The sequence below is a fragment of the Nesterenkonia sp. E16_10 genome (genome assembly GCF_017347085.1).
Taxonomy (GTDB): Bacteria; Actinomycetota; Actinomycetes; order Actinomycetales; family Micrococcaceae; genus Nesterenkonia.
The window spans coordinates 1-54,007 of record NZ_JADPSA010000031.1 but is presented as its reverse complement, the minus strand read 5'-3'; the positions used below and the strand labels follow the sequence as shown (position 1 = coordinate 54,007).

57 protein-coding genes are annotated in these 54,007 nt (G+C 61.4%); 33 read left to right on the top strand and 24 right to left on the bottom strand.

The annotated features are described in order from the left end of the window. Nucleotides 1-341: 341 nt before the first annotated feature. On the bottom strand, nucleotides 342-1,283 hold the full coding sequence (locus tag I2487_RS11470) for a GlxA family transcriptional regulator (protein WP_207169422.1): 942 nt from the start codon (nucleotides 1,281-1,283) through the stop codon (nucleotides 342-344). Nucleotides 1,284-1,390: 107 nt separating this feature from the next. Here I2487_RS11470 and I2487_RS11465 point away from each other — a divergent pair, with 107 nt between their 5' ends. Continuing rightward, a complete protein-coding gene (locus I2487_RS11465) occupies nucleotides 1,391-1,702 on the top strand; it encodes a putative quinol monooxygenase (RefSeq protein ID WP_076807938.1) in 312 nt (103 codons plus the stop codon). A gap of 107 nt (nucleotides 1,703-1,809) precedes the next feature. After that, nucleotides 1,810-3,135: an ISL3-like element ISPfr2 family transposase gene (locus I2487_RS11460; protein WP_207169423.1), complete on the top strand. Its 1,326-nt coding sequence runs from the start codon at nucleotides 1,810-1,812 to the stop codon at nucleotides 3,133-3,135. Nucleotides 3,136-3,246: 111 nt separating this feature from the next. Here I2487_RS11460 and I2487_RS11455 read toward each other — a convergent pair whose 3' ends face one another. Next, entirely contained in the window at nucleotides 3,247-3,555 is a 309-nt protein-coding gene (locus tag I2487_RS11455) for a transcriptional regulator (RefSeq protein ID WP_207169424.1), read from the bottom strand. Further along, nucleotides 3,552-4,016 (bottom strand): hypothetical protein, encoded by a 465-nt coding sequence (locus I2487_RS11450; protein ID WP_207169425.1) that lies wholly within the window; start codon nucleotides 4,014-4,016, stop codon nucleotides 3,552-3,554. Before I2487_RS11450 ends, I2487_RS11455 begins: the two co-directional genes overlap by 4 nt. A 175-nt stretch (nucleotides 4,017-4,191) precedes the next feature. Here I2487_RS11450 and I2487_RS11445 point away from each other — a divergent pair, with 175 nt between their 5' ends. The 3 genes from I2487_RS11445 to I2487_RS11435 all read left to right on the top strand — a co-directional run bounded on the left by I2487_RS11445 (nucleotide 4,192) and on the right by I2487_RS11435 (nucleotide 5,458). Beyond that, the gene (locus I2487_RS11445) at nucleotides 4,192-4,437 is read left to right on the top strand and encodes a type II toxin-antitoxin system Phd/YefM family antitoxin (protein WP_207169426.1); all 246 of its coding nucleotides are present in this window, start codon (nucleotides 4,192-4,194) and stop codon (nucleotides 4,435-4,437) included. 20 nt (nucleotides 4,438-4,457) lie between these two features. Further along, nucleotides 4,458-4,718, top strand: coding sequence for a type II toxin-antitoxin system RelE family toxin (locus I2487_RS11440; protein WP_106124080.1), 261 nt, complete (start codon nucleotides 4,458-4,460; stop codon nucleotides 4,716-4,718). 437 nt (nucleotides 4,719-5,155) lie between these two features. Beyond that, on the top strand, nucleotides 5,156-5,458 hold the full coding sequence (locus I2487_RS11435) for a histone-like nucleoid-structuring protein Lsr2 (RefSeq protein ID WP_106124081.1): 303 nt from the start codon (nucleotides 5,156-5,158) through the stop codon (nucleotides 5,456-5,458). A gap of 145 nt (nucleotides 5,459-5,603) precedes the next feature. Here I2487_RS11435 and I2487_RS11430 read toward each other — a convergent pair whose 3' ends face one another. Next, on the bottom strand, nucleotides 5,604-5,834 hold the full coding sequence (locus I2487_RS11430; RefSeq protein WP_207169427.1) for a hypothetical protein: 231 nt from the start codon (nucleotides 5,832-5,834) through the stop codon (nucleotides 5,604-5,606). Beyond that, nucleotides 5,827-6,414, bottom strand: coding sequence for a nucleotide-binding protein (locus I2487_RS11425; protein WP_207169428.1), 588 nt, complete (start codon nucleotides 6,412-6,414; stop codon nucleotides 5,827-5,829). Before I2487_RS11425 ends, I2487_RS11430 begins: the two co-directional genes overlap by 8 nt. A 316-nt stretch (nucleotides 6,415-6,730) precedes the next feature. Between I2487_RS11425 and I2487_RS11420 the strand changes: the two genes are divergently transcribed. Together I2487_RS11420 and I2487_RS11415 are read left to right on the top strand one after the other, a co-directional pair. Continuing rightward, complete coding sequence (locus I2487_RS11420; protein ID WP_207169429.1) at nucleotides 6,731-7,159, top strand: LexA family protein; 429 nt, start codon at nucleotides 6,731-6,733, stop codon at nucleotides 7,157-7,159. Beyond that, on the top strand, nucleotides 7,141-8,463 hold the full coding sequence (locus tag I2487_RS11415) for a Y-family DNA polymerase (RefSeq protein ID WP_207169430.1): 1,323 nt from the start codon (nucleotides 7,141-7,143) through the stop codon (nucleotides 8,461-8,463). The genes I2487_RS11420 and I2487_RS11415 overlap by 19 nt, the downstream gene beginning before the upstream one ends. A gap of 278 nt (nucleotides 8,464-8,741) precedes the next feature. On the opposite strand, the gene I2487_RS11410 is transcribed toward I2487_RS11415, so the two are convergent. From I2487_RS11410 to I2487_RS11395, 4 genes are all read right to left on the bottom strand, one after another. Then, nucleotides 8,742-9,899, bottom strand: coding sequence for a replication initiation protein (locus I2487_RS11410; protein ID WP_255546277.1), 1,158 nt, complete (start codon nucleotides 9,897-9,899; stop codon nucleotides 8,742-8,744). 815 nt (nucleotides 9,900-10,714) lie between these two features. Continuing rightward, nucleotides 10,715-12,130, bottom strand: coding sequence for an AAA family ATPase (locus I2487_RS11405; protein WP_207169432.1), 1,416 nt, complete (start codon nucleotides 12,128-12,130; stop codon nucleotides 10,715-10,717). Continuing rightward, entirely contained in the window at nucleotides 12,130-13,668 is a 1,539-nt protein-coding gene (locus I2487_RS11400; protein ID WP_207169433.1) for a hypothetical protein, read from the bottom strand. The genes I2487_RS11405 and I2487_RS11400 overlap by 1 nt, the downstream gene beginning before the upstream one ends. After that, on the bottom strand, nucleotides 13,668-13,967 hold the full coding sequence (locus tag I2487_RS11395; RefSeq protein WP_207169434.1) for a helix-turn-helix domain-containing protein: 300 nt from the start codon (nucleotides 13,965-13,967) through the stop codon (nucleotides 13,668-13,670). Before I2487_RS11395 ends, I2487_RS11400 begins: the two co-directional genes overlap by 1 nt. A 178-nt stretch (nucleotides 13,968-14,145) precedes the next feature. Between I2487_RS11395 and I2487_RS15765 the strand changes: the two genes are divergently transcribed. The 9 genes from I2487_RS15765 (at nucleotide 14,146) to I2487_RS11350 (ending at nucleotide 21,910) form a co-directional block, all read left to right on the top strand. Beyond that, nucleotides 14,146-14,766, top strand: a complete 621-nt coding sequence (locus I2487_RS15765) for a DUF6668 family protein (protein WP_345941412.1) — start codon at nucleotides 14,146-14,148, stop codon at nucleotides 14,764-14,766. Nucleotides 14,767-14,768: 2 nt separating this feature from the next. Further along, nucleotides 14,769-15,053: a hypothetical protein gene (locus tag I2487_RS11385; RefSeq protein ID WP_207169436.1), complete on the top strand. Its 285-nt coding sequence runs from the start codon at nucleotides 14,769-14,771 to the stop codon at nucleotides 15,051-15,053. Between the two features lie 36 nt (nucleotides 15,054-15,089). Further along, nucleotides 15,090-15,824: a DUF8175 domain-containg protein gene (locus I2487_RS11380; protein ID WP_207169437.1), complete on the top strand. Its 735-nt coding sequence runs from the start codon at nucleotides 15,090-15,092 to the stop codon at nucleotides 15,822-15,824. A gap of 5 nt (nucleotides 15,825-15,829) precedes the next feature. After that, the gene (locus I2487_RS11375; protein ID WP_207169438.1) at nucleotides 15,830-17,365 is read left to right on the top strand and encodes a hypothetical protein; all 1,536 of its coding nucleotides are present in this window, start codon (nucleotides 15,830-15,832) and stop codon (nucleotides 17,363-17,365) included. Continuing rightward, a complete protein-coding gene (locus tag I2487_RS11370; protein ID WP_207169439.1) occupies nucleotides 17,362-18,873 on the top strand; it encodes an SCO6880 family protein in 1,512 nt (503 codons plus the stop codon). The genes I2487_RS11375 and I2487_RS11370 overlap by 4 nt, the downstream gene beginning before the upstream one ends. 43 nt (nucleotides 18,874-18,916) lie before the next feature. Then, a complete protein-coding gene (locus tag I2487_RS11365; RefSeq protein WP_207169440.1) occupies nucleotides 18,917-20,542 on the top strand; it encodes a putative type IV secretion/conjugal transfer ATPase in 1,626 nt (541 codons plus the stop codon). 33 nt (nucleotides 20,543-20,575) lie between these two features. Next, complete coding sequence (locus I2487_RS11360; protein ID WP_207169441.1) at nucleotides 20,576-20,731, top strand: hypothetical protein; 156 nt, start codon at nucleotides 20,576-20,578, stop codon at nucleotides 20,729-20,731. Continuing rightward, the gene (locus I2487_RS11355) at nucleotides 20,731-21,357 is read left to right on the top strand and encodes a Fic family protein (RefSeq protein ID WP_207169442.1); all 627 of its coding nucleotides are present in this window, start codon (nucleotides 20,731-20,733) and stop codon (nucleotides 21,355-21,357) included. Before I2487_RS11360 ends, I2487_RS11355 begins: the two co-directional genes overlap by 1 nt. Nucleotides 21,358-21,565: 208 nt before the next feature. Further along, complete coding sequence (locus tag I2487_RS11350) at nucleotides 21,566-21,910, top strand: CHY zinc finger protein (RefSeq protein ID WP_207169443.1); 345 nt, start codon at nucleotides 21,566-21,568, stop codon at nucleotides 21,908-21,910. A 26-nt stretch (nucleotides 21,911-21,936) separates the two neighbouring features. Here the strand turns inward: I2487_RS11350 and I2487_RS11345 are convergent, their stop codons facing one another. Further along, a complete protein-coding gene (locus I2487_RS11345) occupies nucleotides 21,937-22,521 on the bottom strand; it encodes a TetR family transcriptional regulator (RefSeq protein WP_207169444.1) in 585 nt (194 codons plus the stop codon). A 122-nt stretch (nucleotides 22,522-22,643) separates the two neighbouring features. Here I2487_RS11345 and I2487_RS11340 point away from each other — a divergent pair, with 122 nt between their 5' ends. From I2487_RS11340 to I2487_RS11320, 5 genes are read left to right on the top strand one after another with little or no spacing between them, the layout of a single operon-like run. Next, on the top strand, nucleotides 22,644-23,186 hold the full coding sequence (locus tag I2487_RS11340) for a biotin transporter BioY (protein WP_207169474.1): 543 nt from the start codon (nucleotides 22,644-22,646) through the stop codon (nucleotides 23,184-23,186). A 32-nt stretch (nucleotides 23,187-23,218) separates the two neighbouring features. Next, entirely contained in the window at nucleotides 23,219-24,376 is a 1,158-nt protein-coding gene (locus I2487_RS11335; protein ID WP_207169445.1) for an AMP-binding protein, read from the top strand. Further along, nucleotides 24,373-25,602 carry a thiolase family protein gene (locus I2487_RS11330; protein WP_207169446.1) on the top strand — a complete coding sequence of 410 codons (1,230 nt, stop codon included), beginning with the start codon at nucleotides 24,373-24,375 and terminating at the stop codon, nucleotides 25,600-25,602. Before I2487_RS11335 ends, I2487_RS11330 begins: the two co-directional genes overlap by 4 nt. Beyond that, nucleotides 25,599-26,354, top strand: coding sequence for an energy-coupling factor ABC transporter ATP-binding protein (locus I2487_RS11325; RefSeq protein ID WP_207169447.1), 756 nt, complete (start codon nucleotides 25,599-25,601; stop codon nucleotides 26,352-26,354). Before I2487_RS11330 ends, I2487_RS11325 begins: the two co-directional genes overlap by 4 nt. Beyond that, entirely contained in the window at nucleotides 26,351-26,950 is a 600-nt protein-coding gene (locus tag I2487_RS11320; RefSeq protein ID WP_207169448.1) for an energy-coupling factor transporter transmembrane component T family protein, read from the top strand. Before I2487_RS11325 ends, I2487_RS11320 begins: the two co-directional genes overlap by 4 nt. A gap of 189 nt (nucleotides 26,951-27,139) precedes the next feature. Here I2487_RS11320 and I2487_RS11315 read toward each other — a convergent pair whose 3' ends face one another. The 4 genes from I2487_RS11315 to I2487_RS11300 form a co-directional block, all read right to left on the bottom strand. Next, complete coding sequence (locus I2487_RS11315; protein WP_207169449.1) at nucleotides 27,140-28,144, bottom strand: LacI family DNA-binding transcriptional regulator; 1,005 nt, start codon at nucleotides 28,142-28,144, stop codon at nucleotides 27,140-27,142. 146 nt (nucleotides 28,145-28,290) lie between these two features. Next, the gene (gene accC, locus I2487_RS11310) at nucleotides 28,291-29,655 is read right to left on the bottom strand and encodes an acetyl-CoA carboxylase biotin carboxylase subunit (protein WP_207169450.1); all 1,365 of its coding nucleotides are present in this window, start codon (nucleotides 29,653-29,655) and stop codon (nucleotides 28,291-28,293) included. Further along, complete coding sequence (gene accB / locus I2487_RS11305) at nucleotides 29,645-30,178, bottom strand: acetyl-CoA carboxylase biotin carboxyl carrier protein (RefSeq protein WP_207169451.1); 534 nt, start codon at nucleotides 30,176-30,178, stop codon at nucleotides 29,645-29,647. The genes accC and accB overlap by 11 nt, the downstream gene beginning before the upstream one ends. Nucleotides 30,179-30,180: 2 nt before the next feature. Further along, a complete protein-coding gene (locus tag I2487_RS11300) occupies nucleotides 30,181-31,707 on the bottom strand; it encodes a pyruvate carboxylase subunit B (RefSeq protein WP_207169452.1) in 1,527 nt (508 codons plus the stop codon). Nucleotides 31,708-31,983: 276 nt separating this feature from the next. Between I2487_RS11300 and I2487_RS11295 the strand changes: the two genes are divergently transcribed. The 3 genes from I2487_RS11295 (at nucleotide 31,984) to I2487_RS15860 (ending at nucleotide 35,874) form a co-directional block, all read left to right on the top strand. Then, nucleotides 31,984-33,378, top strand: coding sequence for an MFS transporter (locus tag I2487_RS11295; RefSeq protein ID WP_207169453.1), 1,395 nt, complete (start codon nucleotides 31,984-31,986; stop codon nucleotides 33,376-33,378). Between the two features lie 9 nt (nucleotides 33,379-33,387). Continuing rightward, nucleotides 33,388-34,386 (top strand): NAD(P)H-quinone oxidoreductase, encoded by a 999-nt coding sequence (locus I2487_RS11290; RefSeq protein ID WP_207169454.1) that lies wholly within the window; start codon nucleotides 33,388-33,390, stop codon nucleotides 34,384-34,386. Between the two features lie 291 nt (nucleotides 34,387-34,677). After that, nucleotides 34,678-35,874 (top strand): MFS transporter, encoded by a 1,197-nt coding sequence (locus tag I2487_RS15860; protein ID WP_207169455.1) that lies wholly within the window; start codon nucleotides 34,678-34,680, stop codon nucleotides 35,872-35,874. A gap of 631 nt (nucleotides 35,875-36,505) precedes the next feature. On the opposite strand, the gene I2487_RS11280 is transcribed toward I2487_RS15860, so the two are convergent. Continuing rightward, complete coding sequence (locus I2487_RS11280) at nucleotides 36,506-36,871, bottom strand: VapC50 family PIN domain-containing toxin (RefSeq protein WP_207169456.1); 366 nt, start codon at nucleotides 36,869-36,871, stop codon at nucleotides 36,506-36,508. A 219-nt stretch (nucleotides 36,872-37,090) separates the two neighbouring features. On the opposite strand from I2487_RS11280, the gene I2487_RS11275 reads away from it, so the two are divergent. Beyond that, the gene (locus I2487_RS11275; RefSeq protein ID WP_207169457.1) at nucleotides 37,091-37,891 is read left to right on the top strand and encodes a hypothetical protein; all 801 of its coding nucleotides are present in this window, start codon (nucleotides 37,091-37,093) and stop codon (nucleotides 37,889-37,891) included. After that, complete coding sequence (locus I2487_RS11270) at nucleotides 37,888-39,087, top strand: helix-turn-helix domain-containing protein (protein WP_207169458.1); 1,200 nt, start codon at nucleotides 37,888-37,890, stop codon at nucleotides 39,085-39,087. The genes I2487_RS11275 and I2487_RS11270 overlap by 4 nt, the downstream gene beginning before the upstream one ends. 248 nt (nucleotides 39,088-39,335) lie before the next feature. Here the strand turns inward: I2487_RS11270 and I2487_RS11265 are convergent, their stop codons facing one another. The 3 genes from I2487_RS11265 to I2487_RS11255 are packed head-to-tail and all read right to left on the bottom strand — an operon-like array spanning nucleotide 39,336 to nucleotide 42,286. Further along, complete coding sequence (locus I2487_RS11265; protein WP_207169459.1) at nucleotides 39,336-40,793, bottom strand: site-specific integrase; 1,458 nt, start codon at nucleotides 40,791-40,793, stop codon at nucleotides 39,336-39,338. A 10-nt stretch (nucleotides 40,794-40,803) separates the two neighbouring features. Continuing rightward, nucleotides 40,804-41,124 carry a helix-turn-helix domain-containing protein gene (locus I2487_RS11260; protein WP_345941410.1) on the bottom strand — a complete coding sequence of 107 codons (321 nt, stop codon included), beginning with the start codon at nucleotides 41,122-41,124 and terminating at the stop codon, nucleotides 40,804-40,806. A gap of 28 nt (nucleotides 41,125-41,152) precedes the next feature. Then, nucleotides 41,153-42,286: a tyrosine-type recombinase/integrase gene (locus I2487_RS11255; RefSeq protein WP_207169461.1), complete on the bottom strand. Its 1,134-nt coding sequence runs from the start codon at nucleotides 42,284-42,286 to the stop codon at nucleotides 41,153-41,155. Nucleotides 42,287-43,302: 1,016 nt separating this feature from the next. Between I2487_RS11255 and I2487_RS11250 the strand changes: the two genes are divergently transcribed. From I2487_RS11250 to I2487_RS11235, 4 genes are all read left to right on the top strand, one after another. Continuing rightward, the gene (locus tag I2487_RS11250) at nucleotides 43,303-43,815 is read left to right on the top strand and encodes an excisionase family DNA-binding protein (RefSeq protein ID WP_207169462.1); all 513 of its coding nucleotides are present in this window, start codon (nucleotides 43,303-43,305) and stop codon (nucleotides 43,813-43,815) included. A gap of 38 nt (nucleotides 43,816-43,853) precedes the next feature. After that, nucleotides 43,854-44,432: a PIN domain-containing protein gene (locus tag I2487_RS11245; RefSeq protein ID WP_207169463.1), complete on the top strand. Its 579-nt coding sequence runs from the start codon at nucleotides 43,854-43,856 to the stop codon at nucleotides 44,430-44,432. 98 nt (nucleotides 44,433-44,530) lie between these two features. After that, entirely contained in the window at nucleotides 44,531-46,252 is a 1,722-nt protein-coding gene (locus I2487_RS11240) for a type IV secretory system conjugative DNA transfer family protein (protein WP_207169464.1), read from the top strand. A gap of 28 nt (nucleotides 46,253-46,280) precedes the next feature. Then, a complete protein-coding gene (locus tag I2487_RS11235) occupies nucleotides 46,281-46,898 on the top strand; it encodes a DUF8453 domain-containing protein (protein WP_207169465.1) in 618 nt (205 codons plus the stop codon). On the opposite strand, the gene I2487_RS11230 is transcribed toward I2487_RS11235, so the two are convergent. Genes I2487_RS11230 through I2487_RS11210 form a run of 5 tightly spaced genes read right to left on the bottom strand, consistent with a single transcriptional unit; the run spans nucleotide 46,879 to nucleotide 50,901 of the window. After that, the gene (locus I2487_RS11230; RefSeq protein WP_207169466.1) at nucleotides 46,879-47,553 is read right to left on the bottom strand and encodes a DUF6226 family protein; all 675 of its coding nucleotides are present in this window, start codon (nucleotides 47,551-47,553) and stop codon (nucleotides 46,879-46,881) included. The two genes, I2487_RS11235 and I2487_RS11230, sit on opposite strands and share 20 nt — an antisense overlap. A gap of 17 nt (nucleotides 47,554-47,570) precedes the next feature. After that, nucleotides 47,571-48,074, bottom strand: coding sequence for a DUF4913 domain-containing protein (locus I2487_RS11225; RefSeq protein ID WP_207169467.1), 504 nt, complete (start codon nucleotides 48,072-48,074; stop codon nucleotides 47,571-47,573). After that, on the bottom strand, nucleotides 48,071-49,003 hold the full coding sequence (locus I2487_RS11220; protein WP_207169468.1) for a hypothetical protein: 933 nt from the start codon (nucleotides 49,001-49,003) through the stop codon (nucleotides 48,071-48,073). The genes I2487_RS11225 and I2487_RS11220 overlap by 4 nt, the downstream gene beginning before the upstream one ends. A gap of 21 nt (nucleotides 49,004-49,024) precedes the next feature. Beyond that, nucleotides 49,025-50,482, bottom strand: a complete 1,458-nt coding sequence (locus I2487_RS11215; RefSeq protein ID WP_207169469.1) for a relaxase/mobilization nuclease domain-containing protein — start codon at nucleotides 50,480-50,482, stop codon at nucleotides 49,025-49,027. 26 nt (nucleotides 50,483-50,508) lie between these two features. Further along, nucleotides 50,509-50,901: a plasmid mobilization protein gene (locus I2487_RS11210; protein WP_207169470.1), complete on the bottom strand. Its 393-nt coding sequence runs from the start codon at nucleotides 50,899-50,901 to the stop codon at nucleotides 50,509-50,511. 399 nt (nucleotides 50,902-51,300) lie between these two features. Between I2487_RS11210 and I2487_RS11205 the strand changes: the two genes are divergently transcribed. The 3 genes from I2487_RS11205 (at nucleotide 51,301) to I2487_RS11195 (ending at nucleotide 52,982) form a co-directional block, all read left to right on the top strand. Next, a complete protein-coding gene (locus I2487_RS11205) occupies nucleotides 51,301-51,564 on the top strand; it encodes a hypothetical protein (protein ID WP_207169471.1) in 264 nt (87 codons plus the stop codon). Further along, nucleotides 51,561-51,860 carry a hypothetical protein gene (locus I2487_RS11200; RefSeq protein ID WP_207169472.1) on the top strand — a complete coding sequence of 100 codons (300 nt, stop codon included), beginning with the start codon at nucleotides 51,561-51,563 and terminating at the stop codon, nucleotides 51,858-51,860. The genes I2487_RS11205 and I2487_RS11200 overlap by 4 nt, the downstream gene beginning before the upstream one ends. 183 nt (nucleotides 51,861-52,043) lie before the next feature. Beyond that, complete coding sequence (locus I2487_RS11195) at nucleotides 52,044-52,982, top strand: DMT family transporter (RefSeq protein ID WP_345941409.1); 939 nt, start codon at nucleotides 52,044-52,046, stop codon at nucleotides 52,980-52,982. Nucleotides 52,983-53,162: 180 nt separating this feature from the next. Here the strand turns inward: I2487_RS11195 and I2487_RS11190 are convergent. Beyond that, nucleotides 53,163-54,007, bottom strand: an 845-nt coding sequence (locus I2487_RS11190) for an ArdC-like ssDNA-binding domain-containing protein (protein ID WP_207173050.1), incomplete at its 5' end; no start/stop codon positions are given.

Here is a 54,007-nt window from a genome sequence, read left to right as displayed (position 1 = left end):
ACGTCGAGGTTTCCCGACGATGGAGGTTCCTACGCCATCCATCCGAAAGACCTCGACGTGTCCGACGCTACCCCGCCGGCCGGCTTCGGCCGCCCTGACCTAACCGCCTTCGCGGCTCATCCCAATCGACCCTGATCGGGTCTGCTGACCCTCTCGACGAGAACGCAGCGACATCACAGCCACCCAACCCCGACCGTCCGGGAAGCCGGGGCACGTCACATGGGCTGTGCTGCGGGCGTGTCGAGTGGGTCGTCCAGGGGCGACGCAGGAGCGTCGACGCGACGTGCTGAGAGGTGGTTCCAACCGAGCGCTAGGACACCGGCTACAGGCATGGCGATAGGTCAGGAACGGCGTCGCTCCCTGCGCAGGAGGGAGCGCAGAGTCTCGGCGTTCGCGTAGCCGACCCGTAGCGCGATCTCGGCGGAGGTGAGGTCCGTGGTTGCTGAGAGGTGCCGAGCTCGTTCGGTGCGAAGCCGTTGGACGAAGCCGAGCGGAGTGAGGTTGAGCGCCGCACGGACTCGTCGTTCGAGGGTGCGCCGGCTGGTGCCGAGCGACTGCGCGACGAAGGCGACGTTGAACGGTTCGTCCAGGCGGGCGCGCACGAAGCGTTCGAACTCGACGACGATCGGGTCCTCGTGCCGGAGATGTTCGTAGGCGACGAAAGCCGCCTGCGACGGGCGCTCGTCGATGATGAGGAGCTTGGCGACATGTTGGGCCAGGTCGGGGCTAATCGATCGCACGAGTGAGAGCGCGAGGTCGATGTGGGCGAAGGCGGCGCCGGCGGTGACGAGGTTCCCGTCGACCACGACCATGGTGTCGAGATCGAGGGCGACGGTCGGATAGCGCTTCAGGAACTCCGGCCCCAGGAACCAGCTGGTCGTCGCCCGCCGATGATGCATCCGTCCGGTCTCGGCGACGGCGAACACGCCGGTGCACGCCGCGGCGATCCGGGTGGTCGCCTCGTCGAGGCGCCCGAGTGAGGCGATGACCGAACGAGCATCTCGGCTCTGGAGGGCGTCGTGGGTCGCGGCGGCCGTGAGGGTTCCAAGCGCAGGGACGACGACCACGTCGAACTCTCCGGACTCCGACAGCGGGTGGTCCACCGACAGGGTCATCGATGCCGTCGTGGTCACTCGCCGTTTCGGTCCGAGGATGGCGAGTTCGATCGGGTCGATCCGCGGGTCGACATCGCCGCGGGCTCCGTCGGCCACCCGCACGATGTCGATGACCGACGCGACCGCCGAACCGAAGCAGCCGTCGATCGCGATCAGTCCGATACGCATGGCGTGAATAATAGCAATACTGCCGTATACGCCACTCCCCATCGGCCCTCGCTCGTCATATGCTGAACTTGCCCCACGAAGAACCCCGACGTCAAGGAGAACTCCTCATGTCCACACCCGCATCACTTCCGTATGCCTTCGTCGCCAAGATCGTCGCGGCCGATGGACAGCACGACGCGGTCGCCGATCTGCTCGCCGGCGCTGTCGCACTCGCCAACGAAGAAGTAGGAACGATTGTCTGGTTCGCGGCTAGGACCCACGCCGACACCTTCTGGATCTTCGATGCATTCCCCGACGAGGCCGCTCGCGACGCCCACGCCAACGGCGCCATCGTCGCAGCCCTGATGGCCAACCAGCACCTCCTCGGCGCAGCACCCGAGATCCTGGCGGCCGACGTCCTCGCGTCCAAGCTCCCGTAGTCCGCCAACGCACGAGACGATCGCGCCCCGCCGAGTCGGTCCGCAGATAGACGTCGAGGTCTCCCGACGATGGAGGTTCCTACGCCATCCATCCGAAAGACCTCGACGTGTCCGACGCTACCCCGCCGGCCGGCTTCGGCCGCCCTGACCTGACCGCCTTCGCTCGACTCGACGGCCTCGGTCTGAGCGTGATCGGGCAACGACTTGAACCGGATCGTGCGGTCCTCGCGTGCCGCGTGGTGGAACCAGATCAGTGGTGCCGACGGTGCGGCAGCGAAGGCGCCGCTCGTGACACCGTGATCCGGCGGTTGGACCACGAGCCGCTGGGCTGGCGACCGACCGTGCTGGAAGTTGTAGTGCGCCGCTACCGCTGTGCCGACTGCGGACACGTGTGGCGCCAAGACACCAGCGCCGCGGCGGAGCCACGCGCGAAGCTCTCGCGCACCGGGCTGCGGTGGGCGCTGGAAGGGATCGTGGTCGCACACCTCACCGTCGCCCGTGTCACCGAGGGACTCGGGGTCGCGTGGGACACCGCCAACAACGCGGTCCTGGCCGAAGGCAAGCGGCTGCTGATCAACGACCCCACGCGGTTCGAGGGCGTGAAGGTCATTGGCGTCGATGAGCACGTCTGGCGCCACACCAGGCGTGGCGACAAGTACGTCACCGTGATCATCGACCTCACCCCGGTCCGCGATGGCGCCGGCCCAGCAAGGCTGCTGGACATGGTCGAGGGCCGGTCGAAGGCGGCATTCAAGACCTGGCTCGCCGACCGCGACGACGCCTTCCGTGACGCGGTCGAGGTGGTCGCGATGGACGGCTTCACCGGGTTCAAGACCGCCGCTGCGGAGGAGATCCCGGACGCGGTCACGGTGATGGATCCCTTCCACGTCGTGCGCCTGGCCGGTGACGCCCTCGACAGGTGCCGGCGCCGGGTCCAACTCGCGATCCACGGGCACCGTGGGTTCAGGGACGATCCGCTCTACAAGTCGCGGCGCACGCTGCACACCGGCGCGGACCTGCTCACCGACAAGCAGAGCGACAGGCTACGCGCGCTGTTCGTTGATGACGCTCACGTCGAGGTCGAGGCGACCTGGGGTGTCTACCAGCGGATGATCGCCGCCTATCGCCACGAGGACCGGCAACGTGGCCGCGAGCTCATGGAGAAGCTGATCACCGACCTCAGCGCCGGCGTCCCCAAGGTGCTCACCGAGCTCACCACCCTGGGCCGGACCCTGAAGAAGCGAGCCGCCGACGTGCTCGCCTACTTCGAACGACCCGGCACCAGCAACGGGCCGACCGAGGCACTCAACGGACGGCTCGAACACCTGCGCGGCTCCGCACTCGGGTTCCGCAACCTGACCAACTACATCGCCCGAAGCCTGCTCGAGACCGGCGGCTTCAGACCCCAACTCCTACACCCCCGATTGGGATGAGCCGGTTTCTGACTACAACGGCGTAGGCGTATCGCTCAGTTCCGAGTCTCGGTCGATCTGTGGTCAGAAACCAACATTTACGGCACGGACGATCCGGCTGGGCCGGACCTGTCAGGGTTTCCGTGTGAGGCGTTGCAGCGCTGCCACATGTTGGGCGTAGGCGGTATGGCCGCGCGCAGTGAGGGAGACCCAGGTCCGAGGACGACCAGGCCCACGAGATGCGCCCAGGGCCTGCGAGACGTAGCCAGCGTCGGTGAGGCGGCGCAGATGTTTACTGAGTGCCGAGTCGCTGATCCCGGCCACTTCCTTGAGGGTCTTTGCCTCGACCGCCGTCGTGGCCGCTAGGGTCGCGCAGATGCGCAACCGAACGATCTCGTGGATCAGCGGATCGAGGCCGTCGTCGATTGACTCCTCGGTCATGGTGCGGCACTTCTCAGCTGTGTGCGCAGCAGCCCGTCATAGCGGCGCCCCACAACGACCGTGCCCACGACGAGGATCGCAGCGATCACCCAAGGAGTCCAGGCAATGCCGAGCTGATTGCCCAGCAGAAAACCCGCGGCGAAGCAGATGGTGATGCCAGACACATAGATGGCGAGCAGTGACCGCCCGCTTTGGCCCCCGTCGAGCGCTTCGTCCCCGTAGAGGTCGATACCGGACAGACGCCGGTAGATGCGCCCCAACACGATGATGCCGAGCACAGGCACCGGGATGAGGAACATCGCAGGTCGACCGAGGACACCGCCGAGCTGGAGTACGAGGGTGCCGAGTAACAGACCGAGGACCGGGTGATACCACCATGGAGTGTATAGCCGCTCGGCGAGTCTCCTACGGGCGGTAGCCACCGCGTCGAGTGCGTCGCTTTCCTCAGAGTTTTTCTCCATACAGGAAAGTATCTAGGTTTCTTTCCCGCGGGTCAAGTATCCGCACCGACACTTCCTTGATCGGGGCTTACCTCAGCACCCGTACTCCACTCGAGTCTCAGAAAACCAATATTGAGTGAGACGCCCCCAACTAGTGGCGATTGAGCCCTACTTGTACAAGATGTACTCTTAGCTCATGACCAGTACAACCCTCAGCGACTTCCGGGCTCACCAGAGCAAGATCCTCGATGACGCGCAGCGCGAGCCGGTGGAGATCCTTAGCCGTGGCAGCCGACGCAAAGCCGTGGTGGTCTCCCCCGAGTTCTTCGACCGCGCGGTCCAGGCCCTTGAAGACCAGACTGATATTCGCGGCGCCCGGGAAGCACGCAGCGAAGATGGCCAGCTCTCCCACGAGGAACTGATGGCCGAGCTCGGCCTCTGAGCCAGGAGTAGCGCCTCTCAATGCCGCCGTACTCGATCACGTACAAGCCCTCTGCGGCGAAAGCTTTCCGCAAGATCCACCCCAGTGACCGGTTGCGGATCAAGGAAGCCATCGAAGATCTCGCTCGAGACCCGCGCCCTCAGGGGTATGTCCAGCTCAGCGGTGGTGATGGAGAGTGCCGCATCCGAGTAGGTCAGTACCGGGTGGTCTACGACATCGAGGATCAAGAGCTGGTGGTGTTGGTGCTGCGCGTGGGACACCGACGCGAGATATACCGCTAGAGCCAACCTCAAAGGAGCCAGCGAGCCCTCGCCACGGAGGCGGGCAGCAGGATTCGCCACGCCTCGTGTCCTCGGTGACCCGCTTGAAGGGGCAAGACGACCGAACCTGTGACCCGAAGGATGCTGAAGTTTGGCACCCCTCCCCCACCGTGAAGCGCTCCGGAGTAGTCACCCTGCTATCGCAAATAATCCTTGAGTTGGACCACGATTCAGACCAGACGCACAACCGTCCACAGACTCTTCTTGCAGTCGAGTTGATGTGCAGAACCAGACATCCACCTAGAAAAAACCTGGAGACTGAAATCATCGTCTCCGACTACACTTTCCACTTCATGAAATGTGAGCGACACCTTCTCCGGGACCGTTCCCCCGGTGAAGTGGATTCGAAGAGTCAGGCCCCAAGTGCCGGTTCTTCAACTAACGAGTGAGGTATCGAAATGGCGCAGAAGGTAGCAGTTGTTCTTGTAGATGACCTTGATGGCAGCGAGGCGAAGGAGACCGTGACGTTCGGGCTTGATGCTCGGCATTACGAGATCGATCTCAGCGAGGATCATGCCAAGGAGCTGCGGGAGACTTTGAAGCAGTACATCCGGAAGGGGCGCGCGATCGCGCCGCCCACCCCGCAGAATGAGGCCCGCCAGATCCGTGATTGGGCGATCAAGAACGGGCACGAAGTCTCATCCAGAGGTCGGCTGCACCGTGACGTCGTCGAGGCCTACCGCAACGCCAAGAAGCGGTAACTACCGACTCGACACGCACGTGTGGCCTGGTGGGAGCTTGGGGCTCCCGCCAGGCCACACGTCTCCCGCATCGGATCACGGTGCCAGGCCGTTCTCGCCTAGGATTCACCAGTGACGGTAGTACCCTAAATAACGTTTCCGGTATTTAGGCTTGCTGTGCGTGCCAGGCCTCGAGCGCTTCAATGAGGATCGAGACCTGGGTCCGATCTTGCTCTACCGCAGCAAGCTTCAGTCGGCGGTGCACAGAAACCGGAAGATCGTAGGACGTGCGCTTCGTCTGCTCCGCACTCCCCTTGGCCGACGTGAAAGTGGGCTTCGGTTCCGAGGCTTGCTGCTGGGCCCGCCGATTGGCCAGCTTTGATTTCATGTCACTCACCGGCGATCTCCTTCAATTCCTTGTAGACAGTCTCGTATCCGTAAAGCTTGTGTGGGCGCGAATAGGTGTTCTGCGAGATCGCCGTTCGTCGACGAATTTCGGTCGTGAATTTGGGCGGAGCAGCCTCGTCGGCAAGGACATCGCGCGTGGTCAGAGTGAGTTTCTCTCGGTTATCTACGGCTCCTAGGAGCAGGGCGGCATCTTTTCCGTGGGCCAGCCCGTCGAGAGTGGCGTAAGCGCGATCGAGTCCCATGGGTTCTGGCATGACAGGAACGATGACGAAGTCAGCAAAATCGACTGCGGCTTGCATAACTTCTGCCTGCCCCGGCGGGGTATCAACGAAGACCCATGGGGTGTTCGTCTCTTTGCGGCGAAGCTTCGGCAGCGACACCGAGTGGACTTCATACTCCAGCGGTTCACCTTCATCCTGAGCGCGGGATGCCCACTCAGTTGCCGACCCTTGGATATCTGCATCCCATAGCTCGACGTGCCTGCCGTCGCGCGCTGCGGCGGTAGCGAGGTAGATGGCGGTGGTCGTCTTCCCTACTCCGCCCTTGCTGTTCACGATCGCAATGCGCATCCAACTCTTCCTTATCGCGGTATTCCAGTACTGCCAGTATTACCGTGATACCGCGATACCGCTGCAAAGACACGCCCATCAGCCTAAATACCGCACTAGAGTTCCCGGTATTACAGTACAGACCCTAATACCGTGATACCGCGATACCGCTGTACAGACCCGCCTATCCGGCTAAATACCGCAATAACGTTTCCGGTATTACAGTACATAGTTCTAAACCGGGATCGGTTTAGACTTAGATACCGCTCCCGGTATAACGGTGTACTTTAGAAGCCTGTTGCTATCGAATGTATGTTCGATAGATACTGAGGCTCTCATGCGTATCGACCAGATCCAGAGTCTCGACGAAACCGAGCACACCCCTGGCTTGCGAAAGGCACCCGGGTCCGTCGCGGCGGGATTCCCGTCTCCGGCCCAGGACTACCAAACTGCGCCCATCAATCTCACCGAGCACTTGATCCGGGATCTCAACAGCACGTTCCTTGTCCGCGTGGCGGGGGACTCCATGGAAGGCGCTGGGATTAGCCATGGAGATGAACTCATCGTGGACCGCTCACTCACAGCGCGGGACATGTCCGTGGTGGTCGCTGTTCTCGACGGCGAGATGACCGTCAAGCGGCTGAGGCTGATCGACGGGGGAGTGGTGCTCCAAGCGGAGAACCCTTCCTATCCCTCGATTCAAGTCGAAGGGCTCTCCGAGCTTGATATCTGGGGAGTGGTCATCAAATGCATCCACAACCTCTAGATACCGCCTCGATCTCAGCTGACTCGGAGATGCGGGAGTACATCGCTCTGATCGATGTGAACTCGTTCTACGTATCGGCCGAGCGGGTCTTTGACCCGACGTTGCGGGGCCGGCCGGTCATCGTACTCTCCAATAACGATGGGTGCGCGATCGCGCTCAGTACCGAAGCCAAGGCCCTCGGGGTCACGATGGGCGAACCCTGGTTCAAACTCTCAGAGACCGCCGAACGGATGGGTTTGGTAGCGAAATCATCGAACTACGAGCTGTACGGGCAAATGTCAGACAGATTCATCGGCGTCCTGGGCGAGTGTGCCTCTCAGGTGCAGAAGTACTCCATCGATGAAGCCTTCGTGAAACTCACCGGCACCCCTTCCGAGCTGCAGACCTGGGCAAAGATGGTCAAAGAGCGCATGTGGAAACATATCGGGCTCCCTGTCTGCGTGGGTGTCGGGACCACGAAGACGCTGGCGAAGCTCAGTAACCGGGCTGCCAAGAAGCTCGATCACCTGGGCGGGGTCTGCGTGTGGGAAGCCGTCCCAGAAGCGCACCGGGAACAGTTGCTTTCCAACCTTCCAGTCGATGAGGTCTGGGGGATTGGCGGCCGCATGGCGAAGAAGCTCATCGGTCGGGGCATGTACTCGGTGAAGGATTTCCGCGATGCAGACCCGGTGATGCTTCGTGACCGCTTTAGCGTGGTCATTATGCGACTGTGCTTGGAACTGCGCGGCACACCGTGTCTTCCCTTCGAAGAGGAATCAGAGGTCAAGGGGCAATTGATCGTCTCTCGATCCTTCTCTGAGCCGGTCACCACCAAGGCTGAAATGGCCCAGGTGCTCAGTGTGTATGCGCAGCGGGCCTCAGATCGGCTACGGCGCAATCACCGTGAAGCCCGCACCCTCACAGTGTGGGCCAAGACCAGTGCCTACAGCAGCGATGCAGGCAATGAGCCCACTGTGACCGTGCGGCTGGCCTCGCCTACGGCTGATCCGGTGACCCTGACTCGCGAGGTTAACGCGCTCCTGCCGAAACTCACGGAGGGCACCAGGTACGCCAAGGCCGGTATTGGGCTCACCGATCTTGAAGAACCTGGCCAGGCCGCGACGTTTGATCTGTTCGCTGATGCTCACGAGGACCGCAATATCGCCCCGCTCATCGAGTCGATCAAGTCCAAGTGGAATCAGCCCTCGATAGGCCTGGGCGCTGCGGGGCTCAAGGTCGGTCAAGCGTGGGAGATGAAGCGCGAGATGCGCAGCCCGAGGTACACCGCCCAGTGGGAAGAGCTGCCTATCGTGCACGCAAAGTAGGACACCGAGAACCGACGAGGACGTGGGAGCAGATGACGGTGACTCAGATGGAGCAGGATGCACCAGCACCGGGGGAGTACGAGACGTTGTTGGCCGTGCTCGAACTGATTGGGCGGGGTCCTTTGCCAATTCCGCTGTGGAATCTCAGCGGTGCGGAGCTCAAGGCAGCGCAGTTAAAGACTGCGCTGCATGGATTAGCGTCACGGGGCTGTATCCGGGCGTCGTATCGCGCAGGGCTTCCTGATGCGGTAGTGGAGGTTCTCCCGGAGGCGGGGCGCTTAGCCGCTGTGTGGACCGCAGGAGGGTCCTGAATTAGTCGGGGGAGAGGAGTCGGGCCCGCGTGGAGGGATCGCACACGGGATCTGGTGCCTGCGCAACCGGCGGGAGGGATACCGAGGAAGCCGGGGCCGGGGGCTACGGAACACCTGATGCTCCACTGATGAGAATCGGCATTGATGCTGCACATGGCGGCGCAGCCACCGGTAAACCGTGGCCGGTGAGGCGGCGAGTTTCTGGCCGATAGCGGCCACGGAGTGGCCCTGTGTGCGCATCTTTTGGGCCTTGCGGGCTTTGGTGTCCGTGAGGGGTTTTCGGGCCGCGGCGGACGCGCTAGGGCCAAGCGCACGGGCCGCGCGCTGCGCGGCCGTGTTGGCCAGCCCACCGCGCCGGCCCATCACTGAGAGCAGTTCCCGCATCTGCGACGGCATAGAGACGGTGGAGCGGTGGCCCCGGGGGCTGGCCATGTATCGGGTGATGCTGCGGATGATGCCGCGCACCTCAGCGGCGCCCATTGGCTCGGGGGCGGCGTCGTTGGTCTCCCAGGCCACGGCCTCGAAGTCCTCCCCGGCGTAGGCGGCGTGGCGGGCGAGGTCGAACACGGTTTGGTTCCGGTTTCCGGTGTCGATCGCGGCCGCGATCGTCCGGTGAGCCTGCTTGGTCGCGCTGCGGCCAGTAAAGCGCATTGACTCGGGCCATAGGCCGGCAGTTTTGAGTCCCTGGTGGAGCTGCTTGAGCCCGTACACCGGGGGAGTGGCTGATGCGCGTAGCTCGGCCCAGGTGTAGGTGGGGTTGCGGACGCGCACCGGGGTCAAGGGGTCTACCGCTTCGTCGCCGGCCAGCGCGGCGCGCAGTGCTGCGCCGATAGCGCGGGCGTAGGCGACGGGGCGCTCACGGGCAGTGGATCGCAGATCAACGGTGTCGATCATCCAGCCGGCTTGTGCGCCTTTGCGGGTCTCCACGATCCAGGAGGGACGGATCTCGGCCGGGATCGTGTCGAAAATGTCCAACACCGCCTCAGGCCGGTCAACGTCGATCACTAGGACGGATCCTGCTGACCGTGAGGGCGTGTAGAACTCGAACTCAGCCAGGTCGGCGGCGCTGACCCGCACTGATGGTGCGGTTTTAGTCGGCGACGCGCGAGCCCAGGCGGTGGCCATATTGCCGAGGAATGAGGCGCGGAAGGCAGCACGAAACGCCGTGTTGTTGCGTGGTCTCTGGGGCGTTTGGGCGCACGGTGCTACAGTAGGAAGCACAAAAGGTGCCTCCCATGCACGGGAGTCATCGGTTCAATTTCCTTCGGGGATTGGATTCAGAACCGTCCGGTCGGCAAACTAGAGCGGTTCTGAAAAGTCTTGGGGAAGCGCTCACCGCTAGGTGGGCGCTTCTTCGTTTATGCGGTCAAGGGAAGTGGCTCCTGGTTTCTCTCGAGGCTTTCGAGGTCGACTCGGTTGAGCCGTTCAATGATGAGCTCCCTGACGAAGTCGTTCTTGGATTCGCCAGTGAGAGACAGGTACCTGTCCAACTTCTCAAAGTAAGGCTGCTCAATACGCGCGCTCACTTGGGTCCGTTGACCCTTGCTGATCTGCGGCATCATTTCCTCCTTTAACCGTGCTCCCTAGTCAATCCCATAAGCGTCGCAGATCTATGAAACTGTTTCAGCGTGTCGGGACTTTTCTTTCCGCCCTGGGCTCCCTGGGGCATGTGGCGTGACCGGCCAGTGCGCTGTTTTGCGAACCTGAGGGGGCCAGTCACAAGCAGTTCCTTTCCTAGTTGGGGGATGGTTAGGAGTTGTTGGCGATGAACCAGAAAACGAACCCGGCCGCTGCGGAAGCGAAGAACAGGGCGAATCCTGTACAGAGGATCGCTGTCCTGAACCTGTCCCAGCGGTTAGAGGCCGCAATCGCGCCGTAGAGCGTTCCAAGTCCGACGATCCAGCAGATAAGTCCGACGAACCAGAATGGGTGCATGGCGGTTAGAGTCCTCGGGCGACGGCTGCGGAGGCGCGCAGCCATGCCCGCTGTGTGGAGCCGCGCAGCGCGTCGTAGTGCAGCACCCCATCGACCATCGCTGGGTCATAGGGGATCGAGACCGCTTCTCGAGCGAGCTTGCTGAACCCTGCGCGGACCTCGGCCGCTTGCGCGGGCTTCGCGGAATCGTTGGATTCCGAGACGATCACCACGGCGTCATCGGCCAGTGCTGCGGAACGCTCGTCACGGTCTGCGAGAGCTTCCAGCAGAAGGGCGCCGGCCTCGGCGTGCTCGTCCTTGGTGGTCGTGGCCACCACGAGCTGGTCGGAAAGGTCGATCATGCGCTTCCACAGCGGATCGGACTCGTCGTTACCGGAGTCAATGAAGATCAACCGGTAGAACTTACTCGTGACCTGGTGAATAGCGTCCACGTCGCCGGCATCCACGCGCTGCGCATCAGCCAGGGCTACCGGCTTCGAGCGCAGCACGTCATAGCGGTCGGTGGTCTGATGGTGCACAAAGTGCGCCAGATCCGCCGACTGGGCTCCGGTAGAGAGAAGATCAGTGGCCTTCGGCAGCAGATCCAGAATGGTCGCATCATGCGGGCCTTGTTCGGTGCGCCACCCCAGGGTGCCGCGCGTCTGGTTGTTGTCGTAGGCCAACACGCCACCGCCGCCGTAGCGGGCGAACACTGCTGAGAGCAGGATCGTCGTCGGGGTCTTCGAGGCTCCACCCTTGCCGTTGACAATGGCGATAGTGCGGGGCCCGGGCCAGTGCTGCGAGACCGCCTGACGGTCGATCCGCTGGGCCTTCTCGGCCTCGCTCGGCGCGACACGGATACCCATGCTCGCCAGGAATCCGCGCCACCCCTCGGTGGCTGGCTGCTCGCGCTGTTCTTGGTTGAGGAAGCTCTGCCGCTGTTCGCGGACCTGCCGCCGGCTCGATACCGGGGCGGCAGCCGCATCCGCGGTGAGCGGATTAGGCCGGGACGGGGCTGGCTGTGCCGGTGCCTTCACGGGCTGCTCGGCAGGGCTCGCAGCGGTAGGCGCGGCCGGCGGGGGAGGGACTGCCGCCGGCTTCGCGAGGCTCGCGGCCTGAGTAGGTTCAGCCGGCACTGCGGGCTCTGGCGTTGCGGCCGGCTGCTCGGGCTGGGTCTGAGCTGGTGCTGGCGAACTGTGGGGAACCTGGTCGGTAGGAACGGGGGTCACCGTGCCGCGTGGCTCGATGAGCAACGTCGTCGAGGGAGTCTCATCGGTCACCGCGTAGAGCTGTTCACCTGACGCGCGTGCCCGGCTAATGAGCGCGTCAATAGCCTGTTCTTGGGCCTGATGGTAGGTGCCGGCGACTATGGTCTCTGGATCGATTCCCTCTCCGTGCAGGGTCGCGGTCCCGTCATCGGTGATGCTGATCTGAATAGTCATCAATCGTCCTGTTCGTCCTGGGTGGGATCTTCGGTGTCTGTCTCGTCCGCAGAAGACTCATCAGCGCTCTGCCCTGAGGTCTCTGCGGCCGCGCGGTAGAGAATGGTCTGATCCAGCCGGGGTGCCACCACGTAGGCCGCATCGTCAGCGACGATGAGCGGAGCGGTGTCCTCGTCAGTGAAGGTCGCGTAAGGCTGCGCGCCGTCCTGAGGCCGACTCAGATCCACCAGGACTGGACCGTCGCTGGTGTTGCCATAGAGGGCGTTCCCGAAGAGCACAGGATTTGCGATAGTCGGGATCTCGTTGAGGCTCGGATCGTCGTCATAGCGCACCGCGAGAGTCCCGATCACAGCTCGCTGAGAATCAGCGTTGTAGGTGATCTCAGCGGACTCGTTGGGCAGCTGCTCGACCTGCTCTTTGATGATCGTGTCCCCGGTGTTCTGGTCGATCACCGCGATCACCGGGGGAGCACTAGAACCTCCACCGGTCCAGGCCAGCACGAGGGCTTCTGTGCCGATGGTCCAGAAGGTCTCTGCTGGGCCTTCCACGCTCTCAGGCGGGGTGAACTCAGTGGAGGTGGTCTCTCCGTCGAGACTGGTCCGGTAGATCGTCTCCGGGCCTAGTGAGACGGCGTCGCCATCAACTGCGGAGACCGGCACGGACCCGGCAGGGATCGTGACCTCAGTGAGCACGCCTTCATTGTTGGGAACCAACACGACGAAATCACCCAGAGACACCAAGGGCGTGTCTCCTTCCCACAGGACGTCGGCTTCATTGGCGACGGGGACTTGTTCGGGGGCTACCGCATCACCGGGGGTGATTTCTTCGGTAGGCCAGAGGTTGAGTTTGCCGCGACTGTAGGAGCCGAGGACCGGCTGGCCGGTCCAGGTGCTCTCGTGGATCTCGGAGAGATCCTGCGGAGCACCTGAACCGGCCCAGACGGGCTCAGCAGTCTTAGGGTCTCGGATGGAGAGGATTCCGTCACTGTTGGCAGTGAGAATCTCTCCATCGTCGAGCCCGGTCACTGCGGTGTCGCTGTTGATATCTAGTGACCAGTCAGAGGGGCCGGTGAATCCCTCGGGCAGTCCTACGGGGATCTGCTCGCCGGCCCCGGGGGTTTCCCATGCGGGCACGGCGTTCTGGTCGGGGTCTGTATCGGTGCTTAGGTGCACAGCGAGGGCGGTTCCGCCTCCTAGTGCACCCAGGGTGATGCCTGCTCCCACCAGGATGGTGGCGGGGCGTATCGAGGGTTTCTTCTGCTGCGCTTCAGGGGTGGGGGTGGTGTCGAAGGTGTCGCCGTGAACGGTGACGATCATCGTCCATTCCTCACCCAGTGCGGAACGGATTCTTACTCGTACAGCGTCGAGGCCGTGGGCCTGGGCTTTGCGGGCTGCGGCATCCTTGGCCGCGTCTGACACGCTCACTCCTGGTGCTGGTTCCACGGGAACACCGTCTAGCTCGGCGGTCTCGTTGTCCTCGTCGTAGTCGATGACGTAGAGCGGGAACGCCGGCACCTGTTCAGGAGTGATCTGACCCATCAGTCTGCGTGTTTCTCCTTCGCGTCAACCTCATCACCGGCATCAGCCGCTATATCGACCCCAGCATCACCCTCAGAGTCCGTGTCCGGGAGCTCGTCCGCATGCAGGAGGAACTCCCGCAGCTTCGGTTTCATGATCCGGTTGACCCGGCGCCCAGCGTTGATCGAAGACAACCGGCCATCCCGGATCCACTGGTTGACGGTGTTGAGCTTCACGCGCAGAAGATCAGCGATCTCCTTGGGCTGCGCGAGGTCGGGAAAATCCTTGAGTAACTCATCAATGGAGTCCGGATCATTCACTCTCATACTCCTTATAGTATAGAACGGCTTTAGATGCGTAAACAGCGCTATAGACTTTAGTGCTCTTTACTGGGCAAGTAGATGACTTTAGGCTTTTGCCATCTCCAACGATTGTACGAACACCCATGCTGATAAGGGTGTCGCAGCACACACGAGGAAGCAGAGGTCACGCGAGTCGGTGCAGCGCAGTAACCCCTTCACCCACGCACCCGTGGACGAGCCAGAAGACGTGGGCGACCTCCGTGATGATGTCTTGGGCGCCGAGACCATCATCAAAGGACCCCCAGAGCCCTTGGCGACGATTCCATCTCCGGCAGGGGCGACGCCGTGGCCACGGGTCACCGTCGAGGACCATCGACTGATCACTGTGGTGGGACTCCATGGGGGTGCTGGGACTTCGACAGTCGCGTCAATGCTGGGGGAGCGGTCCCTCGACGCCGGCACGGGGTGGCCGATCGCGTCTGGTTGGGTGCGACCCTTGCCGACGCTGCGCGTTGTCGTCGTCGCGCGAACCCACTGGGCAGGGCTGGACGCAGCGCAAGACTTCACTCAGCAGTGGTTGGCCGGAGATCTCAGTGAGTCCCGGCTGCTGGGGCTGGTGTTAGTCGATGACGGACCCAAGCTGCTGGATCAGCAGCAGCGAGCTGTGAAGCGGCTCTTGCGCAAGGTCCCCATCGGGGCTCATCTGCCCTGGGTAGAGAGTTGGCGGATTCATCCGCCGGACTTTGAGAGGCCGCCGAGGCGGCTGCAGAAGATTATTCGCACGTTTCACCATAAAGCAGAAGAGGACAACGCATGATCATGATCGAACTCCTGTCCGCACTTACTGGACTGACCCCGGCAGGGATCGTTCCGGACGTTTCCCCGGAGGCACCTCCTGGGGTGGAGGGGTTCACCACGTTGCTGAACTGGATCTCCTGGGGCGTGATCATGCTCGGCTTGGCCGGGTTCCTGGCCTCGGCCGGTTACCTGGCGTTCGCCTCGTTCACGGGTCGTGAGATCCAGGGTTTCAAGGGCCTGGTGATCTCGATCATCGTCTGCATCCTCGCGGTGGCAGCGGCCGCGATCATCCGAGTCTTTATCTAGGAACTCTGAGAACAGCAGCGGAGAACGGGGACCGATATGGCACGGAAAGAACAGCAAGGCGGGGGTAGGTCGTGGATCTTCTGGGGCGCGGGTCTATCGGTGGTCATCCTGGTGGTGATCGTGGGTCTGCTCACGATCCCCACGGGATCGAACGAGGCCGAAGAACCGGATGATGGATTGGTCGCAGAAGGGCCAGATCCCTCATCGGAGCCTGTTGAACCAGAAGAGGAACCCACCGAGGGCGACGCCCCGGCTCGGTGTGAGGACATGGACGCCGACGAGTCCTTCCCCACGGAGGCCCCTGAGTTCGCATGGGAGGACTTTGACGGGGTAGAGGGCTTGGCTCTGCCGGTGTCTGATGAGCACGGGCCAGCCGTCCAAGAGGACGGCTTCTGGCGCTGCTTCTCCCAGACACCAGCCGGCGCGGCATTCGCGGCACCTAGCCTCTTCATGGACTTCGTGGTGAGTCGGGAGTACGACGCTGCTGTAGACAGCCCTGGGGCCCGCGAAGCGGTGCCTCAGGAGTCAGTAGAAGAGTCCGCCGAAGGCTTTGAAGGAACGCTGGTTCGCGGCTTCCGAATTGAGGACTCTTCCGCCGAAGAAGCGACCGTAAGTGTCTGGCTAAGCCAACCCGAACAGTCTGCGGACGGGGCTTACGAATTCACGTTGGTGTGGGACGAGGATGCGAACGACTGGCGGCTAGATCTATCTCCCGGTCAGGCACCTCTGACCATGTTGAGTAACACGTCTGACTTCACTGAGTGGAGGTAGGCCCGATGGTCCTGATGACGCTCCTGGCCGGCGCTGAGGAAGAAGGTTCGTCGTGCTCGTGGAACAACTGGGGCTGCCGAGCCATCGAAGGGGCTTTTGACACCGGCAGTGCAATCGCTGGCAATGCTGCGACTGCCGCTCTAGAGGCGGTGGCCCAGGGTCTCGCCAATGGCGCTGTGTCGTTCTTGGAAATGATCTCTACCTGGTGGATGAACGCACCAGGGCCGGACATGAACAACCCTGCTGTGGCCTCGATCCAAGCGGATACGGGCTACTTCATCGCAGCGTTTGCAATCATCGGGTTCTTGCTCGGCCTGGGCCGAATGCTCCTGAGCATGGACTTCAAAAAGATCATCACCGCCTTTGCCCCGGTCGTGACCCTCATCGTGGTCACCGGGGTCTACGCCGTGGCTATCGGCGCGCTGCTCACCGCTGGTGACAGCACCGCAGCGTGGCTCCTTGATCGAGCCACCGGCGGAGACGCGAACCTAGAGATCCTGGCCAGCCCGGTCGGAAATATCGGGCAGAACATCGGGGTGTTCCTGATCGTGTCGCTGCTGATGTTCTTCGGCGCGATCATGAATTTCTTGCTGATGATCTTCCGCGACGTGAGCATTCTTGTGCTGCTCGCGTTCCTGCCCGTGGTCGCAGCCTCTACCGGCTCGGTCTCGGGTAAACAGGCGTTTCAGAAGATCAACGCCTGGCTTATCGCCCTGCTGCTCTTCAAGCCAGTCGCGGCCGGGATCTACGCGCTCGGGCTTCGGATGATGACCGAAGATTCAGAAATCGAGGGCCTGGGCGGCGAGCTGCAGAATTACTCGTCAGCCATGACCGGGATGCTCATTCTCGCGCTGGCCGGCCTCGCGCTGCCGGCCCTTATCAAGTTCATTGCTCCTGCGGCCGCGATGGGCGCTGCCGCCTTTGGCGGTGGCGCTGCTCTCGCGGGTGCGGCCACGGTCGCAGCCGGGGCCGCTGTAGTGACTGGAACGGGTGGAGCTGCTGCCCCTGCTGTAGCGGGTGGCGCTGCTGCCAGTGGAGGCGCAACGGCCGGCACCGGTGCCGGTGCCGCTGGCGCAGCCGGCGGTGGAGGTGCGGGCGGTGGATCCTCCGGCGCTGCTGGTGGCGGCGCTGGACAGGCTGCGGGCGGCGCTGGCGAGAGTGGAGCCGGTGGTGCTGGTGACTCGGCTACCGGCGACGGCCCTGCTGGGGCGACTCCGGCCGGGGCATCCTCGGCCGGTGGTGGCTCGGGCTCTGGTGGCGGTTCGGAGAGTGGCGGCGGTTCGGGAGGTTCTGGCGTTGACGCCGGGACTCCCGGCGGCGCTGAATCCTCCGACGCTGGTGGAACCAGTGAGAACGGATCTGGGGGCGGATCTGCCGCCTCGGGCGCTGCACCAAGTACTGGCAGCGACTCGGCCGGGAAGTCCGGTGGATCGACTGCCGCCAAGACACAGCAGCTCAAGAACGTCATTGATACCGGCACCCCTTCTGGTGCCGGGATCAATCAGGCCTTTGAAGGCGACGATGGGGAGACAAGCGCGTGAGCGAGACCACTTCCGGGGTGATCCCTGGCGTGTACGGCAATCTTCGCCACCCTCAGCGCACCGGCATCCTCGGGCTCTCCCTGGGTGTCTCACTGGCCGGGGTGCCCTTCATCCTCGTGTCCATCGTCCTTATGGCCACCGGCCGCGCGGCTGCGGCTGGCGTCCTCATCGGCGCGGGCGTGCTCGGTGCAGTGCTGTTGGTGGCCACCAAGCGGCAGGGCCGCTCGATCTATGGGAGAACGATGCTGAAAATCGCGCAACGACGTAAAGAGAAGTCCGGCAAGCACCTCTATATCTCTGGGCCTACCGGGTTCACCCCCGATGGAGCTACGCGGCTTCCTGGGCTCATGGCAGATACCGAACTGACCGAGCACCTGGACAGCTCGAATCAGCCCTTCGGGCTGCTGCGCACCTCCGGGCGCGGGGCCTATAACTACTCCGTGGTCATCGAGGCGCGTCCAGATGGTGACGCGCTGGTAGACGGTGACTCGGTGAACCGTCAGGTGGCCCACTGGGGCGGCTGGCTCCAAGCGCGCGGCCAAGAGGACGGAATCCGCGGGGCCTCGGTCACTATCGAATCCGCGCCCGATTCCGGTCTGCGGCTGCGCCGGCTGCTCTCCCATAACCGGGCCGACGGTGGACCGGAATTCGCGCGGATCGTCACCGAGGGAATCGCCAACGAGTACGACCACGGCGCACCAGAAATGACCGTGCGGCTCACGGTGACCTTCGACGGCAAAGCCTTCGAGGCGAACAAGGATCGCGGCCGCGAGGAAATGGCGATCGACATTGGCGACCGGCTCCCCGGAATCCTCGGCGGGCTGCATTCCACCGGGGCCGGAGTCGTGCGGGCGTGCACCGCACAGGAGATCATCGACTTCACCCGCGTGGCCTATGACCCGACCACCGCCTCAGCGGTGGAGGAAGCCCAGATGGACGGCGGCACCAACCTTCGATGGGCTGACGCCGGCCCGTCCTATGCTGCGGATCTCTTCGAGCACTACAAGCACGACAGGGCCTATTCCTCATCCTGGACGCTCTACGAGGAACCGCGCGGCACCTTCACCCATGATTCTCTGCGTCGGCTCCTCGAGCCGATGCCGGGGGTGCTGCGTAAGCGCGTGACCCTGCTCTACCGGCCGGTGCCTATCGACCGGACCACGGATCTCGTGCAGCGCGAGATTAAGGAAGCGACCTTCGGTGGATCTCAGCAGCGGGTCTCAGTCCGGGCGGTACAGCGACAGAAAGCGGCACTGAAATCAGCACAGGAAGAAACGATGGGTGCCGGTGTGGCCCGGTTCGGGACCATCGTCACCGTCTCAGTGGAAAACCCTGAGCAGTTCCGCCGGCTGGATAAGGAAGTGCCAGCCCTGTTCTCGAGAACCCGTCTGCGGGTACGCAAAGCACTCGCCAATCAGGCCGTGACCTTCCAGGCCGGGCTACCGCTGGGCACAGTGCTGCCTGATCACATGCTCCTCAACGACGAGATCCAAGACTTCTTCTCCTAAGTCTCGACCACACAACTGCACGAACACACCTGAAGGGGTGTTGATGATGAGTCCACGCACACCAGACGATCACAGCCAGGCGGAAGCCTCACCCCTGGTGCTCTCCAAGGGCGACCGGAAACGACTCGAACGCGAAGACCGTCGAGCTCGCGCGGAATCCAAGCCAGTCACGGGGCTCCGGCGGGTCTTCGCACAGGTCAGTGCAGACCGGCAGAAGACTCTCTCCCGGCCCGGTCCTACGGGCTGGAATCGTCGTGGTGGTGGGCCTATGGGCTACGTGGAGCGGCCCTATGAGCTGCAAGGCACCACAGTGCAGCTCTGCGGCTACTGGCCCTTCATCGCCGGCTCCGGGGTGGATCTCGTCGGCGCTCCGCTGGGTGTGGATTTGCGGCGCCGGTCCCTGGTCTGCGCGGACCCGATCTCGTGGTTCACCTCTGAACTGATCCGCAACCCCTCGGCGTTCGTGCTGGGCCAACCAGGCCTGGGGAAGTCCTCGCTGGTCAAGCGCATGGTCGCGGTGCTCCTGGATTGGGGGATCATCCCTATGGCGCTCTCTGACGCGCGGCCCGATTATGTGGACCTCATTCGCGCAGCCGACGGCCAGGTGATCGAGTTCGCGCCTGGGCGGTCCCATATCAACCCGATGGACGTCTCCACCTTCGCTCACGCGCTGGCAGACGTGAAGAACGAGAACGCACGGGAAGAAGGGCTCAACGATCTGCGCACCCAGCAGCTCTCGTTGATGAGCGGACTCGTGGCGATGTTCGCCAGGCGCAGCCTTCAACCGCACGAGACCACGATTCTGTCTCACGCGATCCGCACCCTGGACCCAGATCTCACCACACCTGTGCTGATCCCGGAACTGACCGAGTTCATCCGGTCCCGGCCGGCGACTCTGCGGACTCTGACCCTGACCCACGACGATGAGCGAGCCTATGACGCTCGTGTGCAGGGCCTTCTCGATGCGCCGATCTCGATGGGACCGGATGGGCTCTACGGGGATCTGTTCTCGCAGCCAACCTCGGCCCACATCATCCCCGGTAAACCGGTGGTCTTCGACGTGTCCGGGGTCAATGAGAACGACACCGTTCTCATGGCTGCGGTGCAGTCGTTGTGCTGGAACCTGGGCACCGTCACCGTGGCCACGGAGAAGATCGTGACCACGGATCGAGGGATTCCGCCGAAGCATTATCTTCTGGTGATGGATGAGCTGTGGAAGGTGCTGCGCGCCTCGGAACAGATGGTCTACTTCGTGGACTCCCTGACCCGACTCAACCGTGGCCGGGGCATCGGGCAGATCATGATTACCCACACCATGAACGACTTGAAGCTCTCCTCAGAGACGCTGACTGACGTGGCGTGGGGATTCGTGAACCGCTCCGAAATGGTGTTCCTCGGCGGGCTCGCCCCCGATGAGATGGGCAACCTCGAGACCGTGTTCGCCCTCTCGAACACGGAGAAGTCCTGGATCACGGACTGGACCGATGACTCAGGCGGGGGAGTGGCCACCGAACGGCGTCCCCACACGGGCAAGTTCATCCTCAAGACGGGTAAGCGTCCCGGGATTCCGTTCAAGGTCGTGCAGGTCGCGGCTGAGGTCACCGTTACCGACACCAACCAAGCTTGGCATCATGTCCGTGACCACCATGAGGGACAGAACGTAGAATAAGAACACCTAACGAGTGTGGAGGAGATTCACGTCATGAAGCGTCGTGTCGTCAGCAAAGCCGCGGTTAAGCAGGCTGCTGTCCGATCCACTAAAGCCTCCGCCAAGCTGGAGCGCCGCGTTGTTCCGGCCACATTCGTCCGGGAACCTCGTGTCGAGCGCTTCCTCGCTGAACGCCGCCAGCGCGACTGATGTCACTCACCCCGGGCTACGGTGAGACACCGGTAGACGGTGACGAGCTGGCCGCGTTGGCCCCCGCAGCCAAAGATCTACTCGGCGGTGAAGTCACCAAAGCCGCGGTCTATGACCTTGAACAGGCCTTGCAGGAAGACACCGCTGAAGCCTTTCTAATCGCTGTTCTCGACGGAAGTCTGACTGTTGATAACCTCCTCACTGATCAGTTCGTTCGGGACTTGCACCGGCGCCTCTATGCGGACATTTGGCTCTGGGCTGGAATCTTTCGCAAGCGCGAACTAAACATCGGAGTGGCACCGGAGAATATCGCAGTTGAGCTGCGGAACTCGATAGAAACCATTCGCTACCGCTGGGAACACACTGTGGACTGGACTCCCCACCAGTTAGGCGTCGCTGTCCACGCCGAGACGGTGAGGGTCCATCCTTTTGTTGATGGCAACGGCCGCACCACCCGGCTGCTGGCAGACCTAGTCTTTGCGGCAACACAAGAAACTGAACATCTTGAGATCTACGACTGGGATCTCGACAAACAGCGCTACATCGAGCTGCTCCGAGACTATGACCGTCACCGCGACCCTCGTTTCCTCGCGGACTTCATCCGCACGCAATACTTGGAGTCCTAACGTCATGAACCGCCAGCTGTACCGGACGTTGTTCTCTAAGGCTCAGCGCGGAAGAGTCGTCGCGATGGTCTGATCCGCCTAGAAGCAGCTTGAGCTCAAGGGAGTCTTTGGTCTGCCCCAGTTGAATACCCAGAACAGTCGAGGAGGTTGAGTTCTTGTTGCCACTCGAAATTGGACTGTCTCGCGTTCCTTACCAGGACGAAGCGAAATGCGGAGGTGCCCTGTGGTGAGTCGAGTCTTGGGGAGTCCGGTCGACGACCAAACACGATGTAAGCATTACCGGACGCCGCTGGACGTAGTCGCTATTAAGTTCTGGTGCTGCCAGGAGTACTATCCCTGCCATCTCTGTCACCAGGAGAGTGCGGATCACCCGGCGGCGCAGTGGCCAGTGGACGAACAAGCTTCCAAGGCGATCCTCTGTGGGGTCTGCACAAGCGAACTCTCCGTCTGCGAGTACCTGGAAGTGGGGTCTTGCCCCCACTGCGCGGCGCCGTTCAACCCACGATGCCATTTGCACGCCGACCTGTATTTCGTCGCGCCCCATGAAGGTTGAATCGACGAGCTCGTGGTCCGGGAGACTCAGGCGTCGAGCAGCAGGTCCAGCATCGCGGGAAAATCAGATAGTGGTGGGGAATCGGTGGTGACCACTCCGAACTCTGCAGCCTGAGCGCGTTGTTGGGTGATCAAGGCACTGCCGAGCAGTAAGGAGCATACTGCGTCAACCAGCGGGCCGGGTAGTAGTTCAGGTTCAGCGATAGTGTTGGCGCCTTCCATCATTGGGGGAAGGTGAGAGGACGCGCCGGCGATGATCGTTCGTAGCCTGTGGCCCCCGGTTCCGAGGGCGACCACCGAGGCAACTAGTTCTGCTGCGTCCCTGGTGCTCAGCAGGGCAGCGTGCAGAGTGACGGCGCGTGTACGAAGTTCGGATCGCCAGTCCGAGAGCGACGCGTCGAGTCTCACTGAGTCGAGTAGCCGGTCCGCGACAAGAGCCAGGAGGGATTGCTTGTCCTTGACGTGCCAGTACAGTGCGCTGGGCTGGACTCCTAGTTGAGTAGCTACGCGACGCATGGAGAGATCGGCGAGGCCGTACTGCTCGAGGATCTCCGTGGCAACCCCGACTATGGCCGGAATAGAGATGTGCACAGTTGAATTTTGGGCAGCCATGACCCTAGAGTCTACTGAACACCATTCAGTGAACACTGTTCAGGAGCAAGATGACTACGATTACATCCCCCGATGAGTCCGAGCTTGAGTCGAACGCGGGTCCTCGAACCTCTGGGGTGTCGATGCGAGCAGTCGCTCAGATTGCGGTGTTTGCAGCCCTCATTGGTGCACTTGGGTTGATGGGCGCAATCGCGGTGCCGGGACTTGTGCCGATCACCGCGCAAACACTGGGTGTGATGCTAGCCGGCGCTGTACTTGGCCCGTGGCGGGGGGCGGCGTCGGTATCACTGCTGCTCCTAATGGTTACCTTAGGCCTGCCGCTACTCTCGGGAGGCAGGGGCGGCCTGGGAGTATTTGTAGGGCCGTCGGTGGGATATCTGATCGGTTGGATCGTGGGGGCTATGGTGATCGGCTTGATCGTCCACGGGGTACGAGGACACCCTCGGATCAAATGGCCACGTGTACTACTGGGTGCGATGATCGGGGGCATCGGCGTCATCTATCTATTCGGCATTCCGGCACAGGCGGTGGTGACTGGACTCGATCTGAGACAGACCGCACTGACCTCGCTGGCGTTCCTCCCAGCTGATGTGATCAAAGCCGGAGTCACGGTGGTCGTGACAATGGCCCTCTGGCGGGCCTACCCACGGGCCTTTCACGCGTGACCAGAGCAGCTAAAGGGGTTGGTTCGAGGGGAATGTTTCTCGAACCGTTGCGCGGTGACAATCACGCCGCGGTGCTCGCGGCGGCATTGCAGATCCGGCTCGAAGGCGGCGTTCCCCTGATCGGCGATGAACGGTGGAGCCAGGAGCAATGGCGAGGACTGCTCGCGGAGGCAACTCAACGGGAACTTCCTGAACACGCAGCCTGGGCAGGATTCACTTCTGGATCGACGGGTTCGCCGCGGATCGTAATACGTAGCCACGAGTCCTGGGCATGCTCCTTCAAAGCAATCACTCGCCTGCTAGAAGCTCGGCCTGGGGACGCCATACTGATCCCAGTACACCCTGTGTCATCTATGGCGCTGTATGCCGCTGCGCACGCGCAGGAAACTGGATTGCGATTCGTCGTTCCGCAGACCCACCGTCTGCGCGCCGAGGATCTGGATGGACCTGACTTCATGCACGGCACCCCGTGGCACCTGAGAGAGGTCCTGGGCCTGATCCAAAACGGGGCCCGGTGCACGCTGCGGGCCATCCTCATCGGGGGTGATCGGCTCGATAACCAAGTAGCCATGCATGCCCGTCAGCTCGGTCTGCAGGTGGTGAGCTACGCAGGTGCGGCCGAGCTGAGTTTTATCGCCGTCGACGCCGGAACCGGATTGCGTGCGTTCCCCGGCGTGGAACTCAGCGTGGACGACGACGGGACCCTCTGGGCCCGCAGCGCACAGCTTTGCTCCGCTATAGTCGGGAACGGTTCCTCCCTGCGCACCGCTCCCGCGGTCGAGGCTCAAACCTCCACGGAAGTATGGGGGACCGTTGGGGACCGAGCCACGCTCTCCAACGGCGTATTGACACTTCACGGCCGCGCAGACGACGCCATCCTCACCGCAGGCGCCACGGTCCTGCCACACGATGTTGAGACCATTCTCAACGGATTACCGGGAGTTAAGGCGAGCCTGGTCGTAGCTGCGCCAGACCAGGTGCTTGGCCAACGAGTGGTGGCGTTCATCGAATCTGAACTCGGCGCCCAACTGGACCGTCGCACTCTCCTACGTAGAGCTCGCGCACAGCTCACCCCAGCACAGTATCCACGCAGCCTGCGCCTGGTGACTTTCCTACCTCGCACGGGACCCGGCAAGGTCCGCCGTCTGTCCTATGCGGATGCGCAGCAACTGATGGATCAAGCGCCATGATCGTCACGCCTGCTCTCGACGTCGCTCTGGTCGCCACCGCTCGCACCCCGGTGACTGGACGCTCCCGGAGCCAAGCTGACCGTACCGCAGACCAACTAGCCTCGGATGTCATCGCTCCGCTCGCCGCTGCCGCTCAGACGCATCTTGGGACCGATCCAGCGGGTGTGGTCCTGGGTAACTGCATCGGACCTGGAGGCAATATCGCCCGCATCGCGGCTCTGGGCGCAGGCCTGGGCCAGAGCGTCCCGGGAATCACTGTCGATGCCCAATGCGGTTCCGGTTTGGCCGCGATCGTTCAGGCTGCCGGCCACGTCCAACTTATAGGTGCACCGCTCATCGCGGGCGGCACCGAGAGTCCTTCCACCGCCCCCATTCGAACCCTCGGGGGCCAGGCTTACACTCAGGCGCCGTTTACTCCAGCTAACTGGCCAGATCCCTCAATGACTGAAGCCGCTGACGATCTCGCCCTCATCCGTGGGATCTCGCGAAGCAGGCAAGAGGCCGCCGCGGTGCGCAGCCACGACCTTTCGTTGAGACACGCCGCTTTCGCCGCCCTTGAAATCGCGACGAGTCCGGATGGTCTGACCCGGGGGTACGACGATGGCCCTCGCCGGCTGAATGCGGCCACAGCTTCCCGATTCTCACCAGTCCGGGACGCTCCTGGGGCCACGGTTACGCCAGCCACTGCTGCAAGAATTGCCGACGGCGCGGCCGCTGTGTTGCTTGCACCGTTGCAGGCGGTACAGCACGTGTCCATCCACGACGGTGGGGGTTCGACAGGCGTGGTGCTTTCACCGTGTCGAATTCGAGCGACTGCATTGGTCGGAGTAGATCCGACCCTGCCCGGGATCGCCGCGGCAGACGCGATCCAATCATGTCTAGATGCTGCGGGCACCCGCCTGCAGGACCTGTTCGCTGTCGAAATCGTTGAAGCCTACGCGGCACAGGTCTTGGCGGTCGTTGACGAACTCGGTCTCACCGGGTCCGGCACATCTCCCGCAGGAGCCGAAATGCGGTTCGACTCCAGAGTCAACGCCACCGGAGGGGCCCTCGCCCTGGGACACCCTTGGGGTGCTTCCGGCGCGATCGCCGTCGGCCGACTCATCCATCGACTCGTAGCCGCCGAACCAGGATCGCTCGGTGTTGCAGCATGCGCCATCGCTGGCGGAATGGGAGTCGCCGTCCTTCTCGAGCGCCTCGAAGATCCGATCGGAGATAATCAATGAGCATCAGTGTCGACCGACTCACCGTCACCGCGACCGGACATGAGGGCGACGTCACGTTACTCCACGGGGTCACTACACAACTCACGGCTAAGACGACAGCGATCATTGGCGAGAATGGTTCCGGAAAATCTACGCTGGCGAAAGTCATTGGCGGGCTTCTCCCACCTGCCTCCGGGACTGTCACGGTAAACGGGCTCGACGTCGTCCGCGACGCGAGGCGGTTGCGTCGCGACACCGGGTTCATCATCGCTAACGCCGCCGCCCAAGTCATCATGCCCACTGTGCGAGAAGATGTCGCGCTCACTCTGCGTGGCAGAGGCGTCAACCGACGTGAGATCGACACCCAGGTAGACCTTGCCCTGGCTGAACACGGCCTCACTGAACTCGCCGACCGCTCGTGCCTTTCTCTATCGTCCGGACAACTCCAGCGTCTCGCCTTATGCTCGGTATTGGTCGGGAGACCCCGAGTAGTGATCGCCGATGAGCCGAGCTCGATGTTGGATGCCCGCCACCACCGCCTCGTCAGCCGCCGGTTGTTCGCCCAGCCGGCGGAAACTCAGCTGGTCTTGATCACACACGACCTTGACTTGGCCCGTCGTTGCGAAGAAGCGGTGTGGATCCATCAAGGTCAGGTGCAGGAACACGGAAGACCGGACACAGTCATCGAAAATTACCTCGCTATGATCTCCGCGACGGACTCGAGTGGCCCCGCGTCGTTCACCCCGGGGCCGTCAAAGGACCACCACGGATGATCTCGCTTTATCACCCGGGGGCTTCTTTGCTGCACCGCACCTCGGCCGGGATCAAGCTTGCTGGCTTCGCGCTCTTGGCGCTGGCCTTGTTCTTCCTGCCCGTTGCGTGGGGGAGTGTAGGGGGGCTACTTGTGCTTCCCGTGTTTGGCTACGCTCTTGCTGGCTTACCGGCGCGGCTCCTGCTCACAGATCTCCGTCGGTTGCTGATGCTCCTGGTTTTCCTGGTGGTCACACAACTCATCTTTCTTGACCTACTCACCGCGGCCACTAATACTGCGCGGGTGATCAGCATTGTCCTGCTGGCCCAGGTGCTGACTCGCACGACAGAGATCGAGTCGATTATCGCCACTGCTGAGCGGCTATTTGCTCCGTTACGCCGGTTCGGCGCTAACCCGGCCAAGATTGGCCTGGCCATGGCTCTAGTTCTCACGTCAGTCGGACAGCTATCGGCCATGATCCGTCAGGTCCGTGATGCCCAACGTTCGCGCGGAGTTCGGCTGCCACCGTGGTCGTGGGTCGTACCGACGCTGGTGCTCGCGCTGAAACATGCCGACGATGTCGGCGATGCGTTGACCGCACGCGGACTGGAAGAGTGACCACGAGTCTGGCAGCAGGAAATCGAGTAGCGCTGATTCACGAGTCTTTCATCATCGGGTAGTTCGGGCCCGACTCGGAGCGGTGTCATGTTCTTGGACAGAGGTAGTCGCTGATGAACTATCCCAGCGATTCAGTCCTAGATGCTGCTTCGATACGTGCAGGGCATCTCTCTAGTGCTTGGGTGGCGATCACCGCGGCATGTTGCCCGTGGTGCCCCGGACGATGAGCTCGGGTTGAAAGCGTTCCTGTTCGACTGCTGTTTCGGGGTTCTTGATGCGGGCCAGGAGAATTTTCAGCGAGAGTCGGGCCATCTCGTCGATGGGTTGGCGGACCGTCGTAAGGTCGAGGACTCGCCACGCAGACATCGGAATATCGTCATAACCGGCGACCCATAGATCCTCGGGCACACGAAGCCCCCGTTCCTTCGCGGCATCGATCACACCGAACGCGATGATGTCGGTGGCACAAAAGATTGCCTGCGGTGGATCCGCGGCCAGAAGCGCTCTTCCTGCGTCGAGACCCGCTTGATGGGTGAACCCCGTCTCAGGGGCACGCGCGGAAGGTACGTGGATTCCGGCGTCGGCGTAGATGTCTAGAAAACCCTTGCGCCGTTCTCGTCCCGTGCTGACCCACGGCCCTCCACCGACAACCGCGACGCGGGTGCGTCCGTGCTTAAGGAAGTAGGAGGCGACGGCGGCGCCTCCGCCGATGTTATCGCCCGTGACCTGATCACTGGTGATGTTCTCGAGACTGCGGTTGACCAGCACCACAGGAAGACCTAGTTCAAGAGCCATCGGCAAGGCCTGTGAGTCACGCGTGGCGGTCGTGAAGATCAGCCCGTCGATGAGTTTGGACCGGATCGCTTCGATGGCGGCTTGCTCGCTGTTCTCGCCGTCGGATACCCAGAAGTTAATTCGCAGGCCAGCGCGGTTGATCTCCCTGGCCAGCGCGTACATCATCACCGGATACCAGGGGTTGGTGAACTCTCCTGCGATGACGCCGATCGCACCAGAGCGCTGAGTGCGCATGGCACGAGCCTGCGCGTTGGGTACATATCCGAATTTGGCCATCGCCTCTTCGACGCGGCGGCGATTCTCTTCGCTGACACGCGCCGATCCTTGCACCACGCGTGAGACGGTCGCCTGGGACACTCCAGCCGCTTGCGCGATTTCCCTGCCCGTAGGCATCGACATCCCTCCTCCGCGCCACAACGTGCGGCACCGTACTTACTTTCTCATGTGCGGCGCGGAGAGGAACATTTGGCGTTTACAGGCCAGACGGTCGATCGAAGAGTCACTCGCACTTCTGGCGGCGTCGATTATGTGTCGCGGAACTACGGCTAGGCGGTCTCACCCTCAAGGAACTCTGCGACGAAAGCGGTATTGAAGTCGCCGCTACGGAATGTCGCACTGTCGAGGATGTCTCGTTGGAATCCCGCTGTGGTGGTCACACCTTCAACGTGCATCTCGTCGAGAGCCCGCAGAGCCCGAGCGATGGCTTCATCCCTATCGTTGCCCCAGACGATGAGCTTGCCTACCATCGAATCGTAGAACGGAGGGATCACGTACCCGGTCTCGATATGGGTGTCGAGACGGACTCCGAAGCCACCTGGAGCCCGGAAAGACTCGATCCGACCGGGCTTCGGCGCGAAGGCTTGAGCGGGGTCTTCGGCGTTGATCCGGCACTCGATCGCGTGGCCACGGATCGTGATGTCGTCCTGGGCAATAGGGAGTGGATTGCCCGCTGCGATCTCGAGCTGGAGCTTGATCAGGTCGATGCCGGTGACCATCTCGGAGACCGGATGCTCGACTTGAATGCGGGTGTTCATCTCGATGAAGTAATACCGTCGCTCGAGGTTGTCGAAAACGAACTCCACCGTCCCGGCATTGCGGTAGCCGACCTCCTGACACAGGGCTACAGCGGCCTCCGCCAGGCTGACTCTTAGCTCCTCGTCCAGAACCGGGGAGGGCGACTCCTCCACGAGCTTCTGGTTGCGACGCTGGGCGGTGCAGTCACGCTCGCCGAGATGCACAGTCGACTCACCGTCGGAGACCACCTGTATCTCGATATGGCGGATGTCGGTGAGATAGCGCTCTAAGTACACTGCTGGGTCACCGAAGGCCGTCTCGGCCTCTGACATGATCTCGGCGAGATCGCGCTCCAGGGTCTCTGCTGATTCCACGACCCGCATCCCTCTGCCGCCGCCGCCCGCGGAGGCTTTGATCAGCAGCGGATACCCAACCTCGTTGGCCACGGCAACCGCCTCAGCATGCTGAGCGATCGCGCCGTCAGACCCTGGGACGGTGGGAACGCCCGCACGGCGCGCGATCTTCTTGGCCTGGATCTTGTCTCCCATGTTTCGGATGATGCTTGATGCGGGGCCGACGAACCCGACACCTTCGGTCTCGCACATCTCTGCGAAATCCGCGTTCTCGGCCAGGAAGCCGTAGCCGGGGTGGATCGCATCGACTTTGAAGGCCAATGCAGCGCTGATGATTGCTCGCGGATCCTGATAGCTCTTCGAGGCACTGGCCGGTCCGATGCAGACCGCTCGGTCGGCGAGCTTCACCGGAAGGGAGCTTCGGTCTGCTTCGGAGTAGGCAAGAACGCTGGTGATTCCCAGTTCTTTGCAGGCGCGGACGATGCGAAGGGCGATCTCTCCGCGGTTGGCGATGAGGATGCTGTTGAGCTGCTTAGCTGTCACGCTTGATCACCATCAGCGGCTGGCCGAACTCCACGGCCTCGTTGTTCTCCACCAGGATCTCGGTCACGACACCATCGACCTTGGCCTCTACATTGTTCATCAACTTCATGACTTCAAGGATGCACAAGACCGAGTCGGCTGAGACCCGGTCGCCCACCTCCACGAAGGCTGGGGCGCCGGGGTTTGGGGCGGAGTAGAACGTGCCGACCATAGGCGCGGTGATGGTCACTTCGTCCTCAGCGGCTGCGGCAGCGGGCTTGGGGGCGACCCCGTGGGTGGGCGCTGAGGCGGGCGTCGCCGATTCTGCGGTCGCAGCGGCTGGTGCGGGTGACTGTTCCGCCGCCCCCGTCGGTACCGTCGAGGCGGCCGGCGCAACCGGGGCGGATGCGGGGGTGCGCTCGTTGCGAGAGACGAAGAGTTCGACGTCACCATACTTGATGGAGAGCTCCCGGACATCGGGAGTGGTGTTGACCCAGTCGACCAGGGACTTGAGCTCGCGGATGTCAGGCTGGTTCAGCGCCATGATCAGTTCTCTCCTTTGATGATTTTGATGTGCAGGTCTCCGGCTGTCAGGGAGTTGACGCCGGATTGTCCGTTTTCGTGGAGCGACTTCACGATTTCGAACAGCGGCGCCGGTAGTTCGTCGAGATTGCCACCTGCAGCTACCGTCTTCTTCATCTCATCAACCTGGCCGCCGGCGAACATCGCACGCAGCAGGTGGAATTCGATGGATTCGTCTGGATATCGGGTGGCAAGTTTGTCGAGCATGGGTTCTGGGTCAGATGGTTCCAAGGGGATGTCGGAAGCGCCGTTGTCGATGATCTTCTGGCGCAGTTCGGGATTAATCTCGGCCAGCAGGTCACCGTAATACCCGAGCACGTACTTCTTGATCTCATTGGGCACCATCTTGTAGCGCTCACCGGTTGAGACGTTCATGGCCGCCTGAGTTCCGACGAACTGAGCGAAAGGAGTGATCATGATGGGGTAGGCGAGTTCGGAGCGCACACGTGCGATCTCGAGCAGAAGCTCCTCGTAACGGTCCCCGAGGCCCGAGGTTTCGAGCTGGGAACGGAAGTTCGAGAGCATCCCCCCTGGGGTCTGATGCATGAAGTGCATGCCGCTGTACTCAACAGGCTCACCAAGAGGCTTGTCCTCAGTTTCAGCGATCATCCGAATATGGTCACTGATCTCGTCGATCTTCGAGTCGTCGAGATTCACTGTGTAACCCAGGGCCCGGAGGTCGCGGATGACGTTCTGCACGGAGGGCTGGGCATTTCCAGCAGCCAGCGGGGCGACCGAGAGGTGGATAGAGTCTGCCCCGGCCTCCGCCGATTCGAGGCAGACCAGGGGAGCGAGGCCCGTGAGCGAATGGGTGTGGACTTCGAGCGGTCGATCTCCGATCACTGCTTTGAGCGCGGGCACGAGAGACCGAATGCGTTCGGGTGTGAGCAGCCCGCCGGCGTCCTTCAACATGATGCGGTCGACGTCGGCCTTTTCGATGAGCTCCTGTGCCTTCGAGACGAAGAGCTCGTCGGTATGTACGGGGCTTTCACTGAACGACACCGCCCCGAAGGTCTCCGCTCCAAGTTCTTTCGCCCGGCGCAGTCCAGGTGCGATGTTGTCGATGTCATTGAGCCCGTCGAAGGAGCCGATGACACGGAATCCGTTGGCATAGAGCCGCTCAACCCAGGCCATGATGACGTCATCGGGCAGGAAATCGAAAGCTGCGATGTTGCGAGAGCGGATGAGTGCTCGGAACTTGGTGTTCGGAGCCAGTTCATGAGCCCTGCGCACGCGTTCCCAAGGATCCTCTTTGAGGTAGCGCACCGCCACGTCGAATTGGATCGGCGCGACCAGATCAACGTGCTCGTATCCGGCTTGATCGAACTCCGGAGCGAGCTGTTCAATGTGCTCGGTCCGCATCCGCGTTGCCCAGAGACTTTGATGTCCGTCGCGCAGGGTTGTGTCGATGATCTTGATCTCACGACGACTGTTAGCGGGTCGTCCGCCGCGGCTCATCACCGACGCAATGGTTTCCGTATCGTTCGTCAACTCTGACCTCGTGTCTCTGGCGTCATCGGACCGCCATGGGCTGTGAAAACGTATTCACGTCCATGAAATCGTACTCACGACGCTACGTCAACCCCTAAATGTGATATTTGACACATTAGTTTTGTCCCATGAGACTGGCACGGCATGAGAGCGGAGAAGCCGTGGGGCAGCTGCTCTATTGCCCCTCGAGTGCCCTTTAAGAGTTTTTTTAGGTATCACAAGCGGTATGCACCCCGCTATTGATCCTCATCCATTGCGTGCTGAGAGAAGAAGACAATGGTTAATATTGATAGTTCTGTCACGGACGGTCCGACGACGCATCAGGAAGTGAAGGACGAGCAATTAGATCCGAAGGCGAAAAAGGCTGCGCATGGCGCGTTTTCTGGCTTCTTTATCGACATGTACGACATTTATCTGCCTGTTGTCGCCCTGGGACCGGCAATGGTGTATTTTCTGTCGCCGAACATGCCCGCGAGTCAGGTCGTCATCGTCACGTCACTGATCTTCGTCTCGACATTGCTGGGGCGCCCAATCGGAGCACTGATCGGCGGACGCTTTGCTGATCGTCTCGGTCGGAAGATAGTCAATATCGTTGCGGTCTCTGGCTACGGGTTCATGAGCTTCGCGATGGCTGCCATGCCTGGTTACGAGACTTGGGGGATTCTCGCTGTCGTTCTGTTCATCGTGCTCCGCCTTGTTGACGGGATCTTCGTGGGAGCGTCATATTCATCTGCGAGTCCACTCGCCATGGAGCGCCTGCCTAAGAAGAAGCGCGGCACGTGGGGGGCCTACATCATGTTGGGGTTCCCTCTGGCGTTCGTTGCCATCTCTGCTCTTACCCTCGTCATGTTGCAGATCGCTCCCGCTGATGGCCTCGGTTCGCCGTATGTCCAGTGGGGCTGGAGGATTCCCTTCATCATTGGTGGGCTCATAGCAGTGGCGTATGTCTGGTGGTATGCCGTCAACGTAGAAGAATCCGAAGTATTCGCCAAGGGAGGTGGCACTAAGTCACCGCTGAAAACTTTGTTCGGCAGCAAGCGGAGTATCAAGGCATTCGCCCAGGTCTTTGTCTTGATGAGCGGCTTCTGGCTGACCCTCAACACAGTGACTGCAATACTGCCTGGGCTGTTGCAGAACGTGGTCGGGCTGACCTCCACGCAGGTCACGATCCTTCTCTGCATCACATTCTTGTTCCTGGGGGTTGGCTACATGGTTGCGGGCAAGATCAGCCAGCGGGTGGGACGACGCCCGTTCTTGATCCTGTCAGGACTAGGTGCGGCTATCCCGGGGGCCGGGCTCTACTACTGGCTGCTGACTTCGCCACCCAGCTCGTTCCTCGGGGTCATCATCCTGGTCGGCGCCATGGTCTGGATCATCGTTTGGTTCTGGGGTCTGGCGACCACCTACTTGAACGAGCGCTTCCAAACCGGGGTTCGGGCGACTGGGTTCGGTCTCGGATACAGCCTCGCCGTCATTCCGCCATCCTTCTACGCCTTCTATCAGGTGGGCCTGGAATCCTTCATGCCTCTGGATCTCACAGTGCTGCCTCTGTTGGTCATTGGTGGATTGCTGGTCTCAGTGGGCGCGCTCATGGGCCCAGAGACGAGGGATGTGGATTTCGAACCTGGCCTTGACTTCGATCCTGAAACGAAAGGGACAGCGGTTGTCTGAATGGAAACTATGCGAGCAGTAACTATTGATCCCGACGCAGATGGTGCCCCGGAGGCACTCGTACCGACGACCGTTCCACGACCGAGTCCAGGGGAGGGAGAGGTGTTGATCGAGGTCGTCACCGCGGGGGTGAATCGTGCCGATGTCATGCAGCGCCACGGCGTGTATCCACCACCGCCGGGGGCCAGTGAGCTGCCAGGCTTGGAAGCCAGTGGCCGGATCGTGGCGTTGGGACCGGGTCTTGAGAGCGCCAGCTTGGGTATCGGTGACGAGGTATGTGCGTTGCTGTCCGGGGGTGGTTATGCAGAGTTTGTAGCAGTCCCTATCGGTCAGGTACTTCCTGTGCCGGAGGGCATGTCCGTATCGAATGCGGCCGCACTGCCCGAGGTTGGATGCACGGTATGGAGCAACCTGGTCCTGGAGGCGGGACTACGGGAGGGCGAAACCGTTCTGATCCATGGCGGTTCCAGTGGTATCGGCACGATGGCGATCCAAGTGGCTGCATCCCTCGGAGCCCACGTGATCGTGACTGCCGGATCGGCCGAGAAGCTAAAGGCGTGTTCAGAACTGGGCGCGGAGGTGCTGATCAACTATCGCGAGCAGAACTTCGCAGAGGCGGTCCTGTCCGCGACAGAAGGCAGGGGAGTGGACGTCATCCTCGACGTGGTAGGGGCAACCTACTTGGAATCGAACGTACGAGTCCTAGCTCCTGATGGACGATTAGTCGTCATTGGGCTACTCGGCGGCCGCGTCGGAGAGGTTGACCTGGGAGCTTTGCTCGCAAAACGAGGCAGCATCCTAGCGACATCACTGCGCAGCCGCTCACCGGAAGCCAAGGCGAAGATCGTCAGTGAGGCGAAGAAGCATCTATGGCCGAGTTTTAACTCGGATAGCCCGCGCCCTATCCGGTCGATCATTCAGTCCCGCTACCCTTTAGAAGAGGCTCTGAAGGCTCACCGCGAAATGGAAGCGAGCACCCATATCGGGAAAATCCTCCTAGATGTGTGATTCCGAGCCAGCCATCATTGGTTCAAACCGCACATAAGCTGCCCGGTGTTCGGGACAAGGTAGACAGGTGGGCCTCGGGGCCCAAATTCTGAGGACCCACCTGTCTCCCCATTCCTATGCCAAATCGTCAGATTAGTTCACCCAATTTGGCTGAATTTCAGGTGCCAGCGGCCTCCTCGACTCACAGCAGCCACAGTTATTCCACTGGCCTCACGCGCTAGCCGCTGAAACACGGTCCTGGGATTACCCCACTCTCCCATTCCTTATATCGACTGCGATTCGAGACTGTCTGTGCTACCCAATTCACGACGGAGGTGGCTCCCGCCCGCGGTCACGCTTTTCCTTATCGGCTGGGGAGCTAATCAGTTCGCTTCGATGCTGACGTTTTACCAGGGTAATTTCGGATTCTCACGATTAACCGTGACTTTGATGTTAAGCGTGTATATATTTGGGCTCGTGCCCGCGCTGTTGATCAGTGGAGGATGGTCGGATAAGTACGGTCGCAAACGAATAACTTTCATTGCATTACTCGTGGCCGTCTTTGGAAGTGTGGCAATGGTTATCGGGGCTTGGTGGTCTCCCTGGATATTTCCAGGTCGACTACTCTCCGGCGTGGCGACTGGAATAGCGATGGCTGCCACCACGAGTTGGATCAAGGAGCTTTCACAACCACCGTGGGACGCAGCAGCTGACGTCACCTCCGGTGCTAGACGAGCCTCCCTGTTTGTCACGGGAGGATTCTTCACGGGGCCCGTTGTCAGTGGTCTGTTGGCAGCATACGCACCCGCCCCGGCGGTGATTCCCTACGGAACCCATATTGCCTTGTGCATTCCGCTTATATTTCTGCTTCTACAATCGCCGGAAACTCGTGCGACCCAGCGAGGCGTCCCAAGAACCCATGACAGAGATCGACAACTTTGGGCCTATGTGCGCGCTCCATCGAGATTCCGAACGGTGATCCTTCCGGCCGCCCCCTGGGCCTTTGGATCAGGAACGATCGGCTTTGCAGTGGTACCACAATTACTGATATCTCCAAGCAGCCCCATATTGCACTCGACGCTGTCAGTAGGACTGACGATGGGATGCGGTGTCGCAGTACAGTCGCTGGGTAGAAAGATCGATACGCCAACGTCGGCCAGGTCCATCATCATTGCTCTGATCGTGAGTTTTGTCGGACTGATTTTCGCTCTAATGGCTGCTTTGCTTCAGATCACGATGATCGGATTTATTGCTAGTGGAGTCCTGGGTTGCGGATACGGTTTACTGCTGGTGTCTGGTGCACTTGAGACTCAACGCTTGTCAGCTCCACAACACCTCGGGGAAGCTATGGGGAAGTTTTACGCCCTTGCATATACCGGATTTCTAGCTCCAAGTATAATATCGTTATTCGCGCTTGAGTATAGTGATACGACAATTATTATCATATTACTGCTTATTTCGGCGTCTACTATCACCTACATATCGCTAAACTCTAGAAACAATCTGTAGATCACTTTGATAGTTGACCTAATTAGGCCGCGGTACATGATTGACGTAGCTACTCACACTATTTTACTCCAGCACTCTAACGAAAATAGCCAAGACCTTCGGGACATGTCATCAGGCAGCGGTGAGTGGGGGAGACCACTCGTGCGTCGTAGCCACGAAACCCGATGCTAGCCACGTTGTCGTGGGTCGGCTATGAGTGCGGCAGGCCCATAGGGCATCTAGGCCGAGAAGGAGCTCACGTACTACGAAGATCGCGAGAAAGTTTTCTCTACTCGTAGACCATCCGAGAGTCGCTAGCCCCTCGAGTTGAGCGGAATGCACCCAATAATTCCCCTAATAGACAACTCGTTGATCCTTGAGCAGCCGAATGGGGCCCAGCCGCCCAGGGGCTGACAAGCGATTCCAGTTCTGAGCATGTTCCCGCTCTCCACCCGCACAACCGTAGATACTGGAATAAAGGAATACCGTCTCTCACGACAGCAGGGCGCGCAGGCTAGTGGCAACCGAGACTAGGCACCCCGGAAGCCAACCTGACATCAAGATTGACCTTCGGCCAGCAGTCAGCGGGGGAGACCCCCATCGACTGTCTTGGTGACGACACCAGGGATAGTCACGTTGCAATGGGTGAAGGTTAGTCTGCGTTTTGGATGAGGGCTCGTGAAAAGAGCGGTAGCCCGGAGGTCTCGAGTCCTTCGCAGTATTGGGACCAGGTTATGGCCGGATTCTTCATGTCCCGCACGATCTGCTGCGCGACGTCCATGACGGCCTCTGGACTCAGATCGAGCTGGTCCAGGAGAAAATCATCTGGGGTCGAGACACTGATTTCATAAGGCTTCACCGCAGAAAGTGGAAAGTCTTTCTTATTGTCCGTGACGACCAGCTCCGCATTGGCCCTGACCGCTGCGGCCAGGACATGCCGGTCTTTCTCATGGTTCGTCATCGCTGGGATGAGCCCTTCATAGTCTTTGACCATCGCATCAGGGAAGTGAGACCTCATGGCATCGACGCGACGTCGAGCCGAGGTGGGGTCAAGACCGATGGCGGCGATCAGATTGCGCAGCGAAGGTCACCCGGCCCTAGAGTCCCGGTCTTAGCGACTGCGATGCACAGGTGCCGCCCCTGATTGGGATCGCCACGAGGAAACTACCAATCGCTTTAAGCGACAAGTGGTTCTGTTTGCGTCACGCTTTACTACCTATGGGTGTACTATGGGCACATGACTAAACATGATGACCTGCTTGCGCCACTGGGTTCCGATGGCGTGCTTGCGGGCATCCTTTGGGCTTTCCTTTCGGCCACAAGTCGCGTCCGCGAAGACTACTCGGAGGCCGCGGGCCACGACACAACTTGGGTCGGAATCAGCCGGTTCACGCTATACCGGGATCGGCTCGATCGGGTGTTCTCGTGCGGCAAGTACGCGGTCGCAGGAGATACGGACGGACAGGTGGGCCTCGATATCCTCCACGCTGAACTAACCGAACGCGATGTTGTTAGTTTTCCGAAACTCGCACCAGGCCTGGTGACCCGAGCTGACCTCAACGGCAGCCCAGGTTGGTCTCATAACGGGACTAGGTGGCTCCTCGCGTCGGCGGCGTTCGGCAAGCTCGACGAGCTCCCTTGGTCGCAAAAGAGCGAGACGAAACAGCGCGTCGCTCAGCAGCCGACTGACGAATCGGAAGTGCCGACGTTGTTCGACGAGCTCCCAAGCGAAGACCAGCCCAACCTGACTATGCAAGTCGATGTCCACCAACTCGACCGACACACATTGGTCGTTGGGCACTCCCTGGACGTCGAGCACGGTCGACACGAACTAGTTATAGGACAGCCCCGCTTGAACACGGGTGGCGGTTCCGCGTGGTATTGGAAACACGACCTCCTGCAGGGTCCGCAATCGGATGGAGAACGCCTGCAACCGAGCACGTCCGCACCTGTGGTTCCAGACCTGACGCCTGATGCCCCGGTCAGGCTCCGCCGCCCCACGATCGAGCAACCGAACCCCAGACAGGCGGAGCGTTGAGCGACAATGGCCGTAGCGCGAGCGCAGCCGCGTTCTTTGATGGCGCACGACTGACCATGGCGCGACACCTGGCGGGGTTGCGCAAGACAGATCTCGCGGCGCTCATCAACAAAAGCCCAACGGCTGTATCGGCATGGGAAACGGGCGCCAAGATGCCAACGGCGACAACAGTCGCGCAACTCGCTTTGGGGCTTTCTGTCGATCCGGGCTTCTTTTCCGCGCGCCCGAACGATGTCGCGAAGGCCAGTGCCCTCCCACATTTCCGATCACTGCGATCAACGAGCCAACTCGCGCGTGACCAGGCCTTCGCCTTCGGACAAATCGCCCTTGACGTCGCCGAGTCGCTAGAACGTCATGTCGAGCTGCCTGGCATCGACCTACTATCTCGACCTGTCGAATTAGACGAACCCGAAAACGAGGGGCCCGAGCAGGCTGCGAGAGAAATACGCGACGCCTGGGACTTCGGTCGAGGGCCGGCTGGCCATCTAGTGCGCGCGTGCGAAAATCACGGAGTACTCGTCGTATTCAGCCCGAACCAGACGGCCATGGTGGATGCCTACTCATTCAACAGCCGTTTGCGTCCCGTGGTAGTGCTAAACCCCTCCAAGCGGGACTACTACCGTCAGCGTTTCGACGTTGCCCACGAACTGGGCCACCTGATCATGCACAGCGACGCGGAGCCGGGTGGACGAGTCGTCGAAGAGCAGGCCCACAGATTCGCATCAGAGTTGCTGATGCCCGCGGACGAGATAGTTCACCTACTTCCTGCTTTTATGAACCGTGGGGCCTGGGTCACTCTGGCAAAACTCAAAGAAGAGTGGGGAGTCAGCATCCAGGCCCTTCTTTTCCGCGCACGACGTCTCGGCCGGCTCAGCGACGTCTCCTACCGCAACGCAATGGTCACTCTGTCAAAGCGGGGCTGGCGGCGCGACGAGCCTGGCCTCGTTAAAGCTATCGAGCAGCCTTCGCTGCTCGCACGAGCGGTCCAGCTACTTGACGATGAGGGTATCGAAGAATCGACGCTCATCGAGCAGTGCCGAGTGCCAGCCAAGCTTTTCCAATCAGTCATAGCACGCACTCCACAGCGTCTCTCGCCGCATCCGTTCGGCGCGGACCAGGCCGCCCCTGATAGCCGAAAGGTCGTGTCCCTTTTGCCACGCCTGTCCGCGGAGACCACGAAACAAGACGGTCGGTAGAGACTGAACCACACTGGGATTCTTGGAGACTCTGGTCTGTCCCGGGTTTTGTGGTGTCGAGATTTCCTGGTTCTCATGCCGCATCGATGATCCGATCCCGCAACGACGCATTGGTCGGGACTGACCCAAGTTCCAAGAGAAGCCTGTCATCCCGACCAAGCGCTGGCCTGGCATATTCAGCACCAGCGTATTCCCCTGGACCTCGTCATCAGTAGGGGAGTCACCGCCCCATCGGGGCGTGCTGTTGTTCAGGGATCAGCGCTGCGGTTCTTGATGTAGTCCGTAAAGAGCGCCCCGGCGTCGCGGCGGTGCCGGTTGGTCACGGAGTGACTGTAATTGAACGCGTCGGCCACCACCGGTGCAGGCATTTCTAAGACCAGTGCCCGCAGTGAAGCGTTGCGAGCCCCTCGCAGGTCAATCCAGCGGTCACGCAGACGATTCATGATCGTGCCTTGGTGTAGATGCTGCCCCGGCCGAGCGCCGGGAAAGAGCCAGCTGTTCTGCCGATGCGCGGCAGTGTTCATATTCGGCAACGCGGTCAGATGCGCGCGCACGACGGTATCGAAGGGTGATGGGATCACGAGACGATCATCAGTGAAGGACACGGTCAATCGCCCTTCGCTGTCGTGGATCTGCTCTAGATCCATGCACGAGATGCGGGTCAGCGGTTGGCCGTAGAGCAACAGGAACAGTGCCGCGATTCGGGCCGCGCCCAGGTTCTCTGCCAATGGGTCGGTGAGAGTTTCGATGTGCCCCAGGCGCTGAGCCTGACTGATGACAGGCGAGGAGTGGGCGGTGCGGTAGGGGAAGTCCACCGCCGGCAGGTGCCCGTGCTGGGCGGCCCAGCGGATAAAGCCTCGGGCGAGGCTGCGGGTCGTGGGCCCGCCAGCCAACCAATCATCTACGTCGTGCTGGGTGCACTCCTGCGGACTGCGCCCGCGGGTCCGGAGGTGTTGAAGGAAGCCGATGGCCATAGTGGTGGACTGTCTCGCGGCCAGGAAGGTGCCTGTCTTGAGCTTCCCGGTGTTCTCAAGATGACGCATCCGGTGAAGGTGGACCCAGCGGGCATATTGGTTGATCAATCGCGCATCCTGGGCGGCCAGGGCGCCGGTCTTGGCCTCGATCCAGGACTGGAAGCGTTCGATGTCCAGGTTCACCGGCTCCAACAGCTGATATTCGATGCACAGCGCCCGCAGAAAGGCGACCTTCGCGGGGTAGGGGTGGTTCTGGAAGGTTTCGTGCGCCAGCCGCTTACGTCCCTGAGCGATCTCACCCAGCAGCTGGGCGGCGTGGCGATTCACGGCCAGCCATGTCCGAGCGCTGCGGGCGTGTCTCTGTCCGATCAGAGCATCAAAGAGCGGTTGCAGCGGTGCGGCGATGGCTCCGGTGCCATCATCGAAGAGGTCGGTGAGCTCTTCGGCCAGGCAGCAGTGTGCGCAGATCCCGTCGCGCACCGCTTCGTCCTCGCGGCCACATCGGGGGCAGCGGAAATCGTGGGCGATGCCGGTGCAGTCGGTGCAGGCTGGGGCGCCGTCGAGCAGGCCGGGCAAGAGTCTGTGCTCGGCGCAGCCGGGGCAGATGCCGCGCAGGCGAGTGGCCTGCTGATAACAGCGGCGGCAGATGCGTCCCTCGGGCCACATGGTGGCGAACTTGACTCCGGCGCGGTCACAGCGGGCGCAGGCGCCGCAGGACACTGGTCGGCTCATAAGACTCAGCTCATTCGGGCCGGTGGATCCGAGCTCGTGTCGGGCGAATCGCGCCCTTATTCACCGCACCGGCCTCAGTGCCACTCAGGCAATCACGTGTCGGCACTGCAACGACGGTCATGGGGCAGAGCTGCTCGAAGGTGCAGTCCAGGGCATCAAGTAACGCACCGAGTAAGGCCAGGTTCATCCGCTCCGGGGTGTCACCGATAAGCCGGTAGATCTGGGACGAGGAGAGACTCACGCCGCGGTCCTCCAGATGGGGGATGATGTCCGAGATGTTGTACATCCCGCGCGCGGCCATCAGTTCCCGCAGCCGCCAGGTGTATTCCACGTGCCGTTTCATCGTTGAGGACTCCTCATCAGTTCTCAGTGTCCTTGCGGTTCAGGGCAGCCTGGATCGTGCGCTCGATCGCGTCATTGACCACCCGAGCGCGGTAGTCGGGGGAGTGGCCGGTATAGATAGATGTGGTCGAGGCGTGGGCGTGGCCGACCTGTTGTTGGATGAAGAACGCGTCATAGCCGAGTTCGACCATATGAGTCACGTAGGACCGGCGCAGTGAGTGAAAGTCCAGGGCCTCCTCGAGCCCGGCTGCGCGCTTGACCTCGTTGAACCCTCGGCTGAGTGAATCCGCAGCGATCACCGCGGTGCCACGTTCACTGGGCCACAGCTGAGTCGACCCCGGCGGGGCGTAGAGCGGTCGCACTTCATCAATCCACTGCTGCACACAGTCGACCGCCCAGCCGAACTCCGGCACCGTCAACACGCTGCGACGCTTCGGCGGTGACCCGCGCATCGCCTTGCCGTGGCGAACGTAGACGATCCCAGCCTCACCGAACTGTGGCGCCAGTGGGTTGGCAGCGAAATCAACCAGATCCAAGTTTCGGACCTCGTTTCGGCGCAGCCCCCAGGCATAGGCGACCTTCATGATCGTCGCGGTCCGAAACGCAGGAATCCAGCCCTTGGACCCGGCCCTCCGGATCCTCAGCACCCGCTCGTCGGCGCAGTCGAAGGGGTCCTCGAGCTCGTCACGGGTATAGGGGCGCTTACCAGGAGAGCCCACCGCGTCCTGTGCGTGGCGAGCAGTGTTCCACTCGTGGAAGACCTGCGCTGGGTGATCACTAAAACGATCCCAACACAGCTCACCCCACCCGTAGGCGGGATCGGTCAGGTACTCCAAGAACATCCGCAACGCGTTCTGATAGCCCAACACCGTCGAGCGGGCCGCCCCCTTGAGCGCGCGAAGCTCCAGGAAGAACTCATCGACAGTGCCTGCAGTCCACTGCCAGGGGTAGCAATCGGCGAACTGACGGAACCGCACCACCGTGGCTCGCCGGGTCTCGATCGTGGTGGCCGAGAGGTTACGGGCCGATTGCTGCGCGGCCCAGCCCTGCAGCATCGCGATCCACACCGTTTCGGCCTCATTGAGCACACGTGCGCCGGTGCGCAGCGTCTCCGGCACAGCACCGTCAGGCTCCCACCGATGCATTCCCATAATGTGCGAAATAATCGCATGAAACGCGAATCGCGGTCAACGTTTGAGAAACCACCACGTCAGATCCGTATCGTTTATCGGAGTCCGTGACACCGGACGGCTGGAAACTGGACAGCGCCGGTATGACGACGATCTCCGGCCTGACATAGAGGGGGAGCCGTTGCGGCTGTCGTATTCGCATCTGATGCGAACATGTCAGGCTCAACCTGACATAAGATAGATTATCGGCATATCGGGTGTGATTACGCATGTGTTTGAGCCATTGATATCGAATGGTCAGTGTGGGATGCTCAATGTCATGTCGTTCACAGCACCTGAGCCCGCCGACCGGCGGGCTCACCGCAAATCCGTCGAGCTTGCCGATACTGAACTGGTGTACGAGCTGCGAGAGCTACTGGGTTTCCAGCTCGTGGCAGACATCGGTCCAGTCAAAGAAACTCGAGCGGTGCGCCAGTGGGTGGAGGGCGAACGCAAGCCTTCCGCGGCGACCATGAGACGTCTCCGCGGTGCGTACTTGGTTGCAGCGATTCTCCATGAGAACTATCCGGCAACAGTAGTCCGGGCATGGTTCTCCGGGCTAAATCCAGACCTGGGTGACTCAACTCCAGCGGTAATCCTTCGTAGCGGGCCACCTGAGCAATCGGGGCCTGCTGTTTTGGCCGCTGCACGTGCGTTTATCGCCGCAGACCAGTCTGAGGAACAAGGCCCCTAGGAGCATCATCGCGCGAGCACCCCGCCCCGCCGGCCAGTGGTAGCGCTTCAAGGACGCCAGGTTTGCGCGCCTGACACACTGATCCTCGGACTTCTCCCGCGCGTCCTGGAGGGTCCAACAGCCCGCTGGACAAAGACTGACTAGGCAGGCCCCGGGACGACAAGGCCGTAGCGCTTTTATGCTGCCCTGCTCCGAGACGAACAGACTCGAGTCAGGTGGACCGAGTCGAGGGCTCGTCAAGAGCTGGTTTCGTAACTTTCGTAAGACAGCTACAATCGGAGCTACTGAACCTGAGGAGGTCCCCATGAGTGCACTACAGAAACCCCATGCAAGCGTGTCCTCTGTAGCCATCACCGAGAGTGAGACCGCCGCTCAGGTCCTTAGTTTCCTCGATGCGCATGAGACGCGACATGGCGCCTTGCCTTCGCCTCGCTATTTCCTCTCTGGCGCTGACGAACACGACCGAATTGAGCTCACTGAGCAGATGCATCAGATGCTCAGGGGAATCGCAGATGCCCTCTCTAGGGGTCACTCAGTCAGTGTTCTGGCTCGGGAACAAGAGATCACGACGCAACAGGCTGCTGAAGTGCTCGGCCTGAGTCGCCCCACCGTGGTGAAGCTCATCGATGAGGGCGAACTCGACGCCTCGATTCCTGGGAAGAATCGCCGAAAGCTGAAGCTGAAAGACGTTCTGCGGTACCGAGATGAACTGAAGACTCGACGCAGCGACTTTATCGCCGAGTCGGCGGTCGCCTACGACGATGTCGACGAGGACCAGGTCTCCGAACTTCTAGACCAGGCGAAGAGAGTCCAGTAAGCCCCCTCGAGCACCAGGTCGATGGGATACTGAGGCGCATGTACCGTGCCGTTCTAGATACGTGCGCCTTAGTCCCCGGCCTCCAGCGGGATTTCCTTCTACAACTGGCGGCCGAACAGACCTACTCGCCGCTCTGGGGTACCGGGATACTTCATGAGTTGGACTACGTCCTCGAGAGGTTAGACGCCGCACGAGAAGTCCCGGATAGCGAAGCCCGCCGACGTCATCTTTTTACTCAGATGCAGCGTGCATTCCCGGGGGCATGCATTGAAGCCCCCAAGAATGGGGACTACAGCCACTATCAACTGCTGGATCCTGATGATGGCCACGTCGCCCACGCGGCCATCATGGGAAAGGCTGACGCCATAGTCACTGATGATCGACGAGCAGGATTCGATATATCTCCCACACTGGCTTCTGCTCAGGTCGAGGTCCTGCGACCTCAGACTTTTGCCGCTAACACCGTCGTTGCTCACCTCGAGGCAGGAGCCCGGGCGCTCCATGCTCTTGCGAACAGGTCCACCGCTCCCCCGCGAACACCCCAACAGATCCTTCATCTACTAGCAGCCAAACATCAGATGACTGAGGTCGCTGAACTACTGGACGACTTGGCCTGAGGCCTCCCAGGTTGCATGTCGACCACATGTGACGACCGAGGCTAGGCCCGTGAGAACGAAATATACCGACTAACGATTCGTCAGGAGACTGAACTGACATGAGCAACCGGGCAGGCAGGCGCAATCAGCCAGGGAATGGGGAAACCGGCTGGGTCATTCTCGGCGGATTTCTCGCCGTGGTGTTGCTGCTGGTGACCGGCTGGTGGGGCGCTGCGCTGATTGATCCTGGAATCACCGACCCTGCCGGTGGCAATGACCCGTTCACGATCATCGGTGGTCAGATCACGGGCGCGCTGCCGGTCACGGCGGCGCAGCTCGTCATGTTCGCCACTATCGTCTTCGGTGTCCTGGTCCTGGTGGGGCTGTTGGTCTTTGCAGCGGTGCGCCAGCGCGGGAAGTCCTCGCGGGTCGATCACCTGGCGCGGTCTATGTCGCGGCCGAAGGATCTCAGCGGGCTCGGAATGAAGTCTCAGACGGCTGACGCGGAACGTCTGAAAGCTTCCAACGCGTCACCGGGGGTGCCGCTGGCGCGTGCAGTGGCGAACAACAAGGAGCTGCGCGCCTCGTGGGAGTGGGTGCAGACCTGGATCATGGGGCCTCGTGCGGGTAAGACCTCGTGCGTGTGCGTGCCTCAGATCGTAGAGACCAACGGGCCGGTGTTGGCGACCTCGAATAAGCGAGACATTGTGGATCTCACGCGCGGCCCGCGCCTGGCCAAGGGCCGGGTGTGGGTCCACGATCCGCAAGACATTATTGGCGAGGAACCGTCCTGGTTCTGGAACCCGCTGAGCTTCGTCAAAGACATGGAGACGGCCCAGAAACTCGCGGACGTGTTCATCACCTCCGAGACCTCGGCCGGGGCCTCCCAGGACGCCTATTTCACCTCTGACGGTAAGCGTCTGCTCTCTCACCTTCTGCTCTCGGCCGCGCTGTCCTCGCGACCGATCACGGACGTGTTCACCTGGGCCAATGATCCCGATGACCCGACTCCCCGGACTGCGCTGCGCAAGGCCGGCAGTCCCAACTACGCGGATGCGCTGGGGCAGATCATGCAGCTCACCCCGAAGCAGCGCGACGGCGTCTATGGCACCGTGCGCCCATGGGTCTCGGTCCTCGGGGATGAACGGGTGATGCCGTGGCTGCGCGATCCTATGCTGCCTGGCGTGGTCGAGTTCGATCACGAAGAGTTCTCCAAGACCACGGACACGCTTTATCTGATCTCGCGTGAGGGTGGCGGATCTGCTCGGGCGATCACGGCTGCGTTGGTCATGGCCACGCTGACGACTGCGGAGAAGCGCGCTGGCCGGCTGCCTGGTGGCCGGCTTTCCCCGCCGGTCATGGCTGTTCTTGATGAAGCCGCGAACGTGGTCCGGTGGCGTGAGCTGCCGGACCTGTACTCGCACTATGGTTCGCGCGGGATCGTGGTCTCAACATTCTTCCAAAGCTTCGTCCAAGGTGTGGAGGCGTTCGGCAAGGAAGGGATGCGCAAGCTCTGGTCCTCAGCCAATATCCGGGTGGCCGGCTCAGGGCTCTCTGAGGATGAGTTTCTGCCGTTCCTCTCCCAGCTCGTGGGCGAACGTGACGTGATCAAGCGGCAGACCAGCAGCGCACAGCGCGGCCGGTCTACCTCGACGTCGATCCAGCGTGAACGAATCCTGGACGTGGCCGATCTTGCGGGACTGCCCTCGGGGCGAGCGTTGCTGTTCAGCTCCGGCCAACCTGCCGCGCTGATAAAGCTCGAACACTTCACTGCGAAGCCCTATGCCAAGGACGTGGAGGGCTCCCAGGAGCGCTACGAGGCGATGTTGCCTAACCAATAGTGGACATAGATCCGTGCAGACTGGCCCTATGAGCGAAATTCTGACGGACCCAAGGTCGATAGCAACCATGGCTGCTGCACTTGCTGCGATAGCCGCCGCCATCGCGGCCTTTATTTCCCTGCCGTTCACCGCTCGTGCCGCGAATGCTGCGGTGGCGCAAACGCGCCTCCAGAAAGAGATTGCTGAACAGGCGATGCAGCCTAACCTTTGGGTGGACTGTCAACCGGATACTAAGCAAGGCGGTCTGCTCCAGCTTGTTCTCACCAATGAAGGACCCACTGTGGCGCGAAACGTAAAAGTCACCATCGACCCTCCTCTGCCCATCCCCGATCATCAGTCAGGGAAGTACTCGCGAGTCGCACAGGAGAGGTTGGCAGCGGGAATAAGCTCAATCGCGCCGGGGCGGTCCATTGAGTGGTCTCTAGGCGTCGCCCACGAGATACTGGGTTCCGCTGAGTCCCAGGTACACACGTTCCAGCTCACGGCCGAAGGGCCCTACGGTGACGTTGATCCTCTGGAATTCCGTGTCGACCTGTCCGAGTGGCGGGAGTCCCGTGACGCGCCGACCGGGAGCCTTCACCTGGTCCGCACGTCTGTCGACAAGATAGCTGCCGAGCTCGAGAAGATCAGGAAGTCTCGGACCTAGGCTCAGCATTAATGTTTCCATCTGCGCGTGGCCACGGTGCCCACCCCTCCGAGAGGCTTCGAAGGGTAGGGGTTGCAGCTTTGAGACGTTGAGCCGGAATGTCTTGTGCTCGGGTCCGCCCTGACTCCGCGCCCTCAGGGTAGGTGAATGCGTGCTCGACCCACGGCCGGAAGCCGCGCTCGATCGTCTCGCGATAGTGCCCGGTGACGACAGCGAGCACCTGGCTTTCCAGTTCGTCTGCTTCCAGGTTCCAGGTGGAATCGCAGGCATCACACCCACATACCGGGTAGTGGAAGTCGTGCAGCAGACCGGCATGCACGAAGATGCCGGGGTATGACGTGAACACGAACGTCAGGGTCGCGCACCTCGGATTCTTCGGCTGAATCCGTACTGCCCGCAAAGCCTGTGGTGCCGGATAGATCAGATCCTTTGAAGGTTCCTCACCCTTGGTGATTTCGACGTCGTAGGTATCCGCCAGATACGTGATGAGGGCTTCAGCAACCATGTGGAGTGGTGCGAACCGCTGCGGGTGCGTGTCTACCGAGTATGAATCTTCCAGGGGTGGTCCGTTCCACCGGTTCCCGTAGTTGATGACCTGCCCGTCACTGTCGTAGAAGACTGGCGCCTCAACTGAGGGCCGCACGTAAGCATCCATCTCCTCATTCTCGCGCACTAGTTCTCGCGGGGGTCGCCTTCCTCGCGGAACCATCCTCGGGGCGTGGGTGTGGTCTCCCAGGCCGGGGGCACGGTGTTGCTTTCGACCTCGGGGGGCTTTGTATGGAGGTTCCAGAACGGCCCGTCAGCGGCGGTGAGCTGGTCCATGATCGGGTAGAGGTAATCGCGGTAGAACACCGCGATTCCTGTCCCTGGTTCCAGACGTAGATGCTCCCAGGCTTGCCAGAGTGCTTCGAGTGCGCCGCCTACCTCTTCGTAGTGCCACCAGTTCGGGTCCCAGCGGCGCTTGCTGCCGCCTAGCTCGCGCCGGTAGTGCGGCAGTAGCCAGCCGTTTACCCATGCGCCAGCGTTGGGGTAGGCCAGTGTCGGCGTTTCGTCCTCGGCGGTCTCTTCGTCCGCTGTGGCCGGCACCGGTTCGGTGGCCTCGACCGCTGGTGATTCCGCGGGCTCGTCTGGCTCGGGGATCTCTAGGTCGGGGGCGAAAGCGCTGGTGTCGCTCATCGAGAGATCACCTGATCCTTGCTCTGGGTCTTCACGGCTCCGCGTGCCGGGGTGGGTCCGGTGTTTCCCTTCCCGGTGACGGCTTTCTGCGCCGACATGGGGAAGCCTTGGGCCTGGCGCTGACGCACCGCGACCAGGGCGGGATCGAGCTTCTGGATCTCGTTAAGCTCCTGCTTGCTGACTCGCGCATAGGGCTGCGGCTGCCGGCCTCCCGTGGCTTCCTCGGCGCGGGTGTGCTCGTAGTCCTGGTTGACCTCTGAGCCAGCCCGGTCAGCGGCGGCAAGGTTCGCGGTCTCTGAGGTCTTGGCCTCGGCGGCGCGGTCCTCGGCCGCGTTGACCTCTGCACCGTTCTGGGTCTTACCGGCCTCGGCCGGCGCGGCTGCCTCTGACTGCTCGGCCGACTGCTCGGCCTCGTTCTCCAGGGTCGGTGTTTCGACCTCGGGGGTAGTGGTTTCACGCTGCGCGTCGATGCGTCCCTGGTCCGCTTCGGCGTCGGAGCGTGCCCGGGTGAAGTAATCATCGAGGGCATCGCGCAGCGCGTGGTGTCGATCCTCCAAGGAGTTCGGATGATCGCGGTTCATCTGCTCGACGTTGATCCCGAAATCATTGCGCAGCACATCGGCGGTGTGCATGGCTGCCATGCGCGCGTCGGGCTGGGTGCGTCCAAGGTGTGAGGCCACGGTCATGTGGTCAGCGATGTTCTCACTCGACGCGGTACGCCAGAATTCGCGGCTGTAGACCTCCTGGCGCAGCCCGGAAGCTAACTGTGCTTCCGTGCGCTGCACGTTGGCCTGTTCGGCAGCGCGCTGCTGTGACTCGACCTGGTGGCGACGGGTAGACGCCTCGCTGGCTTGCATCGCGGAGCCGGTGAGCGTGCGCGCGAGAATGGCGACACTCTCAGTGATCTCTGATTCTTCGTTCTCGGCCATGCTTCTACCTTCCGTAGTGGATTAGCGTCCGTGTCCCCGGTCAGCAATGCCACTTTGGGGGCGATGAACACTCATGGGGGTTCGTGTAGGTGGTTCCTTCGTCGGCGCGGCGACCGTGCTGCTCGCGGTCTCCTTTTGCACCCGGATAATCTCGGCCCGGATGATCCGATCTGCCTGGGCCAGAACCGGCAAGGTCGCGGCGGTAAGCTGCGGGCGGCTGCTGGCCAGTTTGTCATCGGTCATGGCCCGGGCCAGCCGGTTCGCTTGCTGCAAGACAGCGAGCCAACTGCGTGCAGAGTTCTTTGAAGCGAACCGCCCGCCCAGTCGTATCGCGTGGGCGGCGTTGCCGCCTCCCTGAGCGGCGCGCGCGTAGTTCTCCGAGAGCTGGTGGAACACTCCCGGCTTGTCGCGCTCCATCGACATAGAGACTCGGGCGTAGATGTTCGCCAGCGCATCGGGGGCGGTGTTGCCGCCCATAAGCTGCTGCGCTCGGCGCGGCTCGAAATCGTGGACCTTACTCGCGCGGTCTGGCTGCACGATGGAGCCGGAATGAATGCCGCGTAGGAGACGATCTGCACCCTCTTTGCCCTCGCCGTTGAACCGGGCGCTGATGTAGGGCCAACCTAGCGTGCGGTCGATCTTCGAGGGCGCATAGTAGATCGTCGGCTGACCTGATCCCTTCTCAGGGGCAAGGCCGACTCGGTAGCCCACGACGTGATCTGTGGAGCCCTTGGCGAAGCGTGGAGCCACGCGCACGCCTGAGTCCATGAGGCGCTGCACGTACTCGTGCTGATTCGATGATGTGGCCAGGGCTGAGCGCATCCGGCGGCGCAGCTCCACCGGGGCCGGCATCGCCTGGTTGTTGCGCTGCGCAGTGGTGCGCTCGGCCGGCTTATCTCCGGCGAGACCGCGACTCTTGTCCCTGGATTCGAGCACTACGAGACCGTGCTTCTTCTCGATCTCTCCGACGACTTTCTGTGACCGGCGCTTATCAAAGTGAACGTCTGCTTTGGTGCCGTCCTCGCGGACCATCTGCACGGCGATATGAATGTGGTCATTGCCGTTCTTGGACACTCCGTGGTGAATGGCAGCCCACCGGGAAGTCTTTGCGCCGTCCGGGTCGATGAAACCCATGCCCTCTACAAAGTCCTGCGCGATCTCAGCCCACTTCTCATCGCTGAGCTTTCCCTCATCCGCTTTCAGGGCAAGCGAGCAATGCCAGACGTGAGCGTCCTTGTGGCCGGTCGTCACGTACTGCGAGGTTTCCTGGTCGAACTCTTTCACTGGCACCTGAACGGTCGTGCCGTGCTGCTTGCGTGGAGCGTCAAGAACATTAGCGATATCCAGCGCATCATCGCGGCTAAGTGCCTTGCCTGGTTCAACGGCGAAGGTCACCAAGTCATGTCCAGCGATGAGGCGCTGATCGGTGTGCTCGTTGGCTCGACCTGGACCGGCAAGGTACATGACGAGTCCAGCCATGCGACCACCTTGCGTGACGTTAGGCATCATGTGGCATCGGCCTCTTCGGGCGAGACTGCCAGGCTCGGCAGCGCGTCACTGATCTCGTTCATCACGGCGCGGACTCGGGCCAGTGAGTGAGTCAGCTCCGCGCTGATCTCCTTGGTGACGGCTTCCTCGACGTTGGCGCGACGGGCGAGCTGATTGATGTTGTTGCCGACTGCGGCAAGAGATCCTTGGATCTGATGCAGCCGGGTGCTCAGTTCGTGGCGCTCCGCCACGGACATGCCGCGCTCTCGGGACAGCGCAGATTCCTTCAGGAATCGCGCGGGCGTCATGCCGGCCTGGGAAGCTGCGAAGTAGAGGGCGTTGTCCTCGAACTCGGTCAGCTTCACCTCACGACGGATCGGGCGACCGCCCTTGGCGTTCGCTTGCCGCATCCGTCCTGCCATGAAACTCACCGCCCTTCCGCCCAGTGCAACGACGCTTGAACCCTATGGGTTCAAGGGTGCCACAGGCCCAGCGCAGCGACAAGGGCCGAAAGCCAGTTAGCCGTGCTAACTCTACAGCTTGCTCCGACCGGGACACCTTATGTGGGTCTTTGGACGCTCCTACGTGCGAACCTGAAAAGACAAGCGTTCTTTTCGCAGGGGAAGCTTACGGACTCCGCAGAACCGGTAAAGCCTTCCGACCGGCTTTCGCGGCATATCCTCACTCAATCGCTGCGCTCAATCGCTCCGGTATTCCACGGACCACTCTCCAGGCTTGACCGAACCTGCTCCACCCGATGTTCGGCAGTTGCCGAAAAGAACGGTGACCAAGCAAACCAGGAGGTAACCATGTCCCGGATCATCACTCCCAGCGAAGTAGCAGAACAGCTCGACGTCTCAGAAGAAGATCTCGCATACTGGCGCAGTCTCGGACTCGGGCCGGTCTGGTTGACCATCAAACCCGACACGATTAGATACGTGGATTCCACGGTGCATCAGTGGATCATCGGGCAGGTTAAGGACCCTGAGACCACTCTCAGGGTCAGCAGCTCTGACGTTGTAGTTGCGCCCCTTCAAAAGGAACGGCTACCAGACGTAGACTCATCGGTATGAGTGAACTGACACCAGCACAGCGCCACGTTCTGGACGAAGCCAAGAAGGTCAACGAAGAGCGCATGTCCGCCGTTGAAGATCTCGCCAAAGCCGTTGCGCGGCGGGTAGATCTTGAACACGAACTCAACGAAGCAAAGAAGGAAGAGAAGCGACTTATGGCCGCTGCCGAAAAGCAGGGTTGGACACGCGCTCAGGTCACCAAGTTTGCGAAGCCACCGAAGAGTGCCGCACGCAAGACGGGCGACACTGAGAGCGATACGCGGGAGCGCGTGAACTACGAAATGACGCACAACTAGAGGTCGCTTCGACACTCCGGACGAGAAGGTGCCACCGGATTCTGAACGGGTCCCTGGTGGCACCTTCTTCTGTACCAACTGGCTCAGGGTCGCGTCTGAAAACCGCCAGTTATTCCTTCCTGAATGCGATGAGATTGAAAAGACTTAAATGCCTTCGATCATCAACTCAGGAGCGCCTGTTCAGTGTCTACCGCAACAATCCCTCGTTTGCTGCCTTTGCAGTTCGCTGCCCTCGCCCTGACCTGGGGATCAAGTTTCCTGTTCATGCGAATAGGACTCGATGGTCTCTCACCCATCCAAGTCGTAGTCGTGCGTATGACACTAGGATCACTGACACTCCTGGGCCTATGTCTCGCCATGCGGATCAAGCTTCCCAGAGAGCCTAGAACTTGGGCTCACATCTCGGTGGTATCAGTTCTCCTGTGCGTCATTCCCTTCACGCTCTTCGCATGGGCCACACAACACATACCCTCGGGTCTCGCGAGCATCTACAACGCCACGACTCCCCTGATGACTTTGCTCGTCACTTTGGTGGCGCTCCGATCAGAACGTCCCCATCGATTCCAGCTTCTGGGTCTTGGAATCGGACTCGTGGGACTGATGATGGTCCTCGCTCCCTGGCAGATCGACGACGACCTCAACAGTCCAAGCTTCACGGCCCAACTCGCATGCTTGACGGCAACAGTGAGCTACGGAATAGCCTTCGTATACCTAAGGAAATTCGTCTCTCCCTTGGGAGTGGCTGCAGTCTCAGTCGCGACGATCCAAGTGAGTGTTGGCGCAGCACTTCTACTGGTCACTGTGCCCTTCATGGATTGGAACGGCCTCACGCTCTCCCCCTCGGTGGTTTCCAGCATGGTGGCCCTAGGTGTCTTTGGAACTGGACTGGCCTACATCTGGAATACCAACATCGTGGCGGGTTGGGGTGCCACTGTGGCATCGAGTGTCACGTATCTGAGTCCAGTCATTGGCGTAGCCCTCGGCGCCCTCATCCTGTCCGAAACGATCACGTGGAACCAGCCCATAGGCGCAGCTGTTGTCATTACCGGCATTATTCTCAGTCGCAGAACACCCGCAGAATCATCTATGGGATCTCTCCATCCGTCTCATCGAGCCCACTGAGAGCCTTCGTTGAGCGAAACATCCTCGAAAGTAGGGTCGGCGGGGAGCGCGAGGGGCGGCAGCCCCTCGCCGGTTTGCACCGCTCGATGCGGTGCATACCGATACCGCGCTAGAATCAAAGAAGAGGCCCGTACCTAGCTAGTTTGGATAGCTAGGTCCGGGCCTCTCTCTGTGTGTTGCTTAGGCTGCTGCTTCGACCTGCTCGGCGGTCTCGGTCAATGCCTCGTAGATGATGTGTGAGGCTTTCAGAACGTGGGCGGCGGTGCTGCGTATTATCTTGGTGTCACCCTGCGCCCAACCTGCGATATACCCAATGGTGTAACTGCTGGTGTCCAGTCCGAACATTCCCGCGACGACGTAGGCGACGCTCTCGGCCTCGGTCTCCTTCTGGCCTCGATGCTCGACGTACTCGCTGAGGTCCTGGTCAGCGTGCAGCACAACGTGTGCGGCCTCGTGAATCATCGTCTTAGCGCGTTGGGCCGGTGAAAGCTTGTCGGAAATAATGACCTTGCGTAGCTCGGGGCTGGTCATGCCGTTAGTCTCACCGCCGATAGTCTCCGTGGTGACGGTCCATCCCTCATCGGTGAGCCACTTCTCCACGGCGTCTGCGATGCCGTCGGCGTCTTCACCTTCGAGGCGGTGCGCGATCACTCCGGCGTTGGCCTTGTCCTCATCTATTATCTCGGTCTGCGAGATATCGAACACTGACAGCGGCGGGAAGTACTCGATATAGCGTTCTTCGGTCTCGCCCTTGGCGTTCTCTTCTTCGAGCTTCTTCTTGGCGTAGCCAAGGATGCGGATACCCTTCTCGCCGCGCTTCACGCTGCGGCCGCGAGTCTGCCAGCTTCGGAACCCTGCGATGCGCGAGGCTTCCGGCATCTGCGCCATGACGAGCAAAATGTTGTTCACGCTGTAGGTGGCATGACCCCCTAATTTCGGTCCACGAGTTATGAGAGTCGCACTAGCGCCCGACGCTCCGGGCAGGAAAACTGGTGTGACCATGACAAGCAAGAGAAGACGCCATA

What these genes read in the sequence shown, in the direction of transcription:
- I2487_RS11250 (WP_207169462.1), top strand. Translation starts at nt 43,303, where the DNA reads ATGAGTGCACTACAGAAACCCCATGCAAGCGTGTCCTCTGTAGCCATC.
- I2487_RS11355 (WP_207169442.1), top strand. Translation starts at nt 20,731, where the DNA reads ATGTCACTCACCCCGGGCTACGGTGAGACACCGGTAGACGGTGACGAG.
- I2487_RS11295 (WP_207169453.1), top strand. Translation starts at nt 31,984, where the DNA reads ATGGTTAATATTGATAGTTCTGTCACGGACGGTCCGACGACGCATCAG.
- I2487_RS11420 (WP_207169429.1), top strand. Translation starts at nt 6,731, where the DNA reads ATGCGTATCGACCAGATCCAGAGTCTCGACGAAACCGAGCACACCCCT.
- I2487_RS11455 (WP_207169424.1), bottom strand. Translation starts at nt 3,555, where the DNA reads ATGACCGAGGAGTCAATCGACGACGGCCTCGATCCGCTGATCCACGAG.
- I2487_RS11340 (WP_207169474.1), top strand. Translation starts at nt 22,644, where the DNA reads ATGCGAGCAGTCGCTCAGATTGCGGTGTTTGCAGCCCTCATTGGTGCA.
- I2487_RS11265 (WP_207169459.1), bottom strand. Translation starts at nt 40,793, where the DNA reads ATGAGCCGACCAGTGTCCTGCGGCGCCTGCGCCCGCTGTGACCGCGCC.
- I2487_RS11220 (WP_207169468.1), bottom strand. Translation starts at nt 49,003, where the DNA reads ATGGCCGAGAACGAAGAATCAGAGATCACTGAGAGTGTCGCCATTCTC.
- I2487_RS11255 (WP_207169461.1), bottom strand. Translation starts at nt 42,286, where the DNA reads ATGGGAATGCATCGGTGGGAGCCTGACGGTGCTGTGCCGGAGACGCTG.
- I2487_RS11345 (WP_207169444.1), bottom strand. Translation starts at nt 22,521, where the DNA reads ATGGCTGCCCAAAATTCAACTGTGCACATCTCTATTCCGGCCATAGTC.
- I2487_RS11325 (WP_207169447.1), top strand. Translation starts at nt 25,599, where the DNA reads ATGAGCATCAGTGTCGACCGACTCACCGTCACCGCGACCGGACATGAG.
- I2487_RS11210 (WP_207169470.1), bottom strand. Translation starts at nt 50,901, where the DNA reads ATGCGGCAAGCGAACGCCAAGGGCGGTCGCCCGATCCGTCGTGAGGTG.
- I2487_RS11435 (WP_106124081.1), top strand. Translation starts at nt 5,156, where the DNA reads ATGGCGCAGAAGGTAGCAGTTGTTCTTGTAGATGACCTTGATGGCAGC.
- I2487_RS11380 (WP_207169437.1), top strand. Translation starts at nt 15,090, where the DNA reads ATGGCACGGAAAGAACAGCAAGGCGGGGGTAGGTCGTGGATCTTCTGG.
- I2487_RS11235 (WP_207169465.1), top strand. Translation starts at nt 46,281, where the DNA reads ATGAGCGAAATTCTGACGGACCCAAGGTCGATAGCAACCATGGCTGCT.
- I2487_RS11335 (WP_207169445.1), top strand. Translation starts at nt 23,219, where the DNA reads ATGTTTCTCGAACCGTTGCGCGGTGACAATCACGCCGCGGTGCTCGCG.
- I2487_RS11415 (WP_207169430.1), top strand. Translation starts at nt 7,141, where the DNA reads ATGCATCCACAACCTCTAGATACCGCCTCGATCTCAGCTGACTCGGAG.
- I2487_RS11290 (WP_207169454.1), top strand. Translation starts at nt 33,388, where the DNA reads ATGCGAGCAGTAACTATTGATCCCGACGCAGATGGTGCCCCGGAGGCA.
- I2487_RS11315 (WP_207169449.1), bottom strand. Translation starts at nt 28,144, where the DNA reads ATGTCGATGCCTACGGGCAGGGAAATCGCGCAAGCGGCTGGAGTGTCC.
- I2487_RS11405 (WP_207169432.1), bottom strand. Translation starts at nt 12,130, where the DNA reads ATGACTATTCAGATCAGCATCACCGATGACGGGACCGCGACCCTGCAC.
- I2487_RS11450 (WP_207169425.1), bottom strand. Translation starts at nt 4,016, where the DNA reads ATGGAGAAAAACTCTGAGGAAAGCGACGCACTCGACGCGGTGGCTACC.
- I2487_RS11240 (WP_207169464.1), top strand. Translation starts at nt 44,531, where the DNA reads ATGAGCAACCGGGCAGGCAGGCGCAATCAGCCAGGGAATGGGGAAACC.
- I2487_RS11225 (WP_207169467.1), bottom strand. Translation starts at nt 48,074, where the DNA reads ATGAGCGACACCAGCGCTTTCGCCCCCGACCTAGAGATCCCCGAGCCA.
- I2487_RS11400 (WP_207169433.1), bottom strand. Translation starts at nt 13,668, where the DNA reads ATGGGTCAGATCACTCCTGAACAGGTGCCGGCGTTCCCGCTCTACGTC.
- I2487_RS11375 (WP_207169438.1), top strand. Translation starts at nt 15,830, where the DNA reads ATGGTCCTGATGACGCTCCTGGCCGGCGCTGAGGAAGAAGGTTCGTCG.
- I2487_RS11205 (WP_207169471.1), top strand. Translation starts at nt 51,301, where the DNA reads ATGTCCCGGATCATCACTCCCAGCGAAGTAGCAGAACAGCTCGACGTC.
- I2487_RS11215 (WP_207169469.1), bottom strand. Translation starts at nt 50,482, where the DNA reads ATGGCTGGACTCGTCATGTACCTTGCCGGTCCAGGTCGAGCCAACGAG.
- I2487_RS11410 (WP_255546277.1), bottom strand. Translation starts at nt 9,899, where the DNA reads ATGGCCACCGCCTGGGCTCGCGCGTCGCCGACTAAAACCGCACCATCA.
- I2487_RS11275 (WP_207169457.1), top strand. Translation starts at nt 37,091, where the DNA reads ATGACTAAACATGATGACCTGCTTGCGCCACTGGGTTCCGATGGCGTG.
- I2487_RS11445 (WP_207169426.1), top strand. Translation starts at nt 4,192, where the DNA reads ATGACCAGTACAACCCTCAGCGACTTCCGGGCTCACCAGAGCAAGATC.
- I2487_RS11425 (WP_207169428.1), bottom strand. Translation starts at nt 6,414, where the DNA reads ATGCGCATTGCGATCGTGAACAGCAAGGGCGGAGTAGGGAAGACGACC.
- I2487_RS11465 (WP_076807938.1), top strand. Translation starts at nt 1,391, where the DNA reads ATGTCCACACCCGCATCACTTCCGTATGCCTTCGTCGCCAAGATCGTC.
- I2487_RS11200 (WP_207169472.1), top strand. Translation starts at nt 51,561, where the DNA reads ATGAGTGAACTGACACCAGCACAGCGCCACGTTCTGGACGAAGCCAAG.
- I2487_RS11440 (WP_106124080.1), top strand. Translation starts at nt 4,458, where the DNA reads ATGCCGCCGTACTCGATCACGTACAAGCCCTCTGCGGCGAAAGCTTTC.
- I2487_RS11385 (WP_207169436.1), top strand. Translation starts at nt 14,769, where the DNA reads ATGATCGAACTCCTGTCCGCACTTACTGGACTGACCCCGGCAGGGATC.
- I2487_RS11320 (WP_207169448.1), top strand. Translation starts at nt 26,351, where the DNA reads ATGATCTCGCTTTATCACCCGGGGGCTTCTTTGCTGCACCGCACCTCG.
- I2487_RS11245 (WP_207169463.1), top strand. Translation starts at nt 43,854, where the DNA reads ATGTACCGTGCCGTTCTAGATACGTGCGCCTTAGTCCCCGGCCTCCAG.
- accB (WP_207169451.1), bottom strand. Translation starts at nt 30,178, where the DNA reads ATGGCGCTGAACCAGCCTGACATCCGCGAGCTCAAGTCCCTGGTCGAC.
- I2487_RS11230 (WP_207169466.1), bottom strand. Translation starts at nt 47,553, where the DNA reads ATGGATGCTTACGTGCGGCCCTCAGTTGAGGCGCCAGTCTTCTACGAC.
- I2487_RS11350 (WP_207169443.1), top strand. Translation starts at nt 21,566, where the DNA reads ATGCGGAGGTGCCCTGTGGTGAGTCGAGTCTTGGGGAGTCCGGTCGAC.
- I2487_RS11360 (WP_207169441.1), top strand. Translation starts at nt 20,576, where the DNA reads ATGAAGCGTCGTGTCGTCAGCAAAGCCGCGGTTAAGCAGGCTGCTGTC.
- I2487_RS11365 (WP_207169440.1), top strand. Translation starts at nt 18,917, where the DNA reads ATGATGAGTCCACGCACACCAGACGATCACAGCCAGGCGGAAGCCTCA.
- I2487_RS11280 (WP_207169456.1), bottom strand. Translation starts at nt 36,871, where the DNA reads ATGAGGTCTCACTTCCCTGATGCGATGGTCAAAGACTATGAAGGGCTC.
- I2487_RS11470 (WP_207169422.1), bottom strand. Translation starts at nt 1,283, where the DNA reads ATGCGTATCGGACTGATCGCGATCGACGGCTGCTTCGGTTCGGCGGTC.
- I2487_RS11330 (WP_207169446.1), top strand. Translation starts at nt 24,373, where the DNA reads ATGATCGTCACGCCTGCTCTCGACGTCGCTCTGGTCGCCACCGCTCGC.